This window comes from Rufibacter aurantiacus, assembly GCF_017916345.1.
Classification (GTDB): Bacteria; Bacteroidota; Bacteroidia; order Cytophagales; family Hymenobacteraceae; genus Nibribacter; species Nibribacter roseolus.
This window is the reverse complement of record NZ_JAFMSV010000004.1, coordinates 1-57671: the sequence shown is the minus strand read 5'-3', so window position 1 is coordinate 57671 and position 57671 is coordinate 1. Positions and strand designations below refer to the sequence as shown.

Annotated in this window: 46 protein-coding genes, 1 tRNA gene and 1 pseudogene (1 of these 48 running past the window's edge); 26 read left to right on the top strand and 22 right to left on the bottom strand. The window is 52.7% G+C overall.

The window, feature by feature from the left end; all coding sequences use genetic code 11:
• Positions 1–307 carry the beginning of a YitT family protein gene (locus J3P34_RS15050; protein WP_246849878.1) on the bottom strand. 581 nt of this gene lie to the left of the window's left edge, so 307 of the gene's 888 nt are visible here — the first part of the coding sequence; the start codon lies at positions 305–307; its stop codon lies off the left edge, out of view.
• A 25-nt stretch (positions 308–332) separates the two neighbouring features.
• Positions 333–965, bottom strand: a complete 633-nt coding sequence (locus J3P34_RS15045; protein ID WP_210489503.1) for a DUF6799 domain-containing protein — start codon at positions 963–965, stop codon at positions 333–335.
• A 174-nt stretch (positions 966–1139) separates the two neighbouring features.
• On the opposite strand from J3P34_RS15045, the gene J3P34_RS15040 reads away from it, so the two are divergent.
• A complete protein-coding gene (locus tag J3P34_RS15040) occupies positions 1140–1535 on the top strand; it encodes a YidH family protein (protein WP_210489502.1) in 396 nt (131 codons plus the stop codon).
• Between the two features lie 307 nt (positions 1536–1842).
• On the opposite strand, the gene J3P34_RS15035 is transcribed toward J3P34_RS15040, so the two are convergent.
• Positions 1843–2238: a group III truncated hemoglobin gene (locus tag J3P34_RS15035; protein ID WP_210489501.1), complete on the bottom strand. Its 396-nt coding sequence runs from the start codon at positions 2236–2238 to the stop codon at positions 1843–1845.
• A gap of 728 nt (positions 2239–2966) precedes the next feature.
• Here J3P34_RS15035 and J3P34_RS15030 point away from each other — a divergent pair.
• Entirely contained in the window at positions 2967–4301 is a 1335-nt protein-coding gene (locus tag J3P34_RS15030; protein ID WP_210489500.1) for a cytochrome ubiquinol oxidase subunit I, read from the top strand.
• 10 nt (positions 4302–4311) lie between these two features.
• Complete coding sequence (locus tag J3P34_RS15025; RefSeq protein ID WP_210489499.1) at positions 4312–5328, top strand: cytochrome d ubiquinol oxidase subunit II; 1017 nt, start codon at positions 4312–4314, stop codon at positions 5326–5328.
• 157 nt (positions 5329–5485) lie between these two features.
• Here the strand turns inward: J3P34_RS15025 and J3P34_RS15020 are convergent, their stop codons facing one another.
• A complete protein-coding gene (locus tag J3P34_RS15020; protein WP_210461959.1) occupies positions 5486–5920 on the bottom strand; it encodes a hypothetical protein in 435 nt (144 codons plus the stop codon).
• Positions 5921–6106: 186 nt separating this feature from the next.
• On the opposite strand from J3P34_RS15020, the gene J3P34_RS15015 reads away from it, so the two are divergent.
• Positions 6107–7366, top strand: a complete 1260-nt coding sequence (locus J3P34_RS15015) for an MFS transporter (protein ID WP_210489498.1) — start codon at positions 6107–6109, stop codon at positions 7364–7366.
• Positions 7367–7721: 355 nt separating this feature from the next.
• Here the strand turns inward: J3P34_RS15015 and J3P34_RS15010 are convergent, their stop codons facing one another.
• The 4 genes from J3P34_RS15010 to J3P34_RS14995 form a co-directional block, all read right to left on the bottom strand.
• Positions 7722–8879 (bottom strand): efflux RND transporter periplasmic adaptor subunit, encoded by a 1158-nt coding sequence (locus J3P34_RS15010; RefSeq protein ID WP_210489497.1) that lies wholly within the window; start codon positions 8877–8879, stop codon positions 7722–7724.
• 2 nt (positions 8880–8881) lie between these two features.
• The gene (locus tag J3P34_RS15005; RefSeq protein ID WP_210489496.1) at positions 8882–13276 is read right to left on the bottom strand and encodes a CusA/CzcA family heavy metal efflux RND transporter; all 4395 of its coding nucleotides are present in this window, start codon (positions 13274–13276) and stop codon (positions 8882–8884) included.
• 365 nt (positions 13277–13641) lie between these two features.
• Positions 13642–14025: a hypothetical protein gene (locus tag J3P34_RS15000; protein WP_210489494.1), complete on the bottom strand. Its 384-nt coding sequence runs from the start codon at positions 14023–14025 to the stop codon at positions 13642–13644.
• 222 nt (positions 14026–14247) lie between these two features.
• Positions 14248–14376, bottom strand: coding sequence for a 30S ribosomal protein THX (locus tag J3P34_RS14995; RefSeq protein WP_210489493.1), 129 nt, complete (start codon positions 14374–14376; stop codon positions 14248–14250).
• A gap of 277 nt (positions 14377–14653) precedes the next feature.
• Here J3P34_RS14995 and uvrA point away from each other — a divergent pair, with 277 nt between their 5' ends.
• The 9 genes and pseudogenes from uvrA to J3P34_RS14950 form a co-directional block, all read left to right on the top strand.
• Positions 14654–17470, top strand: a complete 2817-nt coding sequence (gene uvrA, locus J3P34_RS14990; RefSeq protein ID WP_210489492.1) for an excinuclease ABC subunit UvrA — start codon at positions 14654–14656, stop codon at positions 17468–17470.
• Between the two features lie 213 nt (positions 17471–17683).
• Entirely contained in the window at positions 17684–18379 is a 696-nt protein-coding gene (locus J3P34_RS14985; RefSeq protein WP_210489491.1) for a YiiX family permuted papain-like enzyme, read from the top strand.
• 100 nt (positions 18380–18479) lie between these two features.
• Positions 18480–19145: a carotenoid biosynthesis protein gene (locus tag J3P34_RS14980; RefSeq protein ID WP_210489490.1), complete on the top strand. Its 666-nt coding sequence runs from the start codon at positions 18480–18482 to the stop codon at positions 19143–19145.
• On the top strand, positions 19135–20286 hold the full coding sequence (locus J3P34_RS14975) for a lycopene cyclase family protein (protein WP_210489489.1): 1152 nt from the start codon (positions 19135–19137) through the stop codon (positions 20284–20286). Before J3P34_RS14980 ends, J3P34_RS14975 begins: the two co-directional genes overlap by 11 nt.
• 181 nt (positions 20287–20467) lie before the next feature.
• Positions 20468–21232: a triose-phosphate isomerase gene (tpiA, locus tag J3P34_RS14970; RefSeq protein ID WP_210489488.1), complete on the top strand. Its 765-nt coding sequence runs from the start codon at positions 20468–20470 to the stop codon at positions 21230–21232.
• A 267-nt stretch (positions 21233–21499) separates the two neighbouring features.
• Positions 21500–22339, top strand: a complete 840-nt coding sequence (gene prmA / locus J3P34_RS14965) for a 50S ribosomal protein L11 methyltransferase (RefSeq protein WP_210489487.1) — start codon at positions 21500–21502, stop codon at positions 22337–22339.
• Positions 22340–22361: 22 nt separating this feature from the next.
• A complete protein-coding gene (locus tag J3P34_RS14960) occupies positions 22362–27626 on the top strand; it encodes a hypothetical protein (protein WP_210489486.1) in 5265 nt (1754 codons plus the stop codon).
• Between the two features lie 212 nt (positions 27627–27838).
• The gene (plsY, locus tag J3P34_RS14955) at positions 27839–28483 is read left to right on the top strand and encodes a glycerol-3-phosphate 1-O-acyltransferase PlsY (protein ID WP_210489485.1); all 645 of its coding nucleotides are present in this window, start codon (positions 27839–27841) and stop codon (positions 28481–28483) included.
• A 180-nt stretch (positions 28484–28663) separates the two neighbouring features.
• Positions 28664–30043, top strand: a pseudogene (locus J3P34_RS14950) (dipeptidase); the annotation flags it as partial.
• Between the two features lie 124 nt (positions 30044–30167).
• Here the strand turns inward: J3P34_RS14950 and J3P34_RS14945 are convergent.
• From J3P34_RS14945 to J3P34_RS14900, 10 genes are all read right to left on the bottom strand, one after another.
• On the bottom strand, positions 30168–30818 hold the full coding sequence (locus J3P34_RS14945; protein WP_210461929.1) for a porin family protein: 651 nt from the start codon (positions 30816–30818) through the stop codon (positions 30168–30170).
• Positions 30819–31007: 189 nt separating this feature from the next.
• Entirely contained in the window at positions 31008–31664 is a 657-nt protein-coding gene (locus J3P34_RS14940; RefSeq protein ID WP_210461927.1) for a porin family protein, read from the bottom strand.
• Between the two features lie 413 nt (positions 31665–32077).
• Positions 32078–32665 carry a porin family protein gene (locus tag J3P34_RS14935; protein ID WP_210489483.1) on the bottom strand — a complete coding sequence of 196 codons (588 nt, stop codon included), beginning with the start codon at positions 32663–32665 and terminating at the stop codon, positions 32078–32080.
• Between the two features lie 284 nt (positions 32666–32949).
• Positions 32950–33555 (bottom strand): porin family protein, encoded by a 606-nt coding sequence (locus tag J3P34_RS14930; RefSeq protein WP_210461923.1) that lies wholly within the window; start codon positions 33553–33555, stop codon positions 32950–32952.
• An 81-nt stretch (positions 33556–33636) separates the two neighbouring features.
• Positions 33637–34242, bottom strand: a complete 606-nt coding sequence (locus tag J3P34_RS14925; protein ID WP_210489482.1) for a porin family protein — start codon at positions 34240–34242, stop codon at positions 33637–33639.
• A 375-nt stretch (positions 34243–34617) separates the two neighbouring features.
• Positions 34618–36156: a YifB family Mg chelatase-like AAA ATPase gene (locus J3P34_RS14920; RefSeq protein ID WP_210489481.1), complete on the bottom strand. Its 1539-nt coding sequence runs from the start codon at positions 36154–36156 to the stop codon at positions 34618–34620.
• Between the two features lie 216 nt (positions 36157–36372).
• Positions 36373–36957: a D-sedoheptulose 7-phosphate isomerase gene (gene lpcA, locus J3P34_RS14915; protein ID WP_210461918.1), complete on the bottom strand. Its 585-nt coding sequence runs from the start codon at positions 36955–36957 to the stop codon at positions 36373–36375.
• A gap of 3 nt (positions 36958–36960) precedes the next feature.
• Positions 36961–37458: a hypothetical protein gene (locus J3P34_RS14910; protein WP_210461916.1), complete on the bottom strand. Its 498-nt coding sequence runs from the start codon at positions 37456–37458 to the stop codon at positions 36961–36963.
• A 495-nt stretch (positions 37459–37953) separates the two neighbouring features.
• Entirely contained in the window at positions 37954–39786 is a 1833-nt protein-coding gene (locus tag J3P34_RS14905; RefSeq protein WP_210489480.1) for an ABC transporter ATP-binding protein, read from the bottom strand.
• 309 nt (positions 39787–40095) lie between these two features.
• Positions 40096–41793 (bottom strand): hypothetical protein, encoded by a 1698-nt coding sequence (locus J3P34_RS14900; RefSeq protein WP_210489479.1) that lies wholly within the window; start codon positions 41791–41793, stop codon positions 40096–40098.
• 214 nt (positions 41794–42007) lie between these two features.
• On the opposite strand from J3P34_RS14900, the gene J3P34_RS14895 reads away from it, so the two are divergent.
• The 3 genes from J3P34_RS14895 to J3P34_RS14885 all read left to right on the top strand — a co-directional run bounded on the left by J3P34_RS14895 (position 42008) and on the right by J3P34_RS14885 (position 44195).
• Positions 42008–42970: a GNAT family N-acetyltransferase gene (locus J3P34_RS14895; RefSeq protein WP_210489478.1), complete on the top strand. Its 963-nt coding sequence runs from the start codon at positions 42008–42010 to the stop codon at positions 42968–42970.
• Positions 42925–43578: a uracil phosphoribosyltransferase gene (upp, locus tag J3P34_RS14890; protein ID WP_210489477.1), complete on the top strand. Its 654-nt coding sequence runs from the start codon at positions 42925–42927 to the stop codon at positions 43576–43578. The genes J3P34_RS14895 and upp overlap by 46 nt, the downstream gene beginning before the upstream one ends.
• A 242-nt stretch (positions 43579–43820) precedes the next feature.
• Positions 43821–44195, top strand: a complete 375-nt coding sequence (locus J3P34_RS14885) for a hypothetical protein (protein ID WP_246849876.1) — start codon at positions 43821–43823, stop codon at positions 44193–44195.
• A 201-nt stretch (positions 44196–44396) separates the two neighbouring features.
• Here J3P34_RS14885 and J3P34_RS14880 read toward each other — a convergent pair whose 3' ends face one another.
• Positions 44397–45839, bottom strand: a complete 1443-nt coding sequence (locus J3P34_RS14880; RefSeq protein WP_210489476.1) for a DEAD/DEAH box helicase — start codon at positions 45837–45839, stop codon at positions 44397–44399.
• A 499-nt stretch (positions 45840–46338) separates the two neighbouring features.
• Between J3P34_RS14880 and J3P34_RS14875 the strand changes: the two genes are divergently transcribed.
• The 3 genes from J3P34_RS14875 (at position 46339) to J3P34_RS14865 (ending at position 48988) form a co-directional block, all read left to right on the top strand.
• On the top strand, positions 46339–47679 hold the full coding sequence (locus J3P34_RS14875) for a dihydroorotase (protein ID WP_210489475.1): 1341 nt from the start codon (positions 46339–46341) through the stop codon (positions 47677–47679).
• 81 nt (positions 47680–47760) lie between these two features.
• Positions 47761–47834 (top strand) — tRNA-His (locus tag J3P34_RS14870).
• Positions 47835–48067: 233 nt separating this feature from the next.
• The gene (locus tag J3P34_RS14865) at positions 48068–48988 is read left to right on the top strand and encodes a PfkB family carbohydrate kinase (RefSeq protein WP_210461902.1); all 921 of its coding nucleotides are present in this window, start codon (positions 48068–48070) and stop codon (positions 48986–48988) included.
• Positions 48989–49097: 109 nt separating this feature from the next.
• On the opposite strand, the gene J3P34_RS14860 is transcribed toward J3P34_RS14865, so the two are convergent.
• Positions 49098–49481, bottom strand: a complete 384-nt coding sequence (locus J3P34_RS14860) for an STAS/SEC14 domain-containing protein (RefSeq protein WP_210489474.1) — start codon at positions 49479–49481, stop codon at positions 49098–49100.
• Positions 49482–49645: 164 nt separating this feature from the next.
• Here J3P34_RS14860 and J3P34_RS14855 point away from each other — a divergent pair, with 164 nt between their 5' ends.
• Entirely contained in the window at positions 49646–49960 is a 315-nt protein-coding gene (locus J3P34_RS14855) for a hypothetical protein (protein WP_210489473.1), read from the top strand.
• A 67-nt stretch (positions 49961–50027) separates the two neighbouring features.
• A complete protein-coding gene (locus J3P34_RS14850; protein ID WP_149090416.1) occupies positions 50028–50309 on the top strand; it encodes a hypothetical protein in 282 nt (93 codons plus the stop codon).
• A 131-nt stretch (positions 50310–50440) separates the two neighbouring features.
• Here the strand turns inward: J3P34_RS14850 and J3P34_RS14845 are convergent, their stop codons facing one another.
• Positions 50441–51334 (bottom strand): serine hydrolase, encoded by an 894-nt coding sequence (locus tag J3P34_RS14845; RefSeq protein ID WP_210489471.1) that lies wholly within the window; start codon positions 51332–51334, stop codon positions 50441–50443.
• A 108-nt stretch (positions 51335–51442) separates the two neighbouring features.
• On the bottom strand, positions 51443–53194 hold the full coding sequence (locus tag J3P34_RS22395; RefSeq protein WP_210489470.1) for a M61 family metallopeptidase: 1752 nt from the start codon (positions 53192–53194) through the stop codon (positions 51443–51445).
• 395 nt (positions 53195–53589) lie between these two features.
• Here J3P34_RS22395 and rpmH point away from each other — a divergent pair, with 395 nt between their 5' ends.
• From rpmH to J3P34_RS14815, 5 genes are all read left to right on the top strand, one after another.
• A complete protein-coding gene (gene rpmH, locus J3P34_RS14835; protein WP_071885432.1) occupies positions 53590–53748 on the top strand; it encodes a 50S ribosomal protein L34 in 159 nt (52 codons plus the stop codon).
• 35 nt (positions 53749–53783) lie between these two features.
• Complete coding sequence (gene rnpA / locus J3P34_RS14830; RefSeq protein WP_210489469.1) at positions 53784–54194, top strand: ribonuclease P protein component; 411 nt, start codon at positions 53784–53786, stop codon at positions 54192–54194.
• A gap of 33 nt (positions 54195–54227) precedes the next feature.
• Entirely contained in the window at positions 54228–55889 is a 1662-nt protein-coding gene (locus J3P34_RS14825; RefSeq protein ID WP_210489468.1) for a S41 family peptidase, read from the top strand.
• 111 nt (positions 55890–56000) lie between these two features.
• The gene (gene tsaB, locus J3P34_RS14820) at positions 56001–56690 is read left to right on the top strand and encodes a tRNA (adenosine(37)-N6)-threonylcarbamoyltransferase complex dimerization subunit type 1 TsaB (protein WP_210489467.1); all 690 of its coding nucleotides are present in this window, start codon (positions 56001–56003) and stop codon (positions 56688–56690) included.
• A 7-nt stretch (positions 56691–56697) separates the two neighbouring features.
• Positions 56698–57222, top strand: coding sequence for a DUF2480 family protein (locus J3P34_RS14815; RefSeq protein ID WP_210489466.1), 525 nt, complete (start codon positions 56698–56700; stop codon positions 57220–57222).
• The last annotated feature ends 449 nt before the right edge of the window (positions 57223–57671 follow it).

Genomic DNA, 57671 nt, shown 5'->3' with positions numbered 1-57671 from the left:
CCGACAAGCCCATTACCGCAAGCAGGCTTTTGAGCGCGAAGGAGCGGGCCACCTGCGTGTAGCCGGCAATCAGGAATGGGGCATTGATAAAGAGAATCAAGAGCGGCAACGGAAGCCCCGAACTCTTGGACACAAGCATGGAAAGGCCCGTTACCCCACCGTCAATGAAATGGTTGGGAATCAGGAAGCCTTTGAGGCCTACGCCCGCGGAGCAGATCCCAAAACAGATGAGCAGGATATCACGAAACCTTCCCCAGGGGCGCTTGACTTTCAGGGCGGCGAGCTTAGGAGGTAAAGGCGGATTCAAGGAAACGGGAGTTTATAGGTAAGAATTACTTGACTGGGGGAGAAAGTGCCTGTAGTTGCTGGTTTACAGAGGTGAGTTGCTTGTTCAAGCCATTGTAGTAAGCTTCAATGCTTTTCCGCTCCTGGGCGGTAAGGTTGGCTTCCAGCAAGGCGTTGCGCTGTTCCTGCAGTTTCACAATCTGCTCCAGAAGCTGTATCCTTTTCTCCTGCGCCAGGGTGTAGGTGACCTTCTGCTTTTGGTTTCCTGCCGATACTATCTGGCCGTCTACTGTTAGAATGCGCACCTCGGTATCGCCTACTACTTTCTTCTCGTGTTCTATAATAGTGTTGTGGGTGAAAATGTCATCGGCGACCAACACCACCTTGCCCTGCGGGTTCACGGCGTTCTTCTGTTTGAGCGTGTAGGTTTTGCCGCCGGCCAGGTTCACCTGGCCTGAGGGCGATACCACGGTTCCGTTGCTGTACTGTACGGGTTCCTGTACTTCATAGAGTTTGCCGCCCCGGTGCTGCACCAGTTTTCCCTGTTGCCAGAAGATGGTGTTGTCTTTGATATTAGACCGCGTGATGAGCGAATCTGAAGTCTGCTGCGCCCAGGCCAGTTGCGAAATGCCGGTAAAAGCCAAAAAGAAGAATAAGTGGTATAGAACGGTTCTTTTCATAGGTGTGTGTTTGAATCAGGTTCTATATACGGGATTTGCTATCTAGATGATGGGATTGAGGTCCATCGAAAATCACTTGTTGCAGGTGGGTTAAACAAAAGATGCAGGAAGGTTCTTTGAAAAATTAAAAATATAGCGCATCTATCTTAAAAATGAGGTCGTATAAACCTGTGTATGGAATATGAATTTAGCATGACGCCGGAGTTTAGGGAGGAGGTAAAGAAGGACCTTAAAGAGAAGGAGAAAGCCAATGCCGAAATCAAGGATACGTTGGCCATTGAGCGTACCTCTTTCGCCAACGAGCGGACGTTCCTGGCTTACCTGAGAACATCGCTTTCACTCATTATTGCGGGAGTTTCCTTGCATCAGTTTTTTAATTCAACGGTTTCCATGTGGATTGCCGCTTTTCTAATTCCGTTAGGGATAGTAATAGGTGGCATAGGATACCGGAAATTTGCGATAAAGCGTGCCCTGATCCAGCACAAACGTGATGCCTACGTTCCGGCAAAACAGATGCTGGCTTTATTGAAAGCCGAAAAATCTGTGCAGATGAATATGAGCCAGCAGTGATTGATGTTGGTATGAAAATTGTACTTAAATGAAATAAGGAAGTGCGGCGATGTACGAAGAAGTGTTGTTGGAATGCAAAATCGCCCACTTTCTTTTCTTTTCTCTTCCCGAATGGCGGGCTACGTTTTTAGGTAAACGTTACCCATGTCATCTAGCAATATACCCCCTCTATAAAGCAGCAATGGAAGCCTCTCAAAGGCTTCCATTGCTGCTTTATAGGTATTTCTTTCTTAAGCCAGGGGCATCTCTGTTGTATACATGCTGAGGTGTTTCAGACCTGACTCTGTAAAATCAGACCTCAAACGCCTCAGGGCTTGACCAGCGGCGTAGCCCACAAACCCATTTTCATCTGGAAGATATTGGCAATGCTGGCAGCCTTCTGTTTTGCTTGTTCAGCCATATCGCCGGCAAACAGTTCTTCTACGGTTTGGGTGAAAAGGGCAATCCAGCGGGTAAAATGCGTCCGGTCAATAGGCAGCGCGAAATGCTTGGGAAAAGGTTGGCCTTTGTACGCCATGGAGCCAAACAGTACTGTGCTCCAGAAAGCATACATCATGGGCAAGTGGTGGTCCCAGTCTACCTTGGCAAACTCGTTGAACACGGGCCCCAGCAATTCATCCCGGTTCACGTGGTCATAGAAAGTATCCACCAGTTTCTTAATGTCTTCCTCAGTGGTTATATCAGATTTCAATTCTCTGTTCATGTCCTTCGCGGAAGCAGATAGCTCCCATTTTTTAACAAGGCAAGGTTACGCAATAGTGCCCTCCGGCGAAATGACCTTGGTCATTTTGGGGCCATTTTTCTGAAAACAGGGGTGAAATGTGGGAAATGATAATAGAAAAGCCATGGCCAGTTGATAGAAACATTCCCCTGCGCTCCTTCTAGGGAAAATCTTCTATTGATAAAAGTGGAGTTAGAGACAGTGAAGCAGCCGGCCAACTGACCCAATAAGTGGTTCTGAGGCTAGCGCCTCACGGCTTTGCAAACTGCCGGCCATTGTAGGTCCAAGTCACAGACTTGAACCATGTCATAGTATTTAGAAGATCTCACAGGTTTTCAAAACCAGTGAGGTCTGAGGCGTTCCTAACAGTGTATTTCCTTTTCCAGCCTTTCGGTGGAGCGCCTTGTCAGGTTCCGGTGCCGAAGGCATTGCAACCGCAAGGGAGCAAAGGAAGCTGGCGCAGCGCGAGGCCGGAAGGCGGGGCCTCGCGGCCGTGAGCGCACGGAGCCCAGCGATGCAACAACCAAGCTTATGCACCCACGCAAACTGCGGCGCCACGCCAGCAAAAGCGGACTGCGCAAGCATCTCCTCCAACACCCAATGCATTCTAAAACTACTCTGTAAGAAATATCTCTTTTTCCTGTCCTGCTATTACTTCCTGTCTTACCTTTCCACCGCTTTAGGCAGAGTACCCACTTATCCCTTTTGCTATGGATGACCTTTTCGCCGCCCGGTCACAGATGGCGCTGTCGCTGGGTTTTCACATCATTTATGCCTGCATTGGCATGGTCATGCCCTTCTTCATGGCCGTTTCCCATTATCGCTACTTAACCACCCACCAGGATGTCTACAAACGGCTCACCAAAGCGTGGAGCAAGGGCGTGGCTATCTTTTTCGCTACGGGTGCGGTCTCGGGAACCATGCTGTCTTTTGAGTTGGGGTTGCTATGGCCTAGGTTCATGGAGCACGCCGGACCTATCTTTGGGATGCCTTTCTCGCTGGAGGGGACGGCTTTCTTTATTGAGGCTATTGCGCTGGGTTTCTTCCTGTACGGCTGGGGACGGTTCAACCCCTGGTTCCATTGGTTTACCGGCGTAGTGGTAGGTGTGAGCGGACTAGCCTCGGGCATTCTGGTGGTGGCCGCCAATGCCTGGATGAACAGCCCAGCCGGGTTTGACTACGTGAACGGCCAGTACCTGAACATTGATCCCATCCAGGCCATGTTCAACGATGCCTGGTTCACGCAGGCTCTGCACATGACCTTGGCGGCTTTCACGGCTACGGGCTTTGCGGTGGCGGGCCTGCACGCGCTCATGATCCTGAAAAAGCACAACGTGGTCTTCCACGCCAAGGCCTTTAAGATAGCTGCCATCTTCGGGGCGGTGGCCGCTATCCTGCAGCCCATCTCCGGCGATCTCTCGGCAAAGGACGTGGCCCAACGGCAACCGGCCAAGCTGGCTGCCATGGAGGCGCACTTCCACACCGAGAAATCGGCGCCACTGGTGTTGGGCGGCTTGCCAGATGAAGACAAAAAACAGGTGAATTACGCTATCAAGATCCCCGGCATGCTCAGTTTCCTGGCGCACGGTAATTTTGAGCAGGAAGTAACCGGCCTTGATAAATTTCCGAAAGAAGATCAGCCGCCGGTGCTGGTGACGCACATCGCGTTTCAAATTATGGTGGGGCTGGGTTCGTTTCTGATGCTGGTATCACTGCTTTACCTAGTGGCGCTCTGGAAGAAAAAGAAATGGCTCTATAGTACCTGGTTGCTGCGGTTGTTTGTGCTGGCCATCCCGCTGGGGTTCATCGCCATTGAAGCCGGTTGGACCGTGACCGAGGTAGGCCGTCAGCCCTGGATTCTGTATGGGATCATGCGCACTGCCGACGCGGTGACGCCCATGCCGGGTATCGTCTACTCTTTTTACCTGTTCGCGGGTATTTATTTTTCTCTGAGTCTAGTAGTGGCCTATCTGCTCTACCGGCAGATAAAAGCAGTGCCTACGCTGTATGACGTCACCCCGGAGCCAACACCCGTTGCCCACTAATCCTTAGGCCATGCTATACGTTGTCATCGCTTTTCTCTGCCTGGGTATTCTCCTGTACTTTCTGCTGGGGGGCGCCGATTTTGGGGCCGGAATCATAGAACTGTTCACCCACCGCCGCAACATCAGGAAAACCCGCACCACCATGTACCACGCCATCGGGCCCATCTGGGAGGCGAACCACATGTGGCTTATCATCGCCATCGTAATTCTGTTTGTGGGTTTCCCCAGGATCTATTCTACCATGTCGGTGTACCTGCATATTCCGCTGGTGCTGCTGCTCATTGGCATTATCGCGCGCGGTACGGCCTTCGTGTTCCGGCACTATGACGCTGTAGTGGATGAGATGCAGGTGGTCTATAACAACATCTTCGTGTACTCCAGCTTTTTGACGCCGCTGTTCCTGGGCATCATCGCAGGTAGTGCGGTGTCGGGGCATATTGATACGCAGGCCGATAATTTCCTGGATGCCTACGTGTTCAGTTGGCTGCATTGGTTCTCGGTGGCGGTGGGGCTCTTTACGGTGGCACTCTGCGGATTTTTGGCGGCTATCTATCTCATCGGCGAAGCCGAGGAGCAGGACCGGCGCCGGTTTGTGGAGAAAGCCCTGATTTTGAACATAGTGGCGGTGGTTTGCGGAGCCCTGGTGTTTGTGGCCGCCCAGGTAGAAGGCGTGCCGCTGCTGGAGTGGCTGTTCGGGAATGCGATCTCTTTTACCGCCATTGTGCTGGCCACCCTGTCACTGGCGCTGCTGTGGATTTTGCTGAGGCGGGGTCAGGGAAAGGTGCTGCGGGTGCTGGCGGGGTTCCAGGTGACCATGATTCTGCTGGCCATCGGGTGGGCCCATTTCCCCGATTTTATCCTGCTGCGCGGCGGCGACCACCTGTCTTTACTGGAGACCCAGGCGCCGGCGGCTACCATTAATGCCTTGGGTTGGGCCCTGGTGCTGGGCAGTGTGTTTATTCTGCCGGCGCTCTTCTACCTGTTCTACAGCTTCCAGAAAAAGCCTATCCATGACTTTGAAGTATAGACATGCCAGTTAGCCCACGCTTAAAAATGCACCACCTGTTTTTAAGCCGATTTTCTGAAAATGCCTGCAAAACGGCTTTACAGTGAGAGGCAAAATGAAACGGCCCCGAAAAGAATTCTTCCTTTCGGGGCCGTTATTTGAAATCTATGGCAAAAGCTTAGTTCTCTACTTCCACTAACTGACATTTCTTTAACCAAAGCAACGCCTGGGTTTCTGAGGTGAAGCCTTCAAAATCTGCGCCTTGTCCGTACCAGGGCAGGCTTCTCATCTGCGCAGCTGAGGACTTTGTTTCTAAATCATTGGCGTGTGCAGGTGACACCAGGTAAGCTACATGGGTGATATGCCCTAATTGACCGTGTAAAGCGGGGAAATAGGTTTCACGAAGCCACTCAACATCTACTTGGGAGAGTGGACCTCGGCTTCTGACATCAAACAGCCAGTAGCGGGCATGGGTGTCCTTGGCCAACTCCAAAACTTGCTGGTACACTTCCCTGGCTGTGAAGGCGTACACAGGTTGTGGCCAGCGAAGGATCAACACATCCAGGTCTGGACGGTAGGTCAACGCAATGGCATCTAAAAATAATGGAGACATAGGGGGGACGTTTAGTGAGGTAAACTTACAAACAATACGCACAACCAAGTCTATTTGCCTTGTTAAATTATAGGTAGACTCAGAATATAGGGAACATCTATATTCTCTGAGGCGTTCACTCCCGAGGCAGAATAACCGTATTCCATTGAAAAATGCAATACCTTTGCCTTCTTGATTTCCTAACCTGTGACCACAACCACCCCCAATCAGGAGGAGCGGCATGATCCGTACGCCGTCCTCCGTATCCCCGAGTTTAGATTGTTTGTTTCTGCCCGTTTCTGCATCACGCTGGCCATGCAAATACAGGCCGTAGTAGTAGGTTGGCAGATTTATGACATCACCAAAGACCCTTTCTCCCTAGGTTTGATAGGCTTGGTAGAGGCCATTCCGTCCATCACGGTGGCGCTGTACGCGGGCCACGTAGCCGATATCATCCCGCGCAAGCGGATCATTATCACGGTTCTGAGCGTGCTGCTTTTCTGCTCGTTGGCGCTGTTGTTCTACACCCTGGATGTTGGTAAAATCCTGCATGCTTTCGGGACGCTGCCTATCTACTCGGTGATTTTCCTGAGCGGTATTGCCCGTGGGTTCATGGGGCCGGCCGTGTTTGCGTTCATGCCGCAGCTGCTTCCAGACCGCAAACTGTACGCCAACGCCATCACCTGGAGCAGCACCACCTGGCAGGCGGGCTCTGTTGCGGGCCCGGCCATCGGTGGTTTGGTGTATGCCTTTGGTGGGGTAACGGCGGCATTCGGGGTAGATGCCTCGTTGGTGTTGTTGTCGCTGCTGCTGTACACGTTTATCGCCGCCCGGCCGCTGCCGGTGAGCGAGGGTCCTAAACTCAAGATCAAGGAAAGCCTGCAGACCGGACTCCGGTTCGTGTTCGGGAACCAGATCATCCTGAGCGCGCTGGCCCTGGATATGTTTGCGGTACTTTTCGGCGGCGCCGTGATTCTGTTGCCGGTGTTCGCCTCGGATATCCTCAAAATCGGGCCTCAGGGTCTGGGTTTGCTACGCTCCGCGCCGGCAATCGGCTCTGTGACCATGGCGCTCTTCATGGCCTACCGGCCGATTACCTTCAACGCCGGGAAGAAAATGTTGTGGGCGGTTGCGGGTTTTGGGGCGTGCATCATCGTGTTTGGCTTATCAGAGATCTTCTGGCTCTCCTTTGGGATGCTGCTGCTGAGTGGCGTATTGGACAGTGTCTCGGTGATCATCCGGTCCACGTTGATTCATACCCTTACCCCTGAGCACATGAAAGGCCGTGTCTCCAGCGTGAACAACATCTTTGTGGGCTCCAGTAACGAGATCGGGTCCTTTGAATCCGGCTTGGCCGCGAAGCTGCTGGGCGTAGTACCCTCGGTGGTGTTCGGGGGCACCATGACGATTTTGATTGTGGCCTTCACTGCCTGGAAAGCGGATAAACTGCGGAAACTGAGTTTGTAGTAGGTTTATAAGAAGCAAAGCCTCTTTGTTTTCGGCCTGATTTCAGAAATCGGGCCGAAAACAAAGAGGCTATTTTTATGGGATGGGTTTGGGGAAAGGTTCTTATTTGAACGGAAGACGTTGAATCTGCAGGGGTAAAGGCAGTTGGCAGAGACGCTCGCAGGTCCTCCGGACGCTACGAGGTCTTTTGAGCAGGCGTCTGCTGCGTGGGTGACTAAACATGTGAGGTTTTCAAAACCTCACATGTTTTTGCGTTTAAAGCCTCTTTTCCCCAAACTAACCCCCAAACGTCTTCCCAACTCAGGACTCAGCACTCAAGACTCAGGACTATTGCTCCTGCGAGCGTCTCCACTAACTACTCTTCCTCCTCCTTGTTCTCCTGCATGGCCAGCAGATTGTGCGCGCCTTTCACGGCGATGCTGCTGGTGGATTGCAGTTCTGCCGGGAGTTGCACTTCCACGTAGCCGTTGCCTTTGAGGCCGGTTTTTACCTCTACCCGTTTGAACTGGCGGTTGCCGGGGCTGGCGTAGACGTAGGGCGTGCCATCGAACTGCACCACGGCGCTTTCCGGGAGGGCGGTAACAGTGCGGTCGGTGGTTTGGACGGTGGCGGTCACGTACATGCCGGGCAGCAGTTTGTGCTCGTCATGATGGTCTAGGTGAGCGTGGATAGGAACGGTTTTGTCGCCCTCCACGCTGTGGCCCACCAGGATGATCTCGGCGGTGCGGGGTGCGGGATCATTGGGCAGGGTGTAGGTGAGGCGCTGGCCCGGGCTCAGGTAGGGCACGTCTTTCTCGAAGGCGTTGAGCTTGAGGTGCAGATCATCGGTGTTCACCAACTCAAACAAAACATCAGAGGCGTTCACCATTTTGCCCACGTTCACCAGCGTGTTTTTTACGAAGCCGTTGATGGGCGAGGTGATGTTGATGCTGCGGCTGATTTTGCCGTTCTGCAGGCGCGCCGGGTTGATGTTGATCATGAGCAGTTTCTCCCGCAGGGCGGCCAGGCTGTTCTGCAGTACCTCGCGCTCGGTCTTGATTTGCTGCAGGTTCTTGAGGGCGCTCACTTTCTCCTGGGTGAGTTCCTGCTGACGCTGATACTCCAGATTAGCCAACTGTAGGCGGGCGCGGGTGTCCAGGTAATCCTGTTGCAGTTGCACGTAATCGGGGTGCTGGAGGGTGGCCAGAACTTGGCCTTTGCGGATGTGCTGGCCCGGCAGTAGGTTCATGGATTTCACGAATCCGCCGTACGGTACAGAGACGCTGATCAGGCTGGTGGGCGGCACGTCAATCTCGCCGGAAAGCTGCAGCGTGTTGCCCAGTTTCTGCTGCGTGGGCGAGCCCAGTTCCACGCCGGCGTTCTGCATCTGCTGCTGGGTGAGAGTGATGAGCTCAGACGTTTCTACTGGTGCAGCAGCAGCATCGGGGCTAGGTGTTTCGGGGGTGTTTTTCTCAGAACAGGCCGAAAACAGCAGAAGCCCGGCCAGGCTATACGTGAAAAATAATGTTCTCATGGTTAGTTGCCTCCTAAGTATTGGAGTTGAAAGACGTTTAATTGGTAGTCCAGCAGGAGCTGAAGGTAGTTCTGTTGGGTGCGCAGCTGTTGGTCGGCGGCTTGCAGGTAGCTTAGGTAACTGGCCTCGCCGCTACGGTAGGCTTTGTCGGCTTGGGTGAGGGCCAGGCGGGCGTTCCCCAGCACCTGTTCCCGGTAAAACTGCAGGCTCTGACGCAACTGCTGATGGGTGGCCTGGGCGGCCTGCCACTCGTTTTGCAAGAGGTGCTGTTGGTTCTGCAGGGTGGCTTCGGCGGCTTGTTTGCCCAGCGCGGCGGCTTTCACCCGCGCCCGTTGCGGTCCCTGCCACAGCGGTACCGCCAACCCCGCTTCCACACCCTGAAACCGTCGGCTCCGGTCTGCTGCCGTTTCCACGCGGCCATTGATGTCATAGGTGCCGATCAACGACTGGTTGAAGTAGCCCAAGGTGATATCCGGGGCTAGTTTGCTTTTCTCGGCCTGTTGCTCACGGTCGGCCACGGTGATCTGCTGCTGGTACACAGAAAGCAGTGGGTGGATCTCCGGGGCGGCTGCGCCGATGCTTGTGCTGTCTGCCCGCAACGGCTCCGGGGTAATCACCAGCGGCTCGGGAGCCTGGATCAAGGCATTCAGTTGCGCTTGGGCCACCGCCAAAGCGGTTTGGTTCTGCCGTATCCGGTCGGTGAGTTCCAGGCGTTGGGTGGTGGCGGTGGTTTTCTCCAGCAGACCGGTCTCGCCGGTTCTGAACCGCACCTCGGCCGCCCGTTCCAACACTTGGAAGATGCTGTCTTGCCGCTGTAGCAACTGGGCCGTGCCGTGCAGAAATGCCAGGCGCGCATACGCCTGTTTCACCTGGTAGGCCAATTCGTGCTGCTGCAGATTCAGTTGCTGTTGGCTCAGGTTCTTCTGCTCCTGCAACAATTTGCCCTGCGCGTTCCACGTGGTAGGGAACGGAATGGTCTGGCTCACCCCAATGCGGTCATCGGTCACGGGGCTGTTGATTTCGCCCTGGCTGTAGCTAAGCTCAGTTTTGGGAATATCCACCGCCGTCTTCTGCAGGGCTCCGCGCATTTCCACTTCCAGCGCCGCGCTGCGGAGCTGCCGGTTGTTCTGCTGCGCCAATTCCAGGGCCTGCGCCAAAGACAGGGTTTGCGGCGTTTGGGCCTGAGTTACCTTCGGTAAAGCCAGACAGAACAACACCAGGCCCAAGGCGGCTTCTTTTCTAAACTTCTTGAGACCTTTGCCCGAGTTTTTCAGTCCGCCCAAGCCTTTCTCGGAGAAATAGTAAATGATAGGTAGCACCACCAGCGTGAGCAGTGTGGCCGAAAGCAGTCCGCCGATCACCACGGTGGCCAGCGGTTTCTGGACTTCGGCCCCCGCCGAGGAGGACAAGGCCATGGGCAGGAACCCGAGGGAGGCCACCGTGGCAGTCATCACGATGGGCCGCAGACGCGCCGCCGTACCTTCCCGGATGATCTGTTCCAGGTTGGTCATGCCGCCGGCTTTGAGCTGGTTAAAGTACCCGATCATCACAATGCCGTTGAGCACCGCCACGCCAAACAAGGCAATGAAGCCCACGCCCGCCGAGATACTGAACGGCATATCGCGCAGAAGCAAGGCAAAGATGCCGCCAATGGCCGAAAGCGGAATGGCCGTAAAGATGAGGATGGACTGCTTAATGGATTTAAAGGCGAAAAATAGTAGCACGAAGATGAGCGCCAAAGCAAGCGGCACCGCCACTGAGAGGCGTTTCTTGGCTTCAATCAGGTTCTGGAACTCGCCGCCGTAGGTGATGGTATAGCCCGCTGGCAGCTTGATTTTGCCCTCTATTTTCTGTTGGATCTCGGTGACAATGCTCTGCACATCGCGGTTGCGCACGTTGAACCCGATGGTAATACGCCGGCGGGTGCCGTCGCGCTGAATCTGGTTGGGGCCTTCCTTCATCTCCACCTTGGCAATGTGCTCCAGCGGAATCTGCAGACCGTTGGCATTGCTCACGTAAAGGCGCTGCACGTCAGAGATGTCCCGTCGGTTCTGCTGGTTCAGGCGCACCACCAGGTCAAAGCGTTTCTCGCCCTCGTACACCTGGCCGGCAATCTCGCCCGCAAACCCGGCGGTGACGGTGCGGTTCACGTCTTCAATGGTGAGGCCGTAGCGGGCCATGCTCTCGCGGTCGTATTCCACCACCACCTGCGGCAGTCCGCTCATTTCCTCAATGTACAGGTCCTGCGCGCCTTCAATGGGTTGGATGAGCTTGCCGATTTTCTGAGCAGCGCGGGCCAGTTGATCCACGTCTTCGCCGTAGATCTTGAGCACCACGTCTTGCCGCGCGCCGGTCATCAACTCGTTAAAGCGCATCTGAATGGGCTGCTGTACCCCGAAGGACGCTTGCGGCAGGTTCAGGTGCAGTACCTCAGACATTTTGTTGGCCAGTTCCACGCGGGTGCTGGCGCTGGTCCACTCAGCGCGTTCCTTCAGGACCACAATCATGTCGCCCAGTTCCACGGGGTTAGGCTCGGTGGGTACTTCGGCGGAGCCTATTTTGGTGACTACTTTCTCTACCTCGGGGAAGGTCTTTTTCAGGACCTCAGAGGCTTTCTGCACCACTTTGATGGTCTCGTTGAGGGAACTGCCGGTGAGCACGCGGGTTTCAATCGCGAAGTCGCCCTCGTCCAGTGACGGGATAAACTCGCCGCCCATCTGCGTGAACAGCACCAAGCTGAGTGCGAACAGCCCCAAGGCAATGCCCAGCACCAGCATTTTGGCCCGCAACGCGAAGTTGAGCAGCGGCTGGTACGCCCGGTTGATGGCGTTCATGATCTTGTCTGAGATGTTCTCTTTGTGCTGGGTTTTGCGGCTCAACACCAGCGATGACATCATGGGCACGTAGGTGAGCGAAAGCAGAAATGCCCCCAGAATAGCGAAGGAAACCGTCTGCGCCATGGGTTTGAACATCTTGCCTTCAATGCCCACCAGCGCCAGAATAGGCAGGTACACAATCAGAATAATGATCTGCCCGAACGACGCAAAGCCCATCATTTTACTGGCTGAGCCCTGCACCTCATCGTCCATCTGTTTGCGCGAGAGCCTGAACACGCCCTGCTGCGAATACTCGCTGGTCTGGATGTTATGGATCACGCTTTCCACAATGATCACGGCCCCGTCTACAATCAGCCCGAAGTCCAGCGCGCCCAAACTCATCAAATTCCCCGAAACGCCGAACACGTTCATGAGCGAGATGGCAAACAGCATGGCCAGCGGAATCACGGAGGCCACCAACAGCCCCGCCCGCAGGTTGCCCAGGAGCAGCACCAACACGAAGACCACAATCAAAGCACCCTCGGCGAGGTTTTTCTCCACGGTGCTGATGGCGCGGTTCACCAGTTTGGTGCGGTCCAGGAAAGGCTCCAGCACCACACCCTCGGGCAGGGTTTTCCGGATCTCGGCAACTTTGTCTTTCACCCGCTGGATGACCTGGGACGAGTTTTCGCCTTTGAGCATCATCACAATGCCCCCGGCCACCTCGCCGTGCTCGTTCACCATGGCGCCGTAGCGGATGGCCGAACCTTCACGCACCTCGGCCAAATCCCGGATGAGCACGGGTGCGCCGCCGGGCGTGTTGGTCACCACCACGCGCCCGATGTCTTCCTTGGTTTTCACCAGCCCTTCGGTGCGGATGAAGTAGGCGTTGGGGTCTTTCTCAATGTAAGCGCCGCCCGCGTTGGCGTTGTTCTTCTCCAGCGCATCAAAAACCTGGGTGATGGTGAGGTTGAAACTGCGGAGCTTCTCTGGGTTGATGGCTACCTCGTACTGCTTCAGGTTCCCCCCGAAACTGCTGACCTCGGCCACGCCGGGCGTTCCCAGCAGCTGCCGACGCACAATCCAGTCCTGAATGGAGCGCAGCTCGGTGGCGTTGTACTTGTGCTCGAAGCCGGGCGCGGGGTGCAGCTCGTACTGGTAAATCTCACCCAGACCAGTGGAGACCGGCGCCAGCGTGGGTGAACCCATGCCCTCGGGGATCTGCTCTTCGGCTTCTTTCAGTTTCTCGGTGATCTGCTGGCGGGCCCAGTAAATGTCGCGGTCTTCGTCAAAGACCACCGTCACCAAAGACAGCCCGAAACGGGAAAATGACCTGATCTCCGTGATGCCCGGCACGCTGGCCACCGACAATTCCACGGGGAAAGAGATGAGCCGCTCCACTTCCTGCGCGCCCAATGACGGCGAAACTGTGATGACCTGGACCTGGTTGTTGGTGATGTCTGGCACGGCATCAATGGGCAGGCGCTGCACGTTGTACACGCCCCACGCCACCAAAGCCACCGTGAGCAAGCCAATCACCAGCTTGTTCTTGATGGAAAACTCTATAATCTTCTGTAACATGTTCTTGCGTTGGAATGAAGCTGCATTCGCCGGGTTTAGACAGAATGCAGCAGGATGAGAGAACCTTCCGGCTTGTGGTAGCGCAGAGGTTTCTTGGGAATGAGGTTGGGGCTATTGGCGTAGACGCTCGCAGGTCCTCCGGACGCTGCGAGGTCAAACAATGAGTTCTGAGTTTTAAGTCCTGAGTCGAGGATGCGTTTTTGGCCTGTTTATCAGAAAATAGATCAGAAACGCATTTTACGCTTTGCGTACAGGATTAAAGTAATCAGACCTTTCTTTGTCATCCTTCCTGATTGACAAAAGAGAGAAGATCCGGCCTTTTGAAATTAGCCAGACTGCTTCTGTAGCTAGAAAAAGGGGAAAGGTTACGCCACCTGCGGGGGTTGCCAGATACTGCCGGTGAAGGCCTCGGGAACCCGGGGTTGGGGATGGGAGATGAATTGCTGTGGTTTCTGCGCTTCCTGCACCTGGAAAAAAGGCTGCAGCAGCGGCATGGCCACAAAATAGTCGTACGCCGAGTTGCCCATTTGTTTGAGCGGGAGCCGGTCGTGGTTTTCTGAGGGGGTGTTCTCGGAGCCTTGGTAGTGCATGTCCAGAAACTCCGTGAAGCTCAGCTGGCCGTTTAGGGCGATGTGCGTCTGATAATGCTGCAGCAGATTTGAGATTTTGGACAGCTCGTGCAAATCAGAGTTGGGCAGCAGGGAGCCCAGGAAGAGGTAAACCGCAAAAAAGATAACTCTGACTTTCACAACAGGGGAGGAGGTTCTGCGGGCAAATATAAAAAGAATGCCGGAAGGTGGGGAAACAAAAAGCTTCTTTCATCGCTGAGTGCCTTCTGATTAGGCCAGGTCCAGGCTTCTTGCACAGAGAATTTTCTGTTTTCGTTTTTAGCCCCGATTCCTGAAATCAGCCCTAAAACAGCGAGGCCCGCCAGAGAAGATCTGGCGGGCCTTGCTGTTGTCGTCAAAGAATTACGCTTTGCCGGCAACGGTTAGTTTAGCGGCCTTGGTGGCTTCGTTCTTCGGTTTCTGGGGGCGGCTGTTGCCGTAAGAACCTTTGCTGATCTTGCCTTTTTTGCTTTTTTTATCTCCTTTTCCCATGGTGATAGTGATTAGTTATAAATGAAACATGTGGTGACAAGTTCTCTTGTCCGAGAGTCACGGAAAGAAAGTTACAAAGCCAGGCTAAAAAGCGCAAGTTTCTAAAACCGTTTGTGGCTTGGTTTTCAGAAAGTAACCCGTAAACGGAATCCACGCTTCCCTTTCTAAATCCCGATGCGTATGCCTACCTTTGCGGTTTGGCCTCGCGCTTGTTTTAAACCCGCCCAAACAGAATTATTCTTCCGCGGTTGTTGTTCTAGAGAGGCTATAATTCCATATGACAGAAGATCTCATCCAACAAGATACCGAATTAGACGCGCTGGACGCCCGCGAGCATATCATCATCAAACGGGCCCGCGTCCATAATCTAAAGAACCTGAGCGTGGCCCTGCCGCGCAACCAGTTCATTGTGGTCACCGGCCTTTCCGGTTCCGGTAAATCGTCCCTGGCCTTTGACACGCTCTACGCCGAGGGGCAGCGCATGTACGTGGAGAGCTTGAGCTCCTACGCCCGCCAGTTCCTGGGCCGCATGGACAAACCCGATGTGGACTACATCCGCGGCATCAGTCCGGCCATTGCCATTGAGCAGAAGGTCAGCATTAGAAATAACCGCTCTACCGTGGGCACCAGCACCGAGATTTACGATTACCTCAAGCTGCTGTACGCCCGTATTGGCAAGACCATTTCCCCTATTTCGGGGCAGGAAGTGAAAAAGGACACCGTTTCCAGCGTGGTCGATTTCCTGATGACCCTGGAAGACGGTACCCGCATCATGATCCTGGCGCCACTGCAACAGAGCAAAGACCGCAAACTCAGCAAAGAGCTGGACCTGCTCCTGCAGAAAGGCTATTCCCGCGTGCTCTACAACGGTGAGGTTTCTTTCATTGAGGAACTCATTGCCGAGGGGCAGAAAGAGCCCAAAGGCACGGTTTCCATCCTGATTGACCGCGCAGTGATCAAGCAGGGCGAGGAAGACGAAAGTCTGCAGATGCGCCTCGCAGACTCGGTGCAGACCGCGTTCTACGAAGGCCACGACGAGTGCCATATCCAGATCGGCGACGAGACCCGCGTGTTCTCCAACCGCTTTGAGCTGGACGGCATGGTGTTCGAGGAGCCCAACGTGAACTTCTTCTCCTTCAACAACCCGTACGGCGCCTGCCAGACCTGCGAAGGCTGGGGCAGCGTGCTGGGTATCGACCCGGATTTGGTCATCCCAGACAAAAGCCTGACCGTGTACGAGGGAGCCATCGCGCCGTGGCGCACCGAAAAGCAGAACGAGTGGCTGCAGCCCTTGCTCAAGAACGGAGTGCGCTTCGATTTTCCTATCCACCGCCCATACAACGAACTCACCGAGGCTGAGCAGGAATTGCTATGGACTGGTAACAAATACTTCGGTGGCCTCACCGATTTCTTCAAGCACATCTCGGCGCAGACGCACAAAATTCAGTACCGCGTGCTCCTGAGCCGTTACCGCGGCCGCACCGCCTGTCCGGACTGCAAAGGCTCGCGCCTGCGGAAAGACGCCAGTTACGTGAAAGTAGACGGAAAAAGCATCACTGACCTGGTGCTTATGCCCGTGACCAAAACGCTGGACTTCTTCCAGAACCTGAGTCTGAGCGAGCATGACATGGCCGTGGCCGATCGTTTGGTGACTGAGGTGACGAACCGCCTGAGCTATCTCACCCGCGTAGGTCTGGGCTATCTCACCTTGAACCGCTTGTCTAACACGCTTTCCGGAGGCGAAAGCCAACGCATTAACCTGGCTACCTCGCTGGGAAGTGCTTTGGTGGGCTCCATGTATATCCTGGATGAGCCTAGTATTGGTTTGCACCCAAAAGACGCTGACCAATTGATTGGTGTGCTGCGCAGCTTGCAGGAGATGGGCAACACCGTGATTGTGGTGGAACACGAGGAAGGCATGATGGAAGTCGCCGACCAGGTGCTGGACATCGGTCCGGAGGCTGGTTCCGGCGGAGGAAACCTCATGTTTCAAGGTACTTTCGATGAACTTCTGAAGAGCGATACTTATACCGGACGTTACCTGAGTGGCCGCATGGAAGTGCCGGTTCCTGCCACCCGCCGCCCTTGGCGCAACTGCGTGGAAGTACACGGCGCGCGTGAGAACAACCTCAAAAATGTATCGGCCAAGTTCCCGCTGAACGTCATGACGGTGGTGACGGGTGTAAGCGGATCGGGGAAATCCACGCTGGTGAAGAAAATCCTGGCACCATCGCTCATCAAAGCCTTGGGTGGCCACGCCGATGCCACGGGTAAATTCGATAAACTTACCGGTGATATAAACAAGGTGGCGCACGTGGAGTTCGTGGACCAGAACCCTATCGGGAAGTCATCGCGTTCCAACCCGGTGACCTACGTGAAAGCCTACGATGCCATTAGAACCATGTACGCCGACCAGCCGCTGGCGAAAGCCCGCGGGTTCAAGCCGTCGCACTTTTCCTTCAACATTGAGGGTGGCCGCTGCGAAGTGTGCCAGGGCGAGGGCCAGGTGAAGATTGAGATGCAGTTCATGGCCGATATTTACCTCACTTGTGAGGCCTGCGGCGGACAGAAGTTCAAGCAAGACATCCTGGACATTCAGTACCACGAGAAAAACATCTCCGAAGTACTGGACATGACCATTGACGACAGCTTGATTTTCTTCAAAGACCAGCCTAAGATTCTGGAGAAACTGAAGCCGCTGCAAGACGTGGGCTTAGGCTACATCCGATTGGGGCAGTCTAGCAACACCTTGTCTGGTGGGGAGGCGCAGCGCGTGAAACTGGCCTCGTTCCTGACCAAAGGCGCCACGCCGCACAACGGCAACATCCTGTTCATCTTTGACGAGCCCAGCACCGGTCTTCACTTCCACGACATCAGCAAGCTCTTGACGGCTCTGAATGCCTTGGTGGAAAACGGCAACACGGTTCTGGTCATCGAGCACAACATGGACATCATCAAATGCGCAGACTGGATCATTGACCTCGGCCCCGAAGGCGGTACCAACGGCGGCCACCTGTTGTTTGAAGGTACTCCGGAAGATCTGATAAAACAGGAGGATAACCACACCGCCAAGTACCTGAAGCCAAAGTTATAGAGCTGTTCCGCGGCTGTTTGGGAAAAAATGGGCGCTAAACGGAATCAGATGATTCAGACCTGTGAGGTTTTCAAAACCTCACAGGTCTTTTTGTTTGTAGGGGCAATCCCTTGTGGTTGCCCTAGACGGTTCTCAACATAATGGGGCAACCACAAGGGATTGCCCCTACAGGTTGGCTGTTAAGAAAGAGAGAAAATTCTATTACCTTGTGGTATGAAACTCCGCTCAAAAATTCTACTGGCTTTATGGGTACTACTTCCCTTAGTGGCAGCTGGCTACTTTCTGGAAAAACGCTATGGGAAACCCAATCCGGAAGAATACCAGGAGGTAGCGGCGGACCGGGTGCGGGAACTATCTGCTTCCAATGAACTGCAGAACGGCGATCTCATTTTCCATACCTCGCGCTCGGCGCAAAGCCAGGCCATTCAGCTAGCCACCAAATCTAAGTACAGCCACTGCGGCATCGTATATAAAAACGGGAGTGGGTATTTTGTCTTTGAGGCCGTGCAGCCGGTTTCTACCACGCCTTTGGCTAAGTGGATTGCCCGTGGCGAGGGTGGCCATTTTGTGGTGAAACGCCTCAAAACCGCAGATCAAGTACTGAGCAAATCGGCGTTGGCTAAGATGAAGGAAGAAGGACAGAAACTGGCGGGCAAAGACTATGATCTTACCTTTGAGTGGTCTGATGAGAAAATCTATTGCTCAGAACTTATCTGGAAAGTGTACCAGCGGGCTACGGGTTTGGAGATTGGGAAGCTGGAAAAGCTCAAGGACTTTGACCTGAGCGCCAAACCGGTGCAGGCCAAAATGCGTGAACGCTACGGACGCCAAATTCCGTACGAGGAGAAAGTTATCTCGCCGGCCAGTATGTTCTCTTCAGATCTGTTGGTGACGGTGGTGGAGAAGTAAGCCACGGGCCAGAACAATTCTTCCTGTCGGCGGTTCACTATATTGCCCCTGCATCGTATAGCTGCTTTCGCGTTATTACCCTTATCAAGCTTAACCCAGAATGAAGGAACTCACCGCTCCGCTTCCTGTCCAAAAACTGCACCTGGCCGTGGGTATTATTTGCCTGTTCCACGTATGCGGGCTTATTGGATTCTATACGCCTTTCAGGGAGTGGTTTCTGAGCAACACGCCTTTGAACCTGGTGCTGGCCACCGGACTTTTGCTCTGGAACCATCAGGGTCTTACCGTGAAGATGGTGCTGGGGTTGGTAGGCGTATTTCTGGTGGGGTTAACCGCCGAGATCATTGGCGTGCGGACGGGACAGGTGTTTGGTGGCTACCATTACGGCGAGGCGTTCGGGCATAAGTTCATGGATGTGCCGCTGGTGATTGGCATGAACTGGGCGGCTCTGTGTTTTGCCTCTGTGGCGGTAGTGACCGTATGGCAACGGCCTGTTTGGGTCAAAGCGACCCTGGCGGCGGCTATTCCTGTGAGCATAGATTTTTTGATTGAGCAGGTCTGCGAGAAGTTCGATTTCTGGTATTGGGACCACCACACGCCTCCGTTGCAGAACTACCTGGCCTGGTACGGTTTCAGTTACCTGTTCGCGCTGGTGCTTATTCCACTGCTTAAAAACTCCCGAAACCCTTTTGCGCCCTACTTCCTGCTGGTGCAGTTCGTATTTTTCCTGTTGCTCAACGTAGTGGAATTCTTTTATGCCGGATAAGTCCCACACGTATGACTTCATCATTGCAGGAGCCGGGGCGGCGGGCCTTAGCCTGATGTGCCACCTTTTGGGTCACCCGGAACTACAGTCCAAACGGATCCTACTGCTGGACCGCGACGCCAAGCAAACCAATGACCGGACCTGGTGTTTCTGGGAAACCAGCGAAAGTCCCTTTGAGAGCTGCCTTAAAAGCCAATGGAGCCAACTATACTTCCACTCGCCCAAGTTCTCGGCGCTGCTGGACATTAGCCCCTACCGATACAAAATGCTGGACAGCCTGTCTTTTTACCAGCACTGCTTCAGCCGGATGAAGGACTTTCCCAACGTGGAGTTCCGGCAGGACGAGATCGTTACCCTGTCTCCCGAGGGCGTGATTACCGGCAAGCAGGCGGTGTACGAGGCACAGTACGTGTTCAACAGCGTGCTTTTCCAGATTCCTAAATTGCCGGGCAAGCATTACCTGGTACAGCATTTCAAGGGCATTTTCATCAAAACCGCCCAACCCGCGTTCAAGCCCGAGGAACCCACGCTCATGGATTTCCGGGTGGCGCAGCACCAGGACTGCCGCTTTATGTACGTGTTGCCGGTCAATGCCCACGAGGCGCTGGTGGAATACACCGGTTTCTCAGAAGCTGCCTTGCCGCAGGAAGCCTATGACTGCGAGATAAAGCAATATCTGCAAGACTATCTCCGTATCACGGATTATGAAATCATGCATGAGGAGTTCGGGATTATCCCGATGACCGATGCGCCTTTCTCCAAGAGTATAAGCGAGCGGGTGATTAACATCGGGACGGCGGGCGGGGCCACCAAAGCTTCTACGGGCTACACCTTCAGCTTTATACAGCGGCAGTGTGCGGCCATTGCGCGTAATCTGGCGCAGGGTAAGAAACCACTGGCGGGGGCCGATAAAATCCTTGACAAGTACGCCTTCTATGACAGCGTGTTCCTGCGGGTGCTGCTGGAGAAGAAAATAGAGTCCTGGGAGATTTTTCACAGTATGTTCAGCAAGCTGCCGGCCAGCCTCATCCTCAAATTCCTCAATGAGGAGACCTCTCTGTGGGAAGACCTGAGAATCATGCACGCCATGGACCAGCAGGTTTTCCTGGCCGCCGCCGTCAAACAAGCCACCCGCAAGTAGGCCGCCATTGGCCTCTGGCCGGAAGCAGGCACGCACATACGCCAAAATCCTTAACTTAGCGGCCCAACGGTGAGTGCTTTCAAGGGCGCGTACCGTTTCAGAACTGTTTTTAAGAAAAATGAACCTAAAAGGCGGCTGCGCCAGAAGTGGCCGTTTCCATCAATTTCAATCATTAGTGGCTATGAGAAAGAACATTGTTGCCGGCAACTGGAAAATGAACAAAACCTACCAGGATGCCCAGGCGCTGGTAAGTGAGATTGACAACATGGTGAAAGACGAGGTCACCGGAGACAACGTGGAGGTGATTGTGACGCCGCCGTTCCCGTTCCTGCATTCCATCAGCAAGCTCATTCAGGGAAATTCCCGCATGCATTTGGCGGCCCAGGATGTGAGCGCCCATGAGAGCGGCGCCTATACCGGCGAAGTATCGGCGGCTATGCTCAAGTCTGTAGGCGTGGAGTATGTGTTGGTGGGTCACTCAGAGCGCCGGCAGTACCACCACGAGGACGCAGACCTGCTGTTCAAGAAAATGAAAGCGGCGCTAGGTCAGGGCATCAAGCCTATTTTCTGCTGCGGCGAGCCGCTGGAAGTACGGGAGGCCGAAAACCATTTTGAGTACGTAGGCCAGCAACTGCGGGACACCGTGGCGCACCTGAGCAACGAGGAGTTTGACCAGATCGTGATCGCCTATGAGCCCATCTGGGCCATCGGAACGGGCCGTACCGCCAGCAGCCAGCAGGCGCAGGAGATGCACGCCTACATCAGGGAAGAGCTTTCCCGTTTGTTTGATGCCGAGGCAGCCTACAACAAAACCATTCTGTACGGCGGTAGCGCCAACCCTGGTAACGCCAAAGAGTTGTTTGCGCAGCCAGACGTGGACGGCGGCCTCATCGGCGGAGCTTCGCTCAAGTCAAGAGACTTCACTGATATCATTAAATCCTTCTAGTCTCCGCTGGCTGGGCTGCCTTATCGGGAGCCAGAATATTTATATAGTATAATCTTTATATTTTGGGCCTGTTTTGCATAAAACAGGCCCAAAATGCTTTTAAGCCAACTTACTATCGCGTCTGGCGTGGCCTGCGGCCGATATTTTATTTTGTGCTTTTCGCTTCCTTTTCTAGAAATAAGTCTAAAACGCAAGATTTTACTCTTATTTTCGTTGAAATATTTACCACCTCTTCTGTCAAATGGCAGAATTTGTATAAACACGCTTATGAGTTTTATTGAAGTAACCATCACCGCATCGCCAGAATACTCAGAAATCCTGATCGCGGAGCTGGGCGAACTTGGCTTCGACACCTTCCAGGACACCGAGGAAGGTTTCCAGGCCTATATTGAAGATGACCGTTTTTCTGAAGAAGACCTGCAGGAAGTTCTGGAGCGCTACAGCTTCGCCGGCGAGTTCCCGTACGAGACCCGCAACATCGCCAAGCAGAACTGGAACGAGGAGTGGGAGAAAAACTTTGAGCCACTGCTCATCGCCGGCAAGGTATCCGTGCGCGCCGATTTCCACCCCAAGCCGGAGGGGATTGAGTACGACATCGTGATCACGCCTAAAATGTCCTTCGGGACGGGCCACCACGAGACCACCACGCTCATGATTGAAAACCAATTAACCCTTGACCACGTTGGTAAGCGCGTTCTGGACATGGGCTGCGGGACCGGAATCCTGGCCATCATGGCCGAGCAGCTGGGCGCCCGCGAGGTGCTGGGCGTGGACATTGAGGACTGGACCGTGGAGAACGCCCGCGAGAACGCCGAGCGCAACAACTGCCAAACGTTGGAAGTGCGCCTGGGCGATGCTTCCGTGTTGCAGGGCGAAGCGCCCTTTGACCTCATCCTGGCCAACATCAACCGCAACGTGCTCCTGGAAGACATGCCGGTGTACAGCCAACTGCTGCAGGAAGGCAATCCCTTGGTGCTGAGCGGCTTCTATACTGAGGACCTTCCCATACTGCAGGAGAGGGCCACGGAGCTTGGCCTTATTTTTGAGTCGTCCAGAAACAAGAACAACTGGGTTTCGGCCATTTTCCGGAAAACAGCCACAAAATAGTCCGTTAATCAGCCTATTGATTATGAAGCATTGTTACCTCTTTCTGATTCTTTTATTGAGTGGCCTGGTCAGCCATGCCCAAAGCTATAAGGTCTCCGCTGAGGATCCTGAGCAGTTTGTGCTGGACATGCGCGCCATGATGGCCGGCACCAAGAACACCGCCGCTGTGCAGGTGGGCACCGGTTTTGAAGAGGCCTGGGCCAGCGGCCGCCTGAATTCCTCCCAGAAGAAGAAAGTCATGGACCTGGCGCAGGAAATGCTCAAGAAAAAGCTCAAGTCACGGCCGCACTTTGAGAATTTCCTGGGTACGGTGGGCTCCAGCGTGAACCTGCACCAGTACACCGGCGCCAACCTGGACCAGCTGCTTAAAGTGATGGAGCAGACTCTCCAGAAGCAGGATGTCAAGGTATATGAGAAATTCCTGGCCAACACCCAGCAGTTCTTGCTGAGTAAGACGCTCTACAAAGGACCTACCAACAGCCTTCAGGCGCAAGGTGGTGCCTTTACGTTTGAGTACCGCGAGGGCACCGCGGCCCCCGCCGCTGATTCTGGCTGGGGAGCACAGGAAACGCCTGCCGCCACTCCTGCTACTGCCGGTAAAACACCTGCCAAGCAAACCCCAGACGCCAAAGCCACGGCGGCGGCCCCCAAGCCCGCTGCCAAGAAGGTAGCCAAACCGGTGGAAGAAGATCCCTGGGCTGCTCCCAAAAAAGCATCCAAACCGGTAGAAGAAGACCCTTGGGCCGCCTGGGACACGCCTAAGAAAGTGAGCAAGCCTGCACCTAAAACCGCCAAGAAATCAAGCAACGGTAAAAAGTCAACCGATACTAAATCTGCAGTGGCTAAAAAAGAACCAGCTCCGGAGAAGGCAGAGCCGGTGAAACCAGTGGAGGCAGAATACTTTGCGGCTCCGTTGCCGGTCCTGGCTGGTCCGGTGGTGGTGTTGGAGAAATCTAACCTGGTGTTTACCTCCGCGTCTGACTCGGTGACCATCAAGGAAGCTACCGGGGCTATTTCATTGGCCAGCGGAATCTATGCCGGAAACGGCGGTAAACTGGTCTGGAACCAATTGGGCGGAGATGCTACCGCCGAATTCAAAGGCCTTACTTTTGAGATAGCCAAACCGGCTTTCAAGGCCGAGGATGTTACGCTTACTTATCCGGCGGTATTGGAAAACAGCATCCGGGGGAACCTGGAATATCGGCTTACCAAGGCTAAAGCAAACGGAGATAACGGCTATCCTAAGTTCATTTCGCACACCAATAACGCCAAAATCAAGCGCTTCGGAGAAGATATCAAGTACCTGGGTGGGCTTTCACTTGCCGGTGGTACCCTTATGAGTGCCGCGCTGGATGCCAGCCCTTCCACTATCTGGGTGTCAGACAAAGGAGAGCGCAAATTCAGGGCTACCTCGCGTAACTACACCATCAATGATTCTTTGATCACCGCCCCCGAAGCGGGTATCGCCCTGTTTCAGGGGAAAGATTCCATCACCCACCCGGGCGTGAAGTTCAAGTACAACAAGGCTGGGAAACGGCTGGTGCTCATCAACCCCGAGGGACTGTACAAGCTTACGCCTTATTACCATTCTTACCACCAGGTGGAGCTCACCACTGACATGGCCGCCTGGAACATTACGGAGCCTAACATAGACTTCTCCATCCTCACTGCGAAAAACCAGGTGCCGGTGCAGGTGAACTCCAAGGAGTACTTCACCGAGACACGTTTCCAGCAGATCAAGACCATCTCCAACTTCCACCCGCTGTACACCACCGTAGGTTATGGGGCGAAGGTGGGCAGCCAGACGTTCTATCTGGCGCAGATGTCTGAAGACACGAAGATCAAGAAGGAGGTGCTGCACCAGGCGCTCACTACCCTGGCCCAGGAAAACTTCCTGGACTATGACGCGACCACGGGATTGGTGCACCTGCGCGAGAAAGCCTACCACTACGTGGACGCCTCCCGTAACAAGAAAGACTACGACTACATCAACCTGAACGCTTTGTCACCGGCGGGCCGCAATGCTACGCTGGACCTGGCCAGTGGTGACCTGATTCTGCGGGGGGTGGAATCCTTCGCTTTTAACAAAGACTCCTCAGTGGTAGTGGAGCCAGACAGCCAGATCGTACGCATCAAGAAGAACCGTAACATGCTCTTCAACGGGAAAGTCAAATCCACTGACTTTAGCTTCAGAGGCAAGGAATTCCTTTTTGACTACGACGGCTTCTTTATTGACCTGGCCAAAATAGACTCTACGGTACTTACCACCAGAACCAAGGCCAAGGACGGTAAAGAAAAGGAAACGCCTTTCACCCTGGTAAACCGCGGCGGCAAAGGCCAGGCCAAACTGTACCTTAACCGTCCAGACAATAAATCTGGCAGTAAGAAATCACAGGGCTACCCGGCGCTGGATGCTATCTCAGGGGCTACGGTATACTTCAACAAACCCGAGATCCTGGGTGGGGTATATGACACAACTGTGTACTTCAACATTCCGCCGTTCAAGATTGACAGCATGGCCAGTACCAAGCACAACGTCATCGGGTTCAAGGGAACGTTCAACTCGGGGGGCATTTTCCCGCCTTTTGAGACTAAATTGGCCATTCAGCCAGACGGTGCGCTGGGCTTCCAGTATCCGGTGCCTAAGGCAGGTTTCGCGGTGTACGGCGGCAAAGGGCGCTTCACCGATACGCTTACCATGGATACCAAAGGTTTGCGCGGGAAAGGTGTTTTGAGCTACCAGACCGCTACCATGAACTCGCCGGGCTTTGTGTTCTTCGTGGACTCGGCTATTACCGAGGTAGGAAAGAAAGGAAGCTTCAAAGAAGGCACTGTGGCGCAGGGTTCTTACCCTAGCGGAACCTTCAAAGCCTTCAAGATGAACTGGAAACCTTATAAGGATACCCTACAGATCCATACCGTGAACCGCGAACTCATGAGCATCTTCAATGACCGGTTTACTTACAAAGGCATGCTGGGCTTTACGCCGTCATCCTTGTTTGGGAATGGCGTGGTGGAGAACAAAGAAGTGGCCATGAAGTCCCCGCATTTCGTGTTCAAGAAAGGCCTCATCCACGGAAACCAGGCCGGTATGGAAGTGGCTTCCTCTGATAAGAAAACGCCCGCGCTCACTACCTATGACGTAGTCTTGGATTTCCACATGGATGAAGGCTACGCAGAGTACAAAGCTGAGAGAATTGGCAGCGCCACGACTGAGTTTCCGTTTGCCAAGTACAAATCTTCTCTGTCTGCTGGTAAGTGGGATTTCAAAACCAGGAAACTCACCCTGACCAGCGGGAATACAGACGGAGGCGAGTCTTACTTCTACTCCATGAAAACAGGTGACGACTCGCTGGCCTTCAAAGCCAAAGGAGCTACCTATGATTTCAGCAACTATACGCTGGTAGCTACCGGGGTGCCGTACATTCCTGTTGGGGACAGCTACATTGTCCCAGACAGCAATAGGGTGCAGTTTATGAAGGATGCCGACCTGAGAACCTTCCAGAGAGCCAGTCTGGCCATGGACTCTGTGCAGAAACACCACCAGATGGTGAAAGGGGAACTGCACGTGGATAACCGGTTTGGTATCACGGGTAACGCTATCTACACCTTCGCCAATGCCGGTGGAGACGCCTACAAGATCAAATTTGATAAGTTTGCCTGGCAGAAACCAGAAGGCGGGAAGAAAGACGAGCCCAAAGCCCCGGCCTTCTTCCTGGCCGAAGGAACGGTGCCAGAGAAAGACACTTTGTTTATCATCCCTAAAGTGCGCTACTACGGTAACGTGTCCATAGCCTCGAACAAGAAGACCCTGAACTTTGACGGACATGCCAAGATGCTCTTCGGGGGCAAGGAGAGCGCCGACTGGTTCCCGTACAAGCGCGACGGCGTAGACCCGGAGGATGTGCGCATAGAAATCAAGGACCCGGCCCTGGCAGATGGAACGCCGCTCAAAACCGGGGTCCACATCAATGCCACCTCGGGTAAGATCTACAACACGTTTGTCTCCAAGAAGCAGTTTGACGATGACATAGACGTGTTTGACGTGCAGGGAGTACTTTCTTTCAACAAGGAAGAAAAGATGTACAAGATAGGAGATGAAGGCCGGGCCTACGGAAACTCCTACACCGGTAACATGCTCCAGTACAATGATGTTACAAAAGAGGCCAAATACGACGGACAGTTCAACCTGATCAGACGCGTAAAAGGTTTCAAAATGACGACTGTGGGCAGCGGTACCGGCCGCACCGATAGCAGCCAGTATGAGTTAGACACCTTTATGGCCTTTGACTTTGACGCACCGGAACAGGCCATAGAAAGCATGGGCGCCAAAGTGGCGAAAGAGGTAGCCGGACTTCCGGAAGGGATAGATTTAAATAACCCTACGCTTCCGTTTAAACTGGCGGCCTTCATTGGCGACAAAGGCGTGCCCGCCTTCACGGCTGCCACGGCCAAAGGATACGTTCCTTTCTCAAAGATCTCTGAGAAGCTCATCCATACGCTGGTACTGAACCAGGTGAACCTTAAATGGTCGCCAAAGAAAAATGCCTGGTACAGCGTAGGCCCAATCAGTATAGCGGGTATTAACAAAACGGATGTAAACGCCAAGATCACGGGATACATTGAAATAAAAGCAGGCGCCACAGGCGATGCCGTTGCGATGTACCTGGAGGTGAATCCTTATCTGTGGTATTACTTCAACTTCTTTGAAGGAGGCCTGGGCATGACTTCTTCAGATCCGCAGTTTAACGGAGCGGTGGCTTCCAAGTCAAAAGGAAGAACCGTGGCCGGGGGAGATTACACCTTCTACCCGCTGGAAGACATAGACAGAATGGAGTTTGTGAATTACTTCCGGAAGACGTACTTGGGCAAAGAGCCTCTGAAAGCCGCGCCGCAACCGGTGTACAATACCTTTGACACCGCCACTGAGGAAGACTCCGGCAAGAAGAGCAAGAAGAAAAAGAAAGGCGAGGAAATGGTGGACACTGGCGCCACACCGCCGGGCTTTGATACCCCTGTAACCCAGTCAGAGGAACCTAAAACCAAGAAGAAAAAGAAAGAAGAGGTCACTGATGCCGTTCCCGCTGGCTTTGAAACCCCGGTAGCTCCGGTAGAAGAAGCCAAAGGCAAAGACAAGAAGAAAAAAAAGGAGGCAGAAGTTGATGTTCCTTCAGGCTTTGAAACCCCGGTAACCAACGGCCAGGAAGAGACTTCTGACAAAAAGAAAAAAGACAAGAAGAAGAAAGCAGGGGAGACTCCGCCCGACATTCCGCCTACCGGCAACTAACTGAGAGGCAGCTTACCTTCATTACCTTTTTGAACATCCCGTTTTCAGGCTGATTTTACAGAAACAGCCCGGAAACGGGATGTTTCGTGTCTGGTGACCGGGGTGTTGGGCCATGCTGCGGGTTTGCCTATATTTGAAGGATAATAGGCAGCTAAAACGCAAGAACAGTTGCCAGGTAGAAGAAAAACGCACGCATCTAACACCAGAATAGCATGGAGATAGTCATTATTGGCGGAATCATTTTGTTGGCTTATCTGATTGGTTCTATCCCTACGGCGGTGTGGGTGGGCAAAAAGTTTTACGGAATTGACGTGCGGCAGCACGGCAGCGGTAACGCCGGCGCTACCAATACCTTTAGGGTGCTGGGTAAAAAGCCCGGGTCTATTGTCATGGCCGTGGATATTTTCAAAGGCTGGGCAGCCACCTCGCTGGCCAATCTGCTGGTGAACTGGGAAGTAATAGAGCCGCAGCAACTGATCATGTTCAAACTCATTCTGGGCGTGGTAGCCGTGGTTGGTCATATTTTCCCGGTGTACGTGGGCTTTAAAGGAGGCAAAGGCGTAGCCACAGTGATGGGCATGGTGCTGGCCGTGCATCTGCCGGTGGCCCTGATCTGCCTGGGTATTTTTGTGGTGGTGCTGCTGCTGACCAAATACGTGTCGCTCAGCTCCATGCTGGCGGCCATTTCTTTCCCTTTGCTCTTGATGCTGCCTATGTTCCGGCCAGATAACCTGCTGCTGCCTATCTTCGGGATCTTCATTGCCGTGATGGTGGTCCTGACCCATAAGAAGAACATCAACCGGTTGTTGCAGGGCGTGGAAAGCAAAGCCAACATCAATCCTTTCGGCAAAAAGTAACCAGCTCCAATTTGGGCAGGTGTCTATTTTTCGTTTCTAGGCCATTTTCAGGAAATCGGGCTGAAGCCGGAAATACTATTTGCATAGCGCACCTGTGAATCCGGCAGGAGCCTAAATTCATGATAAAGGCGGCTTTCTTTCCTTAGAAGGACGCTTTTTGTTTTTAACTTCACCCATCATCAATCCCATACTATGAAAGCCTATATTGAAGAGAACAAAGACCGGTTTCTGCAAGAGTTGCTGGAGTTGTTACGTATTCCATCGGTGAGCGCAGACCTGTCTTTTAAAGGAGACGTGATGCGAGCGGCTGAATTCCTGAGAGAGAAGTTAGAGGCTGCCGGGGCAGACAACGCGCAGCTGTTCCAGACGGCGGGTAACCCCATTGTCTACGCAGATAAAATTATTGACCCGGCTTTGCCAACGGTATTGGTATACGGGCACTATGACGTGCAGCCCGCCGATCCTTATGAACTGTGGAACTCGCCGCCGTTTGAGCCCGTGATCAAAGACGAGAAAATTTACGCCCGCGGTGCCTGCGATGACAAAGGCCAGACCTACATGCACGTGAAAGCTTTTGAGACCATGATGCAGCAGCAGACACTGCCCTGCAACGTGAAGTTCATGATTGAGGGCGAAGAAGAAGTAGGCTCCGTAAACCTGGCCACCTTCGTGAAAGAAAATAAAGAAAGACTGAGCGCCGATATCATTATCATCTCAGACACCGGTATGCTGGCCAACGATGTGCCATCGGTAACCACCGGTTTGCGCGGCCTAAGCTACCACGAGGTTGAGGTAACCGGACCAAACCGCGATCTGCACTCTGGTTTATACGGCGGGGCGGTGGCTAACCCCATCAACATCTTGTGTAAGATGATTGCCTCCTTACACGATGAGAACAACCACATCACCATTCCCGGGTTCTATGACAACGTGGAGGAACTAAGCCAGGAAGAACGCGCTGAGATGGCCCGCGCCCCTTTCAGCCTGGATGCCTACAAAGAAGCCCTTGACCTGTCTGATGTACACGGCGAGGCTGGCTATAGCACCATGGAGCGCAACTCTATCAGGCCTACGCTGGATGTGAACGGCATCTGGGGTGGCTATACTGGCGAGGGCGCCAAAACGGTGATTCCGTCCAAGGCGTTTGCCAAAATCTCTATGCGCCTGGTGCCGCACCAGACCTCAGAGGAAATCAGCGAATTGTTCCAGAAACATTTTGAGTCTATTGCCCCACCCAGCGTGAAAGTGGTGGTGAAGCCGCACCACGGCGGTGAGCCGGTAGTCACGCCTACCACCTCGGCGGGTTACCAGGCAGCGGCCAAGGCCATGGAAGACACCTTCGGGAAGAAGCCGGTACCGGTACGTAGCGGCGGCTCTATTCCAATTGTGGCCATGTTCAAGTCTGTGCTGGAGACCGATACCGTGCTTATGGGCTTCGGGCTGGATTCAGATGCCATTCACTCTCCCAATGAGCATTTTGGGGTGTTCAACTTCATGAAAGGCATTGAAACCATTCCGCTGTTCTACCAGCATTTTACCCAATTGCACGGTAAGAATTGAAAACTTAAACGCCGCCGTTTTCAAGCCGATTTGCTGAAAATGGCCTCTAAACAGAAAAGCCCTGCCCTCATCAAGAGGGCAGGGCTTTTTACTTCTGCAAAGCTTTATGTTTTCGGCCTATGAATTATCTGCTCAGCGGGAAGCCTAAAGATAACTGGATAGAAGAGTGACGGGCGTTTTTGAACTCGCCGCGGGCCGGAGAATCATCGGTCAGTTCTGTGAAAGCGCCGTTGTAACGCAGACCCAAGCTGATGCCGTTTCCAGCCGCGAATCCAAGACCGGCAGCGTAGCCTACCTCAAAGTCTGAGTAGCCAGATTTGCTTTTCTCGCTCACGTTGCGGTCTACCAACTCGCCGTTGCGGTACTCTTTGGTTTTGTCGTTCACGCTCACCAGGTAAGAAACCTGCGGACCGGCCTCAAAGAAGAAGCTGCTGGCTTTTACGCGGGCCAAAACCGGAACGTCAATGTAGTTGAAGTTGGCAGTTCCTTCGTAGCGGTACTCAGTGCCCAGCAGGTTGGTCTCTACTTTGTCATCATACTTATACCCTTTGTTGGAGTACAGCACCTCTGGCTGGATAGAGAAGAAATCACCTACAACGGGTGCGTTGAAATAAACCCCGGCGTTGAAACCTATTTTGTTGTTGAATCTTTCCTCGTTCTGAAGATCGCCGGAGAGGTTAGAATAGTTAAGACCTCCTTTGATCCCGAAGGTTGCCTGTGCCTGTGCTGCATATGAGGCTACAACCGCTACAAATAAGAAGACGAATTTTTTCATGATTTTAAAAAGTTGATTTTAGTTCCCTTGTTTGAAGATATTTTATCAAACACTGTGCCTAAATTCAGGTAATGGCCATGTCAAACTGGGATTTAGGGTTTGCGAAAGCTAAGTGCCTGAATGATAAGGGTAAAAAAATAGGAGGAACTGCCAGCGGCCGTTCCTCCTATTTCAAGAATTTACTTTTGATTATCTGCCACCAAACACATACCCAAGGGTAAGTTGGAAGGCAGAGTTGCGGGCATTGGCCAACTCATCGTTGTCATTATCTTTGGCGAGGGCGTTGATGCCGCCGGTATACCGCAGACCTAAGCTAAGGCCATTTTGGGCCTGGTATCCTAAACCAGCGGCGTAGCCAATCTCTAATTCAGCTAATTGGTCTTTCTCTACCTTTCTGGAAGTATCAGTGTCTCTTCCGTTGACGATTGTTTCTGTATTGTCTTTGATCCCTAACAGGTAAGAGGCTTGAGGTCCTCCTTCAAAGAACAAACCACCGGCGTTGATTCTTAATAGAACCGGTAAGTCCAGGTAGTTATAGTTCATGTCACCTTTGCTCTTGTATTCATTGTTGCCAATGGTGTACTTTTCATCACGGTACTGGTAGCCGCGCTGCGAGAAAAGAAGTTCTGGCTGGATAGACAGGAAGCCATCGCCGCTCAGGTCAAAGTTAGAGGTGATACCACCCACAAAGCCTAGTTTGTTCTGGTAGATATCTTCGTTGGCCAACTCTTTTCCTGAAATGTTAGAGTAGTTTACTCCAGCTTTGATTCCGAATTTTGGGCCAGTTTGCGCTTGTGCAATACCAAATGAAAGCACGGCTGCTACAAATAATACAATCTTTTTCATAGAGGTAATAGAATTAGGTTATGGGTTGTTTGTCTGACATACCCTTTTAAAACTCACCCCATTATACGGTATCGTAGCAAAATGTTGTTTTTTTACAGATTAAGTTTCTAAACAGGAAGGAGAACTTCATTTTAAACAACTTAGAAAAAGATAAAAATACAGTTTAGAAGCTTTGTTTTTCAACGCATTAGCCCTTTTTGGCCCAGGCTCTAAGCAATACACGTCTATGCCGGAAATAAAAAATAAGTATTTCTTCTTAAGGGCTGTTTTCAGGAAAACGGCCCTTAAACTCATGGCAAGGAAATGGATTGTAAGTATCTGAATTAAGGGAGTAAGTAGGTAGAATAGGCGCAGGGACTGCATGGTAAAATAAAAGGGCCTCAGATGAGGCCCTTTAGCTTTGCGAGAACTGGTTACTTTCTTATAAGTATGTAACTCAATGATAACTGAATGTTTGAGTTATAGACTTTTGCTTCACTTTTTCTAGGAAGTTTTGAGAGTCCGCCATTGTACCGTAAGCCAATTCCGATGCCAGCGGGCAGTTCATAGCCAAGACCAGCCGCATACCCAATGTCTACCCTTTTGAGTCCGTTCAGTGGCGTAGAGATTTTACTGTCACCCTCCGTCACTTTGAGCCTGGAGGAGATTTTATAGCCTATGGAGGGTCCGCCTTCAAAGAACAAGCCAATAGCGTTCACCCTGAATAGGACCGGAATATCAATATAGTTTACCTGGGCCCTCAGTATGGCATCACCTTCGCCTTCCGCTTTGAAGCCTTTGTTAGACAACTGAATCTCCGGGCGGAATGAGGCAAAGGCAGAAAACTTATAATCTAAAAAGGCACCTACGTGGTAGCCTGCTTTGCTTTTGGTTCCGCCTACGTTCGCCCCGGTCCAGTTGCTGAAGTTGGCTCCGCCTACTACCCCAAAGTTGGTGCTTTCCTGGGCTTGAGCAAAGTAAGTAGTAAATAGTGCCGCTATGAATGGTAGTAGTTTTCTCATGGAATGAGGGTTTGATCTTAAAATTTGTATTTAGAGGGAAGAATGCGGTGCTAAATACTAAGATTTAGTTCTTTTTCCTATGTTAGATGCTAGATCAGCCTGCTGTTTTGGAGTGCAATGAGGGTAAGTTATTGAAGAATAGTGCAAAGTACACGAAGAGGTTCTGCTTGGTCATGAGGGTAGAACTTGGGGATAGCATGGCAGAGCCTACATAACCCCAAATAAGGGGCAAATAAAAAAGGGACCTCATGTGAGGCCCCTTTTAAAATCATTTGAAGAGAGGATTATCTACCTCCAAACATGTAGCTTAAAGACAGCTGGAAGACAGAGTTACGTACTTTGATATCATCATCTTCATTGATGCTGGTGATACCGCCTTGGTAGCGCAGCCCAATGCCAAGGCCAGCAGGCATCTGGTAACCTATACCAGCAGCGTACCCGAATTCAAATTTTTTGTAGCCTTCTCCTTCTTCTGTATCCAGGTCAATCTCTTCGCCATCAATTTCCAGCGTGTTTTTATCGTTTACCATGAAGCCCAGGGTAGGTCCTAACTCAAAAAACAGGCCGCCGGCATTAATGTGGGCCAGAATTGGAACGTCAATGTAGCTAAGTCTTGATTTCAGCGTGACTTCCTCGCCGTCTTCTTCACCTTCAAACTTGAAGCCCTTCAAAGAGTACAGTAATTCTGGCCGGATAGAGACCATTTCAGAGATGCCGTAGTCTGCGAAGAGACCACCATGGAAACCAAAGATATACTCAGCGTCATCCAGGTCATCACCCATAACGTTGGTAAAGTTCCCGCCTGCTTTGATACCCAATTTAATGCCCTCCTGGGCCTGGGCAAAGTAAGTGGTGAACAATGCAGCAATAAAGAATAATAGCTTTTTCATGAAGTTTATGATTTAGGTTAGGTAATTGATGAAGGGAAACGTCCGGCAAGGAAGGTATGCAGGAAAAGATACTTTCTGCGATTATCTCAGTGTGTAACTCACGCCCAATTGGAAGGAAGAATTGAAGGCTTTGGCTTCTCCTGACTTATCTAACTTGCTCAAACCACGGTTATAGCGTAAGCCCAGGCCAAGACCGCTTTGGAACTGGTAGCCAACTCCGGCCGCAACGCCAAGGTCAAACTTGTTGAATTCATCGGTCACGGTTTCGGTTTCTTCATACTCCTCGCCCATGATCTCGCCTTCGTCTCTTGATTTTGCGCTTAACAGAAAGGAGAAGGTTGGGCCAGCCTCAATAAAGAAATTACCGGCTTTAAATCTGCCTAGTACCGGAAGGTCAATGTAGTGGGAGGTGAGGTATGATTTATACTCAAAGTCTTCTTCCTCGGCTTCAGCATAGAAGCCTTTTAAAGAGTAAAGGAGCTCAGGCCTGATGGAAAACTGATCTGAAAGACCATAGTCTAAGAAACCGCCCGCATGAAGACCAAGGAGGTTGCCTAGATTCTCTGTGTCCTTGCCAACAACACTGCTCACATTAACACCTGCTTTCAAACCTAATTTGATGCCGTCCTGGGCCTGGGCAAAATAGGTAGTGAATAATGCGGCAATCAAAAAAACTACTTTTTTCATGAGTGGATAATAAGGGTTTAGATGTTTTTGAGGTTTAGTAATGGGTAATGCTATTTAGAATAAATATTGGTTTTTGTATATACCAAAAAGTAAGTATAAAGTCTCTGGCCTGAGCTGCTAAAGAATCTTTGAGGGTAGTGAACATATGGGTGAATTTTAAGAGGTTAAGGTTCTTACTTTTTTTGTCACGCACTACCCCACATTCATGCATTTGGGAGAGCAAGGGGCTTTTGCGTTGCCATGCTTCCTCTACTAGACAGCCTTATATTAGATAACCCCTATCCTATGCGGAAATAAAAAATCCTCCTGACGGACTGCTTTGGGAAAGCATAGTCTATCAGGAGGAAAGAGAAGATGCGAGTCTGTGAACGAGTATTAGCCAGCCCAACCTTCGCGGTCCAGGCTGCGATATTGGATGGCCTCAGCCAGGTGCTCTATTTTGATGTCTTCAGAGCCGGCCAAATCGGCAATGGTGCGGCTTACTTTTAAGATGCGGTCATAGGCACGCGCCGAGAGCCCCAGTTTCTCCATGGCAGCTTTCAGGAGCAAGCGGCCGGCCTCGTTGATGCGGCACAAATCTTTTACCATCTGCGGAGGCATCATGGCGTTGGAGTGGATGTCGGGGAAATCCTGGAAACGTTTGGCCTGCCATTGGCGCGCCCGTTCTACCCGCTCGCGTATGTCGGCACTGGTCTCGGTTTTGCGGGTCTCCGTCATCTGATCAAAAGAAACCGGGGTGACCTCCACGTGCAGGTCAATGCGGTCCAGCAAGGGGCCGCTTACTTTGTTTAGGTAACGCTGCACCACGCCCGGTCCGCAGACACAGTCTTTGCTGGGATCGTTATAGAAGCCACAGGGGCACGGGTTCATGCTGGCCACCAGCATAAAATTGGCCGGGAAATCAATTGTAAGGCGCGCCCGCGAGATACTTACCCGCCGTTCTTCCAGGGGCTGGCGCATGACTTCCAGAACCGTACGTTTGAACTCGGGTAACTCATCCAGGAACAGAACCCCGTTGTGCGACAGGGAGATTTCGCCGGGCTGCGGATTTCCGCCGCCGCCTACCAATGCTACATCTGAGATGGTATGGTGCGGGGCCCTGAACGGTCGCTGCGCCAGGAGAGAACCCTGTGCGCCCAGTTTACCGGCTACCGAATGGATTTTTGTAGTCTCCAGCGCCTCATGTAGGGTAAGTGGCGGCAGGATGGATGGCAGGCGTTTGGCCAACATGGTTTTACCGGCACCGGGTGGACCAATCATGATTACGTTATGGCCGCCAGCCGCGGCAATCTCCAGCGCCCGCTTGATGTTTTCCTGGCCCTGTACATCGGCGAAATCGGCGGTATACTGGTGCATGGTCATCTGGAAGACGTCGCGGGTATCTACTTTAAGCGGATCAATGGCCAGATCGCCGAGCAGAAAATCAATGGCTTCCTTTAAGTTAGACACCCCAATCACGTCCAGGTTGTTCACAATGGCGGCTTCCTGGGCGTTCTGCTTGGGCAGGATAAATCCTTTGAACCCTTCTTTGCGGGCCTGGATGGCAATGGGCAGCACGCCTTTGATGGGCCGGAGCTCCCCGTCCAGCGCCAGTTCTCCCATGATGAGGTACTCTTCCAGATGATCGGTGAGGAGTTGTTCTGAGGCGGCCAGAATGCCCAGGGCTATGGGCAGATCGTAGGCCGAGCCTTCTTTGCGCACGTTAGCGGGAGCCATGTTGATGACTACTTTCTGGCGGGGCATCCGGTAGCCGTGGTGCTTGAGCGCCGACTCAATCCGCTGTTCGCTTTCTTTGATGGCATTGTCTGGCAAGCCTACCAGAAAATACTTGGTGCCTGGTGAAACGTTTACTTCAATGGTGATGGTGAAGGCATTCACGCCCTGTACGGCGCTTCCGAAGGTCTTTACAAGCATAGATGATTCTAATACAATTTTGGATATTATTTTGAAGCCCAACAGCATATGGCCGCAATAAATTCCGTGACAGATAACTAGAAGCAAAGCACTGACCAGATCCCCCTTCAAACCTAAAAGCTAAGGGGAGCCGAGTGTACATGTAAAAGGAATTTTTTAGGCCTGTCTTTAGAAAAGCAGGCGCAAAGCGTACCTGTAAGTAAAGGACCGATTTTATCAGGCCATGTGTTTCTCCAGTAGCAGAATCAGGATGTGGATGACTTTGATGTGGATTTCCTGGATTCTATCGGCGTAGCCGAAATGGGGTACTCTGATTTCTACATCGCTCAATGGAGCCAGTTTGCCGCCATCTTTGCCAGTGAGCGTAACCACAAGGGCACCCTGGGCTTTGGCGGCCTCGGCGGCTTTAAGCACGTTGGCTGAGTTGCCGCTGGTGCTGATGCCCAGCAACACATCGCCGGGTCTTACCAGGGCCTGCACGTAGCGGGAGAAAATGTGGTCATAGCCGTAGTCGTTAGACACGCAGCTCATGTGGCTGGGGTCTGAAATGGAGATGGCGGCCATGGGTGCCCGGTCATCGCGGTAGCGGCCGGTGAGTTCCTCGGCGAAGTGCATGGCGTCACACATGGAACCTCCGTTACCGCAGGAAAGAATCTTGCCTCCGTTCTTCAGGCTGTTGGCCATGAGCTGCGCCGCCGCTTCAATAGAGGAAACGGTGGCGGGCTGGGCCAGAAAATCGGTGAGGACTTGTTGGGCTTGTTGCAGTTCCTGCAGAATGAGGGCAGAAGGAGAGGTATTCATGTACTATACAAAAGGCCGGTGTTCTGCCGGCGGCAGGTTGGGGTTTTCGTCCGGATTTACGGTTGGCGGAATAGGAGCCGGCGTGATAATCAAAGTCTGCTCATCCTCCGCCGAAGTATCCGGGTTGCGGCTAGTTTGCGGCGGCACGTGCTCAGTTCTGGTAGGGGCAGGCTCCGGGATAAGCGGCGCGGCCGAGGTTTTCAGCTGCTGGTCATAGTGTTTCGCTTTCCACTCGGTGTGTTTCGCCTTCAGTTCCGTGTGTTGGCGGCGCTCGCGCTCAAGGCTCCGTTTTAGCGTGGCAATATACACGTTTTCTACCAAGAGTTCTGCCAGCAGCAACACGGCCCCAATCCAAAGCAGGTAGTTGAAGAACTCGGCGTCATGGGCTAAGTCAAATAGCATCACGAACTTAGATACGCTTAGTATGCGCAGCAGAAACAGAAAGGCAATGAGCAAATACGTCATCACCGCGATATTTATAAACTTCTTCAGAGATTCCATAACCGTACAGATTGCGGGTAAACATTAAGAATAATGAATATATACCTGTACGCAAAAGCTGGGAAATAGCTGTAGAAGAAAATGAAAGTGCTGTGTCTCAGGCCTGATTTCCAAAAAACAAGCCTGAAACAACCTGTAGAATGCCGGTTTTTACTGGCTTGTCTTGGCATTGTTTCCTGCCACCCTTTCTAAATTAGGAGGGGAGTTTCTGGCTGCTAACACTAAACCGTCAGCTCCAAAGACCACGTAGCATCTGAAAGGCCTGCGAGCGCCTGTGCCAACTGCCTCTCCTTCCTAAATCCAGAAAATCAGATCCATCCTGAGAATCCTGCTTCTGATAATTAATGCCAATCAGGAGATTGGCTGTACGGCTCTTGCGTAGAGCGCTACGCTAACTCTACGCAAAACGCACGATGCAGAAAAAGCAGAAGCCGTTTCAAGCTTGTTTGTAAGAAAACATGCCCGAAACGGCTTCTGTATAGCAGACGGAACCAGTTATGAGGTGTGCTGCATTTGGGTGAGTTTATGGTAGACGCCGCCGTGCTGCACCAGTTGAGCATGGTTTCCGCGCTCCACAATACGGCCGCCTTGCAGAACAATGATCTCGTCAGCGTGCTGGATGGTGCTGAGGCGGTGCGCGATCACCAGCGAGGTGCGGTTCTTCATGAGGTTGGTCAGGGCTTCCTGCACCAGTTTCTCAGACTCGGTGTCCAGCGCCGAGGTGGCCTCATCCATGATCAAAATTGGCGGGTTCTTGAGGATGGCGCGCGCGATGCTAAGCCGTTGACGCTGCCCACCCGACAGTTTGCTGCCCCGGTCACCAATCACGGTCTGGTAACCATCCGGGCTCTGCATGATAAACTCATGGGCGTTCGCGATCTTGGCGGCGGCTATGACCTCTGCCTCCGTGGCATCGGTTTTGTTGAAGGCGATGTTGTTAAAGATGGTGTCGTTGAAGAGGATAGATTCCTGCGTCACAATGCCCATTTGCTCCCGGATAGAGAACAACGAGCAATCGCGCAGATCCAGACCGTCAATGGTGATGGCGCCCTCGGTAGGGTCATAGAAACGCGGCAACAGATCGGCCAGAGTTGATTTTCCGCCGCCGGACGGACCCACCAGCGCGATGGTCTTGCCTTTAGGAATAGTCAGGTTGATGTTCTGCAGAATGGGATCGTTGGCGTACCGGAAACCTACATTCCTGAACTCAATAGCATCGGTGAACTCAGGCAGCGTTTTGGAGTCTGGCCGGTCCCGGATCAGAGGCTCAGTATCGATGAGGGCCAGCACGCGCTCGCCGGAAACCAGGCCGCGTTGGATGTTACTGAATGCGTTGGAAATGGCTTTTACCGGTACCAATACTTGCGAGAACAAAGCCAAGTAGGCAATGAGGTCTTCGCCGCCCAGATCAGACTCGCCGCGTAAAACCAAAGATCCGCCGTAGAACAGAATGCCTGCCACCGCCGAAACACCCATGAACTCAGAGAAAGGCGAGGCCAGGCTGCGTTTGTTGTTCATGGAAGTGATGATGCGCGCGTACAGGCTGTTGCTCTGCCGGAACTTGTCCAGTACGTACGGTTGGGCATTGAACCCTTTGATCACGCGCAGACCGCTCAAGGTCTCGTCAATAATGCCCAGGATAGAACCCAGCGCATCCTGCCCCTGCGACGACTGCCGTTTCAGTTTTTTGGAGATGCTGGAGATGATCAACCCCGAGACCGGAAGCACGAGCAAACTGAAAAACGTGAGCTGCGGCGAGATGTAGAAAAGCACTACAAAATACCCGATCAAGAGGAAAGGCTCCCGGAACAGCACGTTCAAAGTACTCACCACCGAGTTCTCCACTTCCTGCACATCGTTGGTGAGCGTTGACATGATGTTGCCCTTGCGCTGGTTGGAGAAAAAGCCAAGTTGTAATTGCGTAAGGCGCTCAAACACCTGCATCCTGAGGTTTTTCACCACCCGGGCCCGCACTACGCCCTCAATCCGGAGGCCGATGTAGCGGAACAGGTTGGCCAGCAGTACCGAGATCACCAGCATAAGACAGATGAAGCGCAAGGCCCCAATATTCCCCTCGGTCTGGATGATCTGACCCACATGGTAGTAGAAGAACTTGGTAAACCAACTGATATTGAACTCAAACGCCGGCACCGCCGCCGGAATGTCATTCATGTTTTTGGCTTGCCCGAACAGAACCTTCAGCAAAGGAGCCAACAACCCGAAGTTCAGAACCCCAAAGATGGTGGCCAATAAGGTGGCCATGGCGTACCACGGAACGTATTGGCTAAACGGCCGCGCAAACTTTAAAATGCGGAAATAAGTTTTCATTCCTGCAAAGGTACGGCTTTGCCGGAATGAAACCGCACCCGGTTCCAATATGCCTTTCGGGCTTGTTTTCTGTAAAAGAGGCAGAAAACGGCATGGGCCGCTACTCCTGAAGAATAGCGGCCCATGCTTTTAAATCCCATTCAAGGAAAATCCGGGGGGTACCTTGGCTGTTAACTTAGCCCTTTACCCACGCCGTTGTTATGTGTTCTCTTTAACAACCCAGACTACGGTGGCTGGCGCAAGGGCAACCACAAGGATTGCCCTACATTTAATGCCAAGGTGAATGTCCGAGGCGCAAATTAAATGCCACTAAAACTCATGCGTGCGTTGCGGGATGTTCCACCGGAAAGAGACGGCGGAGAAAGCGTTGTTGTGGTCATAGCGGTTATCCTCAGCATCGGCGCGGCGCACCACCTGGGTTAGGTCCAGGAACATGTTGTAACGCAGTTGGAAGGAAGCCGTGACCTCGCCGTAAACCTGGTCTGTGGTGATGCCGCTGCCAATCTGGTAGCCGTAATCGCCTTGGCGCAGGTTGTAAGACTTAAGCACATTACCGCCGAAGTTGTACACAGTGGTGCCGCCCTCGGGGTTTAACGGATCAACGGTTGGCTCCGGGTCCTGGCCGTAGCGCGTGGCGATGGCTTTGGCGGTGAGCGTTAATTTAGGTACCGGCTGGTAGCGCACTATCGCCACGGCCTCGGCCAGGTTCGCGCCCATAGGGTGCGCCAACGGCTGCAGATAATGCTGGTAGTTCTTGGAAGGGTCTTCGTGCTGATAGGTGAACGGCCGGGCCAGGTTCAGCTCGCCCTGCAGATCCAGGTTAGGCACCCCGAAGGCATCAATGTATTTAGCCCCGCCCTGCAGCGCGAATTTGTTTCCCCACCAGCCGTTGCCTGCGCGCAGCTCACTGATCAGGAATTCATCCAGCACGGCCTGGCCGTAAAGCTGCACCCGGTTGTAGATGTTCCATTTGAAATCAAATCCCAGTAAAGCGTTGTCTTCTGAGCCCAGGCCCTGCTCCACGCTGCGGTAGAAAATGATAGGGTTGAGATACTGCAACTCAAACCGGCCGTGGTCGCGGCCAAAAATCACTGACTCAAACACGCCCACGTTAAGGTTAGGCAGGATGTTCATGCTGAGGTGGTGCAGGGTCATGTACTTTTTGTCATACAGCTGATCGCGTTGCTCAAAGTCTTGGGTGAGCTCGGCGTAGAGGTTGGTGTACTGCAGTTTCCAGATTTGGGTCTGTAGTTTCAGGAAAAAGTAAGGCGCGGCGTAATCAGACAGAATCATGGAGCGGTAGCCGTTGCCGATGAAATTGCGGTCGTGGCCCAGCATCACGCTGATGTGCTTGGTGGCCGCGTAATTGATGTAGCCGCGGGCCGAGAAAAAGTCATAGCCACCGCTTCTCCCGAAGGGTTTCCAGTAGGCTTCATGCGGTACGATGTTGTCGCGGGCAACGCGCTCGTTCACGTAGTCAGGCAGCTTTACCTGGTTGTCCGCCAGGAAAGTGTAGAAGCCCAGTTTCTGGTCAATGGAGCCTTCTATCTGTAAGCCACGGGTGTTGATGTAGCGCAGACCGTCGGAATCGGTGTCTTTGCCGGCCTGCAGCCCGATGACCGGGTTCACGCGCAGGGAGAACTCGGGGCTTTCGTAGTGGTAGAGATCGGTCTTGTTTCTGAAAAACGGGCCTAAAGAGCGCTGGCTTTCGTTGTCGCGGGCAAAGCGGGTGTAGTTCCAGTTATCGTTGAGGAGGTAATTGACATTGTACTCATCAGTGCGGGAACCGGAGTTGTTGGTCTCCTGACGGGCTGCCTCGCCCAACTCGGCTACCCGGGCACGGCCGTAAGGTTTGAAGGAAGTATGCAGGTTCTCGGTGTTTTGCTTGATATGGTAGCGGTCAATTACCCGGTATACATCCGGGTTTAGCGGCACAGTAGCATCCTGCGCCGTGGCTGAACCTGCCAAAAAGAGGAAACCCAACAGCAGACGGTATGTTTTTCTCATATAATGGAATTGTGGATCCCTAAAGATAAGGGAATTTTGAGCGTGTACTCTTCCGGGCCGCCTCAGGTTGCCTGGGCAAGCCCGGGAGAAGAACGCGCAAGCACGCGTTTTATGGCCGGTTCTGCCAAAACAGCCTCAAAACACCTCTATGCAACTATTCCAATCTTCCATGGGGCTCTACGGAGTGCGCTGAAAACAGTATCTTGCCGCTCACATGATTCAGCTGCTGCGCCACCATGAGATTGATTTTGCCCGTTGGGAGACCTGCCTCCGGAACGCCGGGGAGTCTTTGGTGTACCGGCAGGCCTGGTACCTGGAGGTGGTGTGCGTCGGTGAGTGGGACGCCCTGGTAGAAATACAAGCCGGTGCCTACGTATCTGTGTTTCCGCTGCCCGTTAGTAGGTTCTTAGGAAAGAAGAAAGTGTACCAGCCGCTGTTCACACAGCAATTGGGCCTGGTGATAACGGCGGCCAGTCAGCATACCTCCGCAGAAGAATACCTGGCCTTAGCGGCCGATGTATACGGACAAGTGCAGTACCAGATGCCCTGCCCCCAAGAAACCGCTGTGAACCTGCCGGAGGCCTGGACCTGGCGGCGGAGGCCCAACTTTGAACTGAGTTTAGGGGCTGTTTACGCAGAAATAAGGCAAAACTACGCCACCAACCTCCGCCGGAACCTGAAGAAGGCAGGGCAGGATGAACTGACTTTAGCGCATGCAGACTCCATACAATCCTTGATAGAACTGTTCCAAAGCACCAAAGGCAAAGAACTGCTTGAGCTTCGGCCCCGGCATTACGGGAAACTGGCAGGGCTTTACGCTCAAGCCAAACAGAAAGGCGTGGGCCAGGTGTGGGAAGTGCACCGGCAAAATAAGTTGTTGGCGGCGGCGTTCATCCTGAGTACTGAACAGAGAACCACCTTTCTGTTCGGGGCCAGTTCCGCGGAAGGTAGGACCCACAATGCCATGGCCTTTCTGCTGGACCAGCTTATTCAGCAGGAAGCCGGTTCTAGGAAGACCTTTGACTTTGAAGGCAGCGAGGTGCCGGGGGTGGCTAAATTTTACGCCGGTTTTGGCGCTCAACCCGCCACGTACGTATCTTTAAGCCTAAAACCTAACTCATCCGCCTTATCATGGACCCCAAACGTCTTCAGATTCTTAGCCAGACACCTTCGTTAGCCAATCATTTTATCTCTGAGTTGCGCGACGTAACGGTGCAGAAAGACAGCCTGCGGTTCCGCCGGAATCTGGAGCGCCTGGGCGAGGTGATGGCCTACAAAATCTCCGAGACCCTGGGCTACACGGAGCGGACCATCCAGACACCGCTGGCCCAGACGCAGCAGACGTTGCTCACCGAATTTCCCGTGCTGGCCACGGTGCTACGCGCCGGTTTGCCGTTCCACCAGGGTTTTCTCAATTATTTTGACCATTCTACCAGCGCTTTTGTGGGTGCCTATAGGGTAGAAGGGGGGCGTCAGTTGTCTGTACACTTAGATTACATGGCTACCCCGCACCTGGAAGATAAGATCCTGATTCTGGTAGACCCTATGCTGGCCACCGGAAAATCTCTTGTGCTCACGTATAAGGACATGCTACGTTTCGGTACGCCCAAGCGGATCATTATTTCTGCCATCATCGCCAGCCCCGAGGGCGCGGCGCACGTGCAGGAACAAATACCGGAGGCAGAATTATGGGTAGGAGCGGTGGATGAGCGCCTGAACGAGCAATCGTATATAGTACCGGGCCTGGGCGATGCCGGTGACCTAGCCTTCGGTTCTAAGAGCTGACAGCTAGAAAAAATAATTTTTAAACCAAAGATTTATAACTGTGTTGCTTAACTATAGTTGTATCTTTAAATCCCCCTGACCTTTGTTCTTCTTGGGTCTATGTTTCTGCGGATTAGGTAAATAATATTGTTGGGTTCAATGTTTCAAGGTAAGGCTGTATGGTTTCTGCAGTTCTAAAATATATTTCTGTCTATCTTCTAAGTTCTGTGAAGTTCTTTGGAGGCCCTTTGGTAGGTTTTACCATGGGAGTGTCTTTCTGGGCTACCCTGGGGCTAACCATCGCCGGCATGATGACCAGCGTTTGTCTGTTCTCACTCATCGGGTCTGCGGTGCATGACCGCTATGTGGCCCGGCAACGAACTAAGAACAAGCCCAAATTCAGCAAAAAGAACCGCCGGATTGTCTCTGTGTGGCAAAAGTTTGGGATGTCTGGCATCGCCTTTCTGACCCCAATTCTGTTTACGCCCATTGTGGGCACCGTGCTGGCAACTGTTCTGGGAGTCTCTAAAAGCCGCATCATGCTGCACATGCTCTGGAGCGCCGTTTTCTGGGGTTTTACCGTAACCTTAACCTTGTTTGAGCTGAGTCACCTTCCTTTTCTGCAGTTCCTTAAGTAATTGCTGATTGTTAAAAAGAAAATAGGCTGGATGTAGGTGATTTAAAGCGATTTTTCTTAAAACAGGTATAAAACAGAAGAGCCGCGTGGATAACCATGCGGCTCTTCTGTTTTTAGGGGCTATTTCAAAATTGGCCTCAAAAAGAGATGCCCTCTTTAAAATAGCAGAAATAGCAATCAGCAACCAGCAATTAATAATCAATTACCGCCGGCCGCTCTTCCGTTTGCTGGCCCCGCCAGATTTAGTTTTTTTCCAACCAGCTTTCTTCAGGTCTCTCACTTTCTCGCCTTTGCCAATGTTCTCCTTTGGCCGGGCTTTTTTCTCGTGGAACGCGCCTTTGAAATCAGGGTCATCGCGGCGGCGCTGGTTGTCCAGTTCTCGGTTAATGACCTGCTGCTCCTCAAACGGCGTCTCATACACCCGCACTTCCGCAGGGATGGGCGCTTCCGGGATCTTCATCTTGATCAGCTTCTCAATGCGCTCAATGTGGTGCATCTCGGCCTCGTTGGCGAAAATGATGGAGGCCCCGGTCTGCTCGGCCCGTCCGGTGCGCCCGATGCGGTGCACGTAGTCCTCGTAGATAATGGGCACATCGAAGTTGATCACGTGGCTCACGTCGCTGATATCGATGCCGCGCGCGGCCACATCGGTCGCCACCAGGTAGCGCACTTCGCCCTCCCTGAATGCTTCCACGGCGTTGATGCGGGTGTTCTGGCCTTTGTTTCCGTGCACCACGCGCACGCCGCCTTCGCCTTTGCGGTCCAGGAAAGAACTTACGTTATCTGCGTTGGTTTTGCTGCGGGTGAAGATCATGACGCGGTTGAACGTCTCCTTGTCTTCAAAGAGGTATTCCAACAGCGCGATTTTGGTGCGGAGGTTGGGTACGCGGTACAGTTTCTGGCTCACCGTCTCCACGGGCGTGGCCTGCGGCGTCACTTCTATTACCATCGGGAACTCCAGGAACTCCTCAGATAACGTGTGTACCCGCTCGTGCATGGTAGCGGAGAACAGCAGGTTCTGCCGTTTCCGGGGTATTATTTCCAAAATCTGCCTGATCTGCGGCATAAAGCCCATGTCCATCATCTTATCGGCCTCGTCCAGCACCAGCGTTTTGAGCTCTTTCAGGTGCAGCTCGCCTTTGCGGTAGATGTCCATGAGGCGACCGGGCGTGGCAACCAGGATATCCAGGCCAGCCTGAATGCGCTCAATCTGCGTTTTGGGGCCCACGCCGCCGTAGATGCCCACAGTGCGCACGTCCAGGTAAGCGCTGAATTTCTGGATGTTCTCCTCAATCTGCATCACCAGCTCACGGGTGGGGGCCAAAATAAGCGCGCGCGGGTGTTTGCCCTGGGCGTATTTCACTTTCATGAGTAAAGGCAGCACATAGGCGGCCGTTTTGCCCGTACCCGTCTGCGCGATGCCCATCACGTCATGCCCCGCCATGGCCAGGGGAATGGTTTTCACCTGCACCGGGGTAGGTTTCTGGTAGCCCAGCTCCGCGATGGCGTTCAACAACTGACGGTTCAGCTTGAAATCCTCAAAACTAGGCTGTGCCTCTTCTTCCTGTGCGGTTTCCTGGGTTTCCTCTGGGGCTATAGGTTCGTCCTGCCCGGGGGCAAGATTATCGTTTTCTTCTTCTATCATCGGTGCAAAGGTAGGGGTTCTGTTTTAGATTACGTTTTCAAGCCGATTTTGGGGAAACAGCCGGGAAACGAAATGGTGGCGGAGATGCTCGCAGGTCCTCCGGACGCTACGAGGCCTGGGGGCAGCGGTAAAGCGGAATGAAGCGCATTGAACCCACCCCTACCCCTCCTAGGAGGGGAATTATCAGGAATGCGTATTGGGCTTGGGTAAGCCTTTCCCTTTGCCTCTTTTATCAAAGTAAGAGCATCTTTCGTCCCGATCACTTCAGCCTATAAACGTTTTCAGCTTGATTAACGAAAAACAGGCTAAAAGCCGGAATTCCCCTCCTGGGAGGGTTAGGGGTGGGTTCAATAAGCCAGCCTCCACCATTACCGCTGCTCAAAAGACCTCGTAGCGTCGGAGGACCTGCGAGCGTCTATACTATACCTGTTCTAAAGCTCTTTTCAGAAAATCAGCCTAAAAATACCTGACTTAGAAAAGGTGCCTTTATCTTAGCGCTATGAAGAGCATCCTGATCAAAAACGCCCAGCTGGTGAATGAAGGCCGCATCCAGGCCGCCGATGTGCTGGTGAAAGACGGTTACATCCATACCATCGGGCAAAATATAAACGCCTCCGCTGATACAGTGATAGACGCCCGAGGCCAATACCTGCTGCCCGGCATCATTGACGACCAGGTTCATTTCCGCGATCCTGGCCTCACCTACAAAGCCGATCTGTACTCTGAGCCAAGAGCGGCGGTGGCCGGCGGCGTGACTACCTTCATGGAAATGCCCAACACGGTGCCTAACGCCACTACGCAGGAGCTACTCCAGCAGAAATATGACACAGCGGCGGAGAAATCGCTGGCCAACTACTCGTTCTTCATGGGCGGCACCAACGATAACCTGGAGGAAATCCTGAAGACTGATCCGCGCACCGTTTGCGGCATTAAGCTGTTCATGGGCTCCAGCACCGGCAATATGTTGGTGGATAACGTGCACACGCTGGAGGAAATCTTCAAACAGTCGCCCATGCTTATTGCCACGCACTGCGAGGATGAGGCCACCATCAGGGCTAACATGCAGCGTGCCGTGGAGCAGTACGGCGAAGAGAACATCCCCATGGGCGCGCACCCCGTGATCAGGAGCGTGGAGGCCTGCTACAAATCCTCCAGTATGGCGGTGGAACTGGCCAAAAAGCACAATACGCGCCTGCACATCCTGCACATCTCCACCGAAGAGGAACTGGCCCTGTTCGCCAATGACGTGCCGCTGGAGCAGAAGCGCATCACCGCTGAGGTTTGCGTCCACCACCTTTGGTTCGATGCCGCCCAATACGAGACCCTGGGTGCCCAGATCAAATGTAACCCCGCTATCAAAGAAGCCCGCCACAAAGAGGCCTTGTTCCAGGGATTGCTGGATAATAGATTGGACATCATCGCTACGGACCATGCGCCGCATACCTGGGAAGAAAAGCAGTCTTCTACCTATAAAGGAGCACCCTCCGGTTTGCCGCTGGTGCAGCACTCACTACAGGTGATGCTGGCATTCTACCAGCAAGGCAAGATCTCGTTGGAGCGGGTGGTGGAGAAAATGTGCCACGCTCCGGCCATCTGTTTCCAGGTGGAGAAGCGTGGGTTCATCCGGGAAGGTTATTGGGCCGATCTGGTGCTGGTAGACCTGGAGCAAAGCCAGACAGTAACCAAAGAGAATACCTTTTATAAGTGCGGCTGGTCGCCGTTGGAAGGACAGACCCTGCCAGGCGTGGTGACGCATACCATCGTGTCTGGTCATCTGGCTTACCAGAACGGACAGTTTGACGAAAGTAAACGTGGTGAAAGAGTGCTGTTTAGCCGCTAGGAAGTAAATTTTTAAAGAAAATTTGTCGCCAAAGCTTGCGTTGAATAGAGAAAGCCCCTACTTTTGCTCTCCAATTACACGGTGGCCGTAGTTCAGCTGGTTAGAGCACCAGATTGTGATTCTGGAAGTCGTGGGTTCGAACCCCATCGGCCACCCAAAAAGCTCCTGATTCGTCAGGGGCTTTTTTCGTTTTAAGGCTGTTTTCCAGAAAGCAGTTGCAAAACAAGAGGGGTCTGGAAAGAATCTTGGCGGCAAACCGTAATAAAGGTAAGTTTGCGCCTTTCTAGCTGGCCTACAAGATCCTTTCAGGATGACAGAAGGGGGGTAGTTATTCGTGGTACTTGATACCTGCTACTTGAAGCAGGTCACACATAAAAGAGAAAAACACATGAGTCTATTAGTAATCGGGTCGGTGGCGTTTGATGCGCTGGAAACCCCGTTCGGGAAACGGGACAAGATCATCGGCGGAGCCGGAACCTTCATTTCATTGTCAGCGGCCAACTTTGTGCAGCCGGTGAACCTGGTGTCTGTAGTAGGAGGCGATTTCCTGAAATCGGACATCGAGATGATGCAGAGCAAAGGCATCAACGTGGATGGTCTGCAGATCAAAGAGAATGAGAAGTCGTTCTTCTGGTCTGGCCGGTACTTCAATGACATGAACAGCCGTGAGACGCTGGTGACCGAGCTGAACGTGCTGGGCGATTTTGATCCGGTGATTCCGGAGAGCTACCAGGATTGTAAATACCTGATGCTGGGCAACCTGGCCCCGCAGGTACAGCGCCAGGTAATTGAGCGTCTGAACAACCGTCCCAAACTGATTGTGATGGACACCATGAACTTCTGGATGGACATTGCCCTAGATGACCTCGTTCAGACCATTGGCATGGTAGACGTGCTCAGCATTAATGACGAGGAAGCCCGTCAGTTGAGCGGTGAGTACTCTCTGGTGAAAGCCGCCAAGAAGATCATGGGCATGGGGCCTAAATACCTTATCATCAAAAAAGGCGAGCACGGTGCGCTGTTGTTCCACGGGGAAGAGGTTTTCTTTGCGCCGGCCCTGCCGCTGGAGGAAGTGTTTGACCCAACCGGTGCCGGCGATACGTTTGCGGGCGGGTTCATAGGTTACCTGGCTTCTACAGATGATATCAGCTTTGAGAACATGAAACGTGCCGTAATCCACGGATCAGCGATGGCCTCTTTCTGCGTAGAGCAGTTCGGGACCGAGCGCCTGGTGGACCTGCAACCCGATGAAGTGGTGCAGCGCGTACTGGAGTTTGTGAAACTGGTGAATTTCCAGCCACAGGCCTAAACCGTTTAGGGCTGGTTTACTGAAAACAGGCCTTAAACAGAAACAAAAAAGCGAGGGGCTATTGACACAGATCAATAGCCCCTCGCTTTTTTGTTTCTACAGAAGATGCTTAATGCCCGTTCTTTGACAGAAGCCATCTTTTGGCAGCGTTAATAGAAGTAAAATATTGGATGTCTATCTCGCCCACCAGCACGGCTTGCTTGTTTGTGGCTTCCACGCTCATCTTCCCGAAGAAATCATCTGGGGTGAGGAACGCCATTTGCTTTACGCCTGCCCTTATGGCCCGGGGAAACCAATCGCGGTCTATCCACTCCTGGCTCTCCTTTTGGATCACCCTGGTCTGGCGCGTGTCTACCAGAATCTTGGAGAAACCGCTCTGCTTGATCAACTGGAGGCTGCCCTCGGCAATCTCCCTGAACTCCGGGTGTTTCAGAAATCCGTTATAGGTCGCCACCACTGCCTGCAAGCTAGTGTCTACTTGATTTGTGTTCATCTCTAGTCTCAAAGCCCTCAAAATAACGTCAAGGGTAGAACGTGCAACGCTGTCTAATTCTTGCTGCTGTTTAGGGTAGATTTTGCGAAAATAGGCTTAAAACCGGAGAAAAACTCCGAAATTCCTGCCCAAACTCCATTGGAGTGGCTCTTAGCTGAACAAATATGCAGAAAAAAGAGAGTGCCGCGCTAGCTGTTTTTGTGGGGGCGGTGGTGTTCCTGGCCTTAGAGGTGATGGTTTATTATGGACTGGTTACCTGGTTGGTGCCCACAGACCCCGAGGTAGAGGAGCAGGGCGGCTCTATTGTGCGCAACTGGAATAAGGTTATAACCTTTATTCTCCTCTACATGGGCATAGTGGTGGGAGCGCTGCTGTTGGCCAGTTCGCAGGTGCCCCGCCATTACCGCCGTCACGTGCTCTTCTGGTTTTATCTGTCCTTGCCCACCTTATTAGTGCTCCTGGTCCTAGCTTTTAGCTGATAAAGTGATATACTTTTGCCCAAGCCGCTCGTATAGGAAGGTATTACTTAACCAAACGGAGGATTTTATGAGCAGCAATAAGAAAAATCACAGCGGAGAGAAGGACAATAAGAAGGGCGGGTTTATTGATAACACTGACAAAAATCACCTGACCCCGGATGATCAAACGCCCCAAACCCCTGAGAGTAGCTACCATAGCTCTAAAAGCGGAGGTACCACCATTCAGGATGAGCGTGCGGTGTCCAGAAGCGGTAACAACAACCGCGAGGGGGTAAATGCCTCTTACGGCGATGGCGGTGACCGTCCGCGCAGTAACCCAAGCGACAACCAGGTAGACCGCGGTAAATAAGATACCCCGCAGATAAAGCAAAAAAGGGAGGCCGTTCTTCAAAGAGCAGCCTCCCTTTTTTATGCCCCTGATTCAAGGCTGATGTTGGACCAAGTTTCCCAAACTCAGAACTCCAGACTCAGAACTCAGGCCTATCTCACCATGTGCCGATAGATCATCTCCGAGACATTGGCCATGGCCTGGATACCCGCTTTTTCATCTACCAGACCCTTAGAGAGCAGCACCAGCACATACTGGCGGCCATCGGGCAGGAACACAATGCCGGAGTCATGGCGCACGCCGGTAATCCAGCCGGTTTTGTGGGCTACTTTCACGTCCTGGGGCAGTTTGGCCGGAATCACGTCTTTGAATTTCTGGTCCAGCAGCACCTTGATCATCTCCTGTGAAGCTGGTGGGCTTACAGTTTTCCCCTGCGCCATCAGCTGGAAGAGCACCATCAGGTCATAGGCGGTAGTGGTGTTGTTCAGGCCCTGGCGATACGCTTTGGTGTCTTCAACGCCGCGCAGCACCTGCAGGTCTTTGGCGCCCAGCGCGCGCATGGTCTGGGTTACCTTCTTCGCATCCAGTTGCTCAATGACGATGTTGGTGGCCAGGTTGCTGCTCTGGATAATCATTTTGTACAGCAACTCAGACAATGGCTGCTTCTGCCCCAGTTGGGTGTAGAGTTCCTGCTCGCTGTCATCTTCCGGCGCAATGCTGAAGGGGCTGCCGTCTACAATGCTTTTGAACTCGTTTTTCACCAGAATGGAATCCGTAATGGCGAATCTGCCCTCGGCGGCTTGCTTGTAAGCTTCAATGAGCACCGGCGTTTTCATGGTGCTGGCCGCGTGGAAACTCTCGTGCTCGTTGATCAGGAGCTCCTCGCCGGTTTTCAGGTCTTTGAACGCCACCGCGAAGGTACCTTTCTGCTTACCCAGTTCCGCCAGGACTTCTTCTCTTAATCGCAGCATATTCTTTTTCTGTTTCATAGCCGTGCAGCCCAGCGCCAGGAACGCCAGAGTCAGCAGGGAAAGGGAAATGCGCATGGTCTTCTTGTTTTGTCTCTTCAAGGTAAGAAAGCGCCTTTAATTTTCCCGGAGATCTTCCTTAAGCGTTTAGAGCCTGTTTCTTCGAAGGAGCCTCAGAAACGGAATTTATGCCTTGGTTGCCTTTGCTGTATCCCTGAAGTCCTGCTTAAGCCAGGCTTTGAAGTTGGCCTGCTGTTCGGCTGTAGCAGATTGGCTCTTTTTCACGCAGTACTGCGGCAGGTACACCGTGTCGTCTGGTTTGAGCTTTACCGTTTTCAGCCTCTTTTGCCGGAACAAGGTAATTTCCAGCTCAGCCTGACCTTTGACCAAATTAGCCAGGTTGCTGTTCTCCACTTTGCGGCCATTGATAGCAATCAACTCATCGTCTAGGGAGAGTATCTGGGCCGCCGGCGAATTAGGAACCACGTAGCCAATGACCGAGGCAGAGGACAAGGCAGCGTTCAGCCGGAAACCGTAGGTGCTTTCATAGGCCAGTGCAGCCGGTTCTTTTTCCAGCAGGCAACCCACGTATTCCAGCGCCGGCGCTAGCCAGGTGTCAAAAGCCGTCGTCCCGAAAACCATTTCCCGGAAGTATTGCTCCAAAGAAACGCCTGCTACTTCCTCAGCCAGGCGCTGGTAATCTTCCTCGGCGTAGCCGATGCCCGGTTGTCCGAACTCCAGCCACATCCGACGCATGACCTCATCCAGGGAGCGGGCGTTTTGGGTGGCTTTTCTTATTTCTAGGTCCAAAACGAGCGCCGCGATGCAGCCTTTGTGGTAGATGCTCACCTTGCGGTCGGGGATGCCGGGTTTGTAGCCGTCCAGCCAGGTGTCAAAAGAGGAATCAGCAACGGAGAGGTTCTGTTCGCCCTGGTCCACGGTGTGGCGCTTGAGTACGGTGTTCAGTTCCTGGAAGTACTGCTCTGAGGTAAACACGCCGCTTCGGGCCAGCAGGTAATCGCCGTAATAAGTGGTGACGCCCTCGGCCACGTAGCCCGTCCGGAAGTAGTTTTCGCGGGTGAAATCATAGGGCAGCATCTCCTTGGGCCGGATTTGCTTGATGTTCCACGTGTGGAAAAGCTCGTGGCAGCTCACGCCCAAGAGTTCTTTATAGAATGCCGGTGTCATCAGCTGCTCCGATGGCCCCAGCGTGATCACCGTGGAATTGAGGTGCTCCACCCCATGGTAATGCTGGAAAGGCAGAATAATGTTGAGGAAGTGGTAATCCTTGACCGGGAAACTCCCGAAAAGGTCCAGTTGCTCTTTGGTAAACGCCTGAAAGTGCGGCAGAATTTGTTTCCATTCTGGTGTGCAATCGCCCTGGAACCACACGTGGAACAGAATACCACCTTCTTCATAGACCTGGTGCTGCAGCGTGGCGCTGGAGATGAACGGAGAATCTACCAAATGATCAAAGTTCTGGGCCTGTAGCGTGCGGGGGGCTGAAACCGAGAGTCCGCAGGCAATCTGCCAATCATCGGGGATCTCCAGGGTCAAAGTGCAGGGTTCTTGTTCCTGACCCAGAGCGGTGAGCAGGCAGTTGACGGGGTTCACGTACAGAAAATCTTGCGCTAGCCAAGAGCCACCGGCGTCCATCTGGCGGGCGAAGAAATTGTAACGTACTTCCAGGGTCTGGTGTCCTTGCGTTTCTACCCGCCAGCGGTCTTTGGTCTCCTTTCGGAAGGGCAGGGGGGAACCATCGGGGGTCAGAACTTCAAAGGCCTGCAGCTTCTGCGCGAAATTCTGCAGTTCATACCGGCCGGGCCGCCAGGCGGGCAGCTGCAGGTAAACTTCTGTTGTAGCGATGTTCTCAATAGACGTCCGGATCTGCAGAAAACCGGAGAGCGGGTTCTGGGAGGAGAGGTGGTAGTGCGGCACTGCGTAGGGTTCTTATGTTGATTTCTTCTTGGTAACGAAGGTAGAGCGTTTTCGGCCTCATTTCAGCAAAACAAACTAAAAAGGATGTACGCAAAAGCAGCTTGCCGTGATGGAGGGAATTGTTTGCGGGGAGGAACGGTTCGGCTATCTTTGTGGTCCGGAGCGCCGGCTGGTGCTATTTGGCGCTGGCGTTTACAGATTTACCTACCCTGCGGGCTTTAAGGCTGATATCTGAAAAAGGGCCTAAAAACGGCTTTTCTGGGGTCTGTTAGTGCAGCAAGGCTTTCAGAAGAGGCGGGTAACGTGCAATTAATCAAATTAAAATGGGCAAAGGGGTTGATTTATCAGAATTGGTTTCCTAATTTTGCATCCCTTAATAAAATGTTTAGTGTAAGATGAAAAGAACATTCCAACCTTCGCAACGCAAAAGAAGAAATAAGCATGGTTTCCGCTCTAGAATGGAGACTGCAAATGGTAGAAGAGTATTGGCTAGCAGAAGAGCTAAAGGCCGTCATAAACTGACCGTTTCTGACGAAAGAAGACATAAAGCCTAATTTTTCTGAGTAGCTCGCTGCAAGGCGCCTTGCGAATGGGTACCTTCACTGAACATTCTGCAGAAGAGCAACCGCTTTCTTATAGATTTCCCAAAGAAGAACGTTTACGGAGCAAAAAGCTGATTGAACAGCTTTTCCGTGAGGGTTCTTCTTTTAATTCCTACCCACTCCGTTTCGTGGCCCTACAGGTGCCCGGACCCACTGAACTTCCCGTTCAGGTGCTGGTGTCGGTTTCAAAACGGAGTTTCAAAAAAGCTGTAGACCGTAACCGTATCAAGCGGCAGATGCGGGAAGCTTACCGGCTGCACAAGCACGTCCTTTCTGGCGCAAAACCTGAGGGCGGTACCTGGTGTATCGGCATCCTTTATATAGGTAAAGAAAAAAGTCCTTTCAATGTTATCAGCAAAAAACTAAATTCAGGACTGGAACGTTTGCTTAATAAATAGTCTTCCTTTTTTCCTGTTTTCATCTCTGCTGATATGTTGAAGAAAACTTTTGCCGGCCTTCTGGTGGCGGGCGCTGCGTACGGCCTTTTTGCCTTCAAGGGCGAAGGTTCTGAACGCTATTTCGATATCGCTAAAAACCTGGACATCTTTGCCACGCTCTTCAAGGAGGTGAACACCTACTACGTAGACGAGGTGGCGCCCTCCAAACTGGTGCGCACCGGCATTGACGCCATGCTCAAATCGCTGGACCCTTACACCAACTACATTCCGGAAGACGATATAGAGGATTTCCGTACCATGACCACCGGGCAGTACGGTGGCATAGGCGCCTTAGTGGGTAAGCGCGACGGCCGGATCATTGTCTCCCTGCCGCACGAGGGATCTCCGGCCCAGAAAGCCGGCCTCATCATTGGCGATGAGATCCTGAAGATTGACGGCATTGACCTTTCCAAGAAAAACGATAACGAGGTAAGCAAACTGCTCAAAGGGCAGGCGGGCACCACTGTGAAGTTGGAGATCAAACGCTTTGGGGTAGAGAAGCCAATGCTGGTGGACCTTACCCGCGCCAACATCCAGATTAACAACGTGCCTTACTACGGCATGGTCACCCCTGAGATCGGGTATCTGCAACTTTCGGGCTTTACCGTAGACGCGGGCCGCGAGGTCCACAACGCCGTGGTGAAACTGAAGGAGCAAGGCGCCAAGAAAGTGATCCTGGACCTGCGCGATAACCCCGGCGGCTTGCTGAACGAGTCGGTGAACATCTCTAATCTGTTCCTGCCGCGCGGCAAAGACATTGTGAGCACCAAGAGCAAGGTGGCCGATTGGAACAAAATGTACAAAGCCCTGGATGAGCCCCTGGATGTGCAGATGCCGCTGGTGGTGTTGACCAGCAGCAACAGCGCCTCAGCAGCTGAGATCGTGGCTGGTGCCCTGCAGGACTATGACCGCGCGGTCTTGGTAGGAGAAAGAACCTTCGGGAAGGGGCTGGTGCAGATGACGCGTCCGCTTTCCTATAACTCCCAACTGAAAGTAACCACTGCCAAATACTACATCCCTAGTGGTCGCTGTATCCAGGCCATTGACTACGCCCATCGCGCCGCCGATGGCTCGCTGCACAAGACCCCGGATTCCTTACGCTTGGCATTCAAAACCGCCAGTGGCCGTGTAGTGTATGACGGTGGCGGCATCAGCCCTGATGTGGAGGTGAAAGAGCAGCCAGTGCCGGATATCATCCGGAAGCTGGTTTCCAAAAACTACATCTTTGATTATGCCACTCGCTTCAGAGCCGCTAACCCAACCATTGCCTCAGCCAAAGACTTCCGGCTGTCAGATGCCGAGTACCAGAAGTTCGTGACCTTCCTGAACGGAAAGGACATCTCTTATTCCACAGATGTGGAGAAAGCCTTGGAGGACATGGTGAAGAAAGCCAAGGAAGACAAACACTATGATGAGGTGAAAGGCGATATTGAGCAGATCAGGAAAAAGGTGGCCGCCAATAAAGGCAATGACCTGATGCGCTTCAAGCCCGAAATTGTAGAGTTGCTGGAGCAGGAGATCGTATCCCGCTATTACCTACAGAAAGGTTTGGTAGAAGCCACCTTTAACGATGACAAAAACATTGTGGCCGCCGTTGAGGTGCTCAACAATCCAACTAAGTATCAGAACTTGCTCTCTACCAGCACCAAGAAATAGAGATTACACTATATTATATAGTATAGTAAGGGCAACCAGAGCACGGTTGCCCTTATGTTTTAGAATAGCGTAGCTTTGCAGAATAATTGCTGTTAAGCCTTTTACCAATCCATGGTGTACCTCTTATCCTTAGAAACCTCCACCACTGTTTGTTCTGTGGCCCTGCACCAAGACCGGCAACTACTGTCTTACGCAGAACTGCAGATGGAGAAATCCCATTCCTCTCACATTACCGTGATGGTGCAGCAAGTGCTGGAATATGCCGGAGTGCGCCTGGAGCAGTTGGCGGCAGTGGCAGTATCGGGTGGGCCAGGTTCCTATACCGGCTTGCGCATCGGGTCTGGCACGGCCAAAGGTCTGTGCTTTTCCCTGGACAAGCCCTTGATCTCGGTAAGCACTTTAGAGGCCATGGCGCAGCAGATCATCTCCGTGACACCGGCTCCGGAGCGCTACCTGTTCTGCCCCATGATTGACGCCCGCCGTTCTGAGGTCTATACTTGCCTCTTGTCTCATGACCTAGAAGTGCAGTTGCCGGTAGAGCCCCTAATTTTAGAGGCATCCAGTTTTGCCGAAGAATTAGAAAAACAACCCATAATCTTCTTCGGGAGCGGAGCGGCCAAAGCCAAAGAACTTCTGGCATCCCACCCGAACGCTTTTTACCTGGAGAATGTTAAACCTACAGCCAAAGCTATTGGCGAGTTGGCCTTTGCCAAACTGCGGGCAGAGCAATTTGAAGATGTGGCCTATTATGAGCCATTCTATTTAAAAGAAGTATATATCACAAAACCCTCAGGAAAATAAAGGAAAGATGGAAGAGTTTGTAAACCGAGTTGCCAACAGTGGCCTCATCACTTTAAACCTGGAAGAATACCTGCACCCTGGTGAGCGTGTGGTTTATGACATAAAGGATAACCTGTTCATGGGCCTGATGCTGCGGGAAAAGGATTTCCGGGCTTTTGTGAAAGATAACGATTGGTCTCAGTACGCAGGCAAGAACGTGGCTATTGTTTGTTCCACCGATGCCATTGTACCCACATGGGCCTATATGCTTTTGGCAAGTAAACTTCAGCCTTTTGTAAACAGATACGTGTTTGGTGACCTGGATTCTTTGGAGCAGGCTTTGCTACAGGATGCCATTGCCAAAATCAACGCAGATGATTACCAGGATGCCAAGGTAGTAATTAAAGGCTGTGGCCAGATTCCAGTACCTACCTTTGCCTATGTAGAGATCATGCAGAAGTTGTTGCCAGTAGTAAGCAGCATTATGTATGGAGAGCCATGCTCTACTGTGCCTATCTACAAGAAGCCAAAGGACAAAGTAGCCACTGCATAAGATTATTGCTGGAGCGGAACTTCTACCCTCCAGCAATAGTTCTGCTCCAGGCACCGGCCGGGAGCCGTTATCCAAAGAAGTGGAAAGAAAATCTACCCAATCTTGGAACTTCCCGGTACCCCGGCGTAGGTACGTTTGAGGCTCCGGTAGGGAGCCGCTCGGCAAAGGCAAAGCTGGAAAAAAACTTCCAACCTGGAACTTCCTGTCCTTCACTATGGTTAACCCCTAGGCTCCGGCAAGGAACAGCGAAAAGGGACCTTCTTCCGCAAAAAGGCCTTGGAACTCCAAAGATGTTGCTTACCTTTGCAGCCCGCCCGGCAGGGGAGGGGCGCAGAACCTGGTTCGAACGGAAAGAAAAAGGAAAAAGTTTTCCGCATCTATTGCGGGATGAAAACTTCTCCTTACCTTTGCACTCCCTTCCGAAAAGGAGGCCGCTTCCCTAGATGAGG

What these genes read in the sequence shown, in the direction of transcription:
- J3P34_RS15045 (WP_210489503.1), bottom strand. Translation starts at nt 965, where the DNA reads ATGAAAAGAACCGTTCTATACCACTTATTCTTCTTTTTGGCTTTTACC.
- J3P34_RS15040 (WP_210489502.1), top strand. Translation starts at nt 1,140, where the DNA reads ATGGAATATGAATTTAGCATGACGCCGGAGTTTAGGGAGGAGGTAAAG.
- J3P34_RS15035 (WP_210489501.1), bottom strand. Translation starts at nt 2,238, where the DNA reads ATGAACAGAGAATTGAAATCTGATATAACCACTGAGGAAGACATTAAG.
- J3P34_RS15030 (WP_210489500.1), top strand. Translation starts at nt 2,967, where the DNA reads ATGGATGACCTTTTCGCCGCCCGGTCACAGATGGCGCTGTCGCTGGGT.
- J3P34_RS15025 (WP_210489499.1), top strand. Translation starts at nt 4,312, where the DNA reads ATGCTATACGTTGTCATCGCTTTTCTCTGCCTGGGTATTCTCCTGTAC.
- J3P34_RS15020 (WP_210461959.1), bottom strand. Translation starts at nt 5,920, where the DNA reads ATGTCTCCATTATTTTTAGATGCCATTGCGTTGACCTACCGTCCAGAC.
- J3P34_RS15010 (WP_210489497.1), bottom strand. Translation starts at nt 8,879, where the DNA reads ATGAGAACATTATTTTTCACGTATAGCCTGGCCGGGCTTCTGCTGTTT.
- J3P34_RS15005 (WP_210489496.1), bottom strand. Translation starts at nt 13,276, where the DNA reads ATGTTACAGAAGATTATAGAGTTTTCCATCAAGAACAAGCTGGTGATT.
- J3P34_RS14995 (WP_210489493.1), bottom strand. Translation starts at nt 14,376, where the DNA reads ATGGGAAAAGGAGATAAAAAAAGCAAAAAAGGCAAGATCAGCAAAGGT.
- uvrA (WP_210489492.1), top strand. Translation starts at nt 14,654, where the DNA reads ATGACAGAAGATCTCATCCAACAAGATACCGAATTAGACGCGCTGGAC.
- J3P34_RS14985 (WP_210489491.1), top strand. Translation starts at nt 17,684, where the DNA reads ATGAAACTCCGCTCAAAAATTCTACTGGCTTTATGGGTACTACTTCCC.
- J3P34_RS14980 (WP_210489490.1), top strand. Translation starts at nt 18,480, where the DNA reads ATGAAGGAACTCACCGCTCCGCTTCCTGTCCAAAAACTGCACCTGGCC.
- J3P34_RS14975 (WP_210489489.1), top strand. Translation starts at nt 19,135, where the DNA reads ATGCCGGATAAGTCCCACACGTATGACTTCATCATTGCAGGAGCCGGG.
- tpiA (WP_210489488.1), top strand. Translation starts at nt 20,468, where the DNA reads ATGAGAAAGAACATTGTTGCCGGCAACTGGAAAATGAACAAAACCTAC.
- prmA (WP_210489487.1), top strand. Translation starts at nt 21,500, where the DNA reads ATGAGTTTTATTGAAGTAACCATCACCGCATCGCCAGAATACTCAGAA.
- J3P34_RS14960 (WP_210489486.1), top strand. Translation starts at nt 22,362, where the DNA reads ATGAAGCATTGTTACCTCTTTCTGATTCTTTTATTGAGTGGCCTGGTC.
- plsY (WP_210489485.1), top strand. Translation starts at nt 27,839, where the DNA reads ATGGAGATAGTCATTATTGGCGGAATCATTTTGTTGGCTTATCTGATT.
- J3P34_RS14945 (WP_210461929.1), bottom strand. Translation starts at nt 30,818, where the DNA reads ATGAAAAAATTCGTCTTCTTATTTGTAGCGGTTGTAGCCTCATATGCA.
- J3P34_RS14940 (WP_210461927.1), bottom strand. Translation starts at nt 31,664, where the DNA reads ATGAAAAAGATTGTATTATTTGTAGCAGCCGTGCTTTCATTTGGTATT.
- J3P34_RS14935 (WP_210489483.1), bottom strand. Translation starts at nt 32,665, where the DNA reads ATGAGAAAACTACTACCATTCATAGCGGCACTATTTACTACTTACTTT.
- J3P34_RS14930 (WP_210461923.1), bottom strand. Translation starts at nt 33,555, where the DNA reads ATGAAAAAGCTATTATTCTTTATTGCTGCATTGTTCACCACTTACTTT.
- J3P34_RS14925 (WP_210489482.1), bottom strand. Translation starts at nt 34,242, where the DNA reads ATGAAAAAAGTAGTTTTTTTGATTGCCGCATTATTCACTACCTATTTT.
- J3P34_RS14920 (WP_210489481.1), bottom strand. Translation starts at nt 36,156, where the DNA reads ATGCTTGTAAAGACCTTCGGAAGCGCCGTACAGGGCGTGAATGCCTTC.
- lpcA (WP_210461918.1), bottom strand. Translation starts at nt 36,957, where the DNA reads ATGAATACCTCTCCTTCTGCCCTCATTCTGCAGGAACTGCAACAAGCC.
- J3P34_RS14910 (WP_210461916.1), bottom strand. Translation starts at nt 37,458, where the DNA reads ATGGAATCTCTGAAGAAGTTTATAAATATCGCGGTGATGACGTATTTG.
- J3P34_RS14905 (WP_210489480.1), bottom strand. Translation starts at nt 39,786, where the DNA reads ATGAAAACTTATTTCCGCATTTTAAAGTTTGCGCGGCCGTTTAGCCAA.
- J3P34_RS14900 (WP_210489479.1), bottom strand. Translation starts at nt 41,793, where the DNA reads ATGAGAAAAACATACCGTCTGCTGTTGGGTTTCCTCTTTTTGGCAGGT.
- J3P34_RS14895 (WP_210489478.1), top strand. Translation starts at nt 42,008, where the DNA reads ATGATTCAGCTGCTGCGCCACCATGAGATTGATTTTGCCCGTTGGGAG.
- upp (WP_210489477.1), top strand. Translation starts at nt 42,925, where the DNA reads ATGGACCCCAAACGTCTTCAGATTCTTAGCCAGACACCTTCGTTAGCC.
- J3P34_RS14885 (WP_246849876.1), top strand. Translation starts at nt 43,821, where the DNA reads ATGGGAGTGTCTTTCTGGGCTACCCTGGGGCTAACCATCGCCGGCATG.
- J3P34_RS14880 (WP_210489476.1), bottom strand. Translation starts at nt 45,839, where the DNA reads ATGATAGAAGAAGAAAACGATAATCTTGCCCCCGGGCAGGACGAACCT.
- J3P34_RS14875 (WP_210489475.1), top strand. Translation starts at nt 46,339, where the DNA reads ATGAAGAGCATCCTGATCAAAAACGCCCAGCTGGTGAATGAAGGCCGC.
- J3P34_RS14865 (WP_210461902.1), top strand. Translation starts at nt 48,068, where the DNA reads ATGAGTCTATTAGTAATCGGGTCGGTGGCGTTTGATGCGCTGGAAACC.
- J3P34_RS14860 (WP_210489474.1), bottom strand. Translation starts at nt 49,481, where the DNA reads ATGAACACAAATCAAGTAGACACTAGCTTGCAGGCAGTGGTGGCGACC.
- J3P34_RS14855 (WP_210489473.1), top strand. Translation starts at nt 49,646, where the DNA reads ATGCAGAAAAAAGAGAGTGCCGCGCTAGCTGTTTTTGTGGGGGCGGTG.
- J3P34_RS14850 (WP_149090416.1), top strand. Translation starts at nt 50,028, where the DNA reads ATGAGCAGCAATAAGAAAAATCACAGCGGAGAGAAGGACAATAAGAAG.
- J3P34_RS14845 (WP_210489471.1), bottom strand. Translation starts at nt 51,334, where the DNA reads ATGCGCATTTCCCTTTCCCTGCTGACTCTGGCGTTCCTGGCGCTGGGC.
- rpmH (WP_071885432.1), top strand. Translation starts at nt 53,590, where the DNA reads ATGAAAAGAACATTCCAACCTTCGCAACGCAAAAGAAGAAATAAGCAT.
- rnpA (WP_210489469.1), top strand. Translation starts at nt 53,784, where the DNA reads ATGGGTACCTTCACTGAACATTCTGCAGAAGAGCAACCGCTTTCTTAT.
- J3P34_RS14825 (WP_210489468.1), top strand. Translation starts at nt 54,228, where the DNA reads ATGTTGAAGAAAACTTTTGCCGGCCTTCTGGTGGCGGGCGCTGCGTAC.
- tsaB (WP_210489467.1), top strand. Translation starts at nt 56,001, where the DNA reads ATGGTGTACCTCTTATCCTTAGAAACCTCCACCACTGTTTGTTCTGTG.
- J3P34_RS14815 (WP_210489466.1), top strand. Translation starts at nt 56,698, where the DNA reads ATGGAAGAGTTTGTAAACCGAGTTGCCAACAGTGGCCTCATCACTTTA.